Origin of the sequence: Pseudomonas sp. CCC4.1 (genome assembly GCF_035019225.1) — a bacterium.
GTDB lineage: Bacteria > Pseudomonadota > Gammaproteobacteria > Pseudomonadales > Pseudomonadaceae > Aquipseudomonas > Aquipseudomonas bubulae.
Map to the genome: position 1 here is coordinate 57,672 of NZ_JASJWL010000002.1, position 57,671 is coordinate 115,342.

General features: G+C 59.2%; 45 protein-coding genes (1 of these 45 only partly in view). 34 read left to right on the forward strand and 11 right to left on the reverse strand.

Features of this window, described 5'->3' with window-relative positions; translation table 11 throughout:
- On the reverse strand, nucleotides 1-1,726 hold the start of the coding sequence (locus tag QN377_RS01365) for an NEL-type E3 ubiquitin ligase domain-containing protein (RefSeq protein ID WP_130871747.1). 3,089 nt of this gene lie to the left of the window's left edge; the window shows 1,726 of its 4,815 coding nt (coding positions 1-1,726); the start codon lies at nucleotides 1,724-1,726; the stop codon falls past the left edge of the window.
- A gap of 343 nt (nucleotides 1,727-2,069) precedes the next feature.
- Here QN377_RS01365 and QN377_RS01370 point away from each other — a divergent pair, with 343 nt between their 5' ends.
- The 3 genes from QN377_RS01370 to QN377_RS01380 are packed head-to-tail and all read left to right on the forward strand — an operon-like array spanning nucleotide 2,070 to nucleotide 6,802.
- Complete coding sequence (locus QN377_RS01370; protein WP_095019129.1) at nucleotides 2,070-3,842, forward strand: N-acetylglutaminylglutamine amidotransferase; 1,773 nt, start codon at nucleotides 2,070-2,072, stop codon at nucleotides 3,840-3,842.
- Between the two features lie 3 nt (nucleotides 3,843-3,845).
- Entirely contained in the window at nucleotides 3,846-5,591 is a 1,746-nt protein-coding gene (gene ngg, locus QN377_RS01375) for an N-acetylglutaminylglutamine synthetase (protein WP_095020248.1), read from the forward strand.
- A 23-nt stretch (nucleotides 5,592-5,614) separates the two neighbouring features.
- The gene (locus QN377_RS01380) at nucleotides 5,615-6,802 is read left to right on the forward strand and encodes an osmoprotectant NAGGN system M42 family peptidase (protein ID WP_322213226.1); all 1,188 of its coding nucleotides are present in this window, start codon (nucleotides 5,615-5,617) and stop codon (nucleotides 6,800-6,802) included.
- Nucleotides 6,803-6,854: 52 nt separating this feature from the next.
- Here the strand turns inward: QN377_RS01380 and cysG are convergent, their stop codons facing one another.
- From cysG to ftsK, 6 genes are read right to left on the reverse strand one after another with little or no spacing between them, the layout of a single operon-like run.
- Entirely contained in the window at nucleotides 6,855-8,249 is a 1,395-nt protein-coding gene (gene cysG, locus QN377_RS01385; RefSeq protein WP_095003283.1) for a siroheme synthase CysG, read from the reverse strand.
- Nucleotides 8,250-9,530, reverse strand: coding sequence for a serine--tRNA ligase (gene serS / locus QN377_RS01390; protein WP_130871748.1), 1,281 nt, complete (start codon nucleotides 9,528-9,530; stop codon nucleotides 8,250-8,252).
- Nucleotides 9,531-9,546: 16 nt separating this feature from the next.
- On the reverse strand, nucleotides 9,547-9,921 hold the full coding sequence (crcB, locus tag QN377_RS01395) for a fluoride efflux transporter CrcB (protein ID WP_095003285.1): 375 nt from the start codon (nucleotides 9,919-9,921) through the stop codon (nucleotides 9,547-9,549).
- Nucleotides 9,918-11,243, reverse strand: a complete 1,326-nt coding sequence (locus QN377_RS01400; RefSeq protein ID WP_095019126.1) for a replication-associated recombination protein A — start codon at nucleotides 11,241-11,243, stop codon at nucleotides 9,918-9,920. Before QN377_RS01400 ends, crcB begins: the two co-directional genes overlap by 4 nt.
- Before the next feature lie 28 nt (nucleotides 11,244-11,271).
- On the reverse strand, nucleotides 11,272-11,892 hold the full coding sequence (gene lolA, locus QN377_RS01405) for an outer membrane lipoprotein chaperone LolA (protein ID WP_046809214.1): 621 nt from the start codon (nucleotides 11,890-11,892) through the stop codon (nucleotides 11,272-11,274).
- Nucleotides 11,893-11,930: 38 nt separating this feature from the next.
- The gene (gene ftsK, locus QN377_RS01410; RefSeq protein WP_095003287.1) at nucleotides 11,931-14,333 is read right to left on the reverse strand and encodes a DNA translocase FtsK; all 2,403 of its coding nucleotides are present in this window, start codon (nucleotides 14,331-14,333) and stop codon (nucleotides 11,931-11,933) included.
- 368 nt (nucleotides 14,334-14,701) lie between these two features.
- Here ftsK and aat point away from each other — a divergent pair, with 368 nt between their 5' ends.
- The 6 genes from aat (at nucleotide 14,702) to QN377_RS01440 (ending at nucleotide 21,866) form a co-directional block, all read left to right on the forward strand.
- Nucleotides 14,702-15,379 (forward strand): leucyl/phenylalanyl-tRNA--protein transferase, encoded by a 678-nt coding sequence (aat, locus tag QN377_RS01415; protein WP_095003288.1) that lies wholly within the window; start codon nucleotides 14,702-14,704, stop codon nucleotides 15,377-15,379.
- 57 nt (nucleotides 15,380-15,436) lie between these two features.
- Nucleotides 15,437-16,144, forward strand: coding sequence for an arginyltransferase (locus tag QN377_RS01420; RefSeq protein ID WP_095003289.1), 708 nt, complete (start codon nucleotides 15,437-15,439; stop codon nucleotides 16,142-16,144).
- A gap of 98 nt (nucleotides 16,145-16,242) precedes the next feature.
- Nucleotides 16,243-16,461, forward strand: a complete 219-nt coding sequence (infA, locus tag QN377_RS01425) for a translation initiation factor IF-1 (protein ID WP_002553999.1) — start codon at nucleotides 16,243-16,245, stop codon at nucleotides 16,459-16,461.
- Nucleotides 16,462-16,977: 516 nt separating this feature from the next.
- Nucleotides 16,978-17,217 carry a hypothetical protein gene (locus QN377_RS01430; protein WP_095003290.1) on the forward strand — a complete coding sequence of 80 codons (240 nt, stop codon included), beginning with the start codon at nucleotides 16,978-16,980 and terminating at the stop codon, nucleotides 17,215-17,217.
- Nucleotides 17,218-17,444: 227 nt separating this feature from the next.
- Entirely contained in the window at nucleotides 17,445-20,159 is a 2,715-nt protein-coding gene (gene mgtA / locus QN377_RS01435) for a magnesium-translocating P-type ATPase (RefSeq protein ID WP_095019124.1), read from the forward strand.
- 78 nt (nucleotides 20,160-20,237) lie between these two features.
- Complete coding sequence (locus QN377_RS01440; RefSeq protein WP_322213230.1) at nucleotides 20,238-21,866, forward strand: Na/Pi cotransporter family protein; 1,629 nt, start codon at nucleotides 20,238-20,240, stop codon at nucleotides 21,864-21,866.
- A gap of 207 nt (nucleotides 21,867-22,073) precedes the next feature.
- Here QN377_RS01440 and clpA read toward each other — a convergent pair whose 3' ends face one another.
- On the reverse strand, nucleotides 22,074-24,344 hold the full coding sequence (gene clpA / locus QN377_RS01445; protein ID WP_095003293.1) for an ATP-dependent Clp protease ATP-binding subunit ClpA: 2,271 nt from the start codon (nucleotides 24,342-24,344) through the stop codon (nucleotides 22,074-22,076).
- 29 nt (nucleotides 24,345-24,373) lie between these two features.
- Nucleotides 24,374-24,736: an ATP-dependent Clp protease adapter ClpS gene (gene clpS / locus QN377_RS01450; RefSeq protein ID WP_016780211.1), complete on the reverse strand. Its 363-nt coding sequence runs from the start codon at nucleotides 24,734-24,736 to the stop codon at nucleotides 24,374-24,376.
- 230 nt (nucleotides 24,737-24,966) lie between these two features.
- Here clpS and QN377_RS01455 point away from each other — a divergent pair, with 230 nt between their 5' ends.
- From QN377_RS01455 to nuoN, 23 genes are all read left to right on the forward strand, one after another.
- On the forward strand, nucleotides 24,967-25,245 hold the full coding sequence (locus QN377_RS01455) for a cold shock domain-containing protein (protein WP_095003305.1): 279 nt from the start codon (nucleotides 24,967-24,969) through the stop codon (nucleotides 25,243-25,245).
- A 440-nt stretch (nucleotides 25,246-25,685) separates the two neighbouring features.
- Nucleotides 25,686-27,908 carry an NADP-dependent isocitrate dehydrogenase gene (locus tag QN377_RS01460; protein WP_322213231.1) on the forward strand — a complete coding sequence of 741 codons (2,223 nt, stop codon included), beginning with the start codon at nucleotides 25,686-25,688 and terminating at the stop codon, nucleotides 27,906-27,908.
- 194 nt (nucleotides 27,909-28,102) lie between these two features.
- The gene (locus tag QN377_RS01465) at nucleotides 28,103-28,549 is read left to right on the forward strand and encodes an NUDIX hydrolase (RefSeq protein WP_095003295.1); all 447 of its coding nucleotides are present in this window, start codon (nucleotides 28,103-28,105) and stop codon (nucleotides 28,547-28,549) included.
- A gap of 59 nt (nucleotides 28,550-28,608) precedes the next feature.
- The gene (mnmA, locus tag QN377_RS01470; protein WP_095003296.1) at nucleotides 28,609-29,742 is read left to right on the forward strand and encodes a tRNA 2-thiouridine(34) synthase MnmA; all 1,134 of its coding nucleotides are present in this window, start codon (nucleotides 28,609-28,611) and stop codon (nucleotides 29,740-29,742) included.
- Nucleotides 29,739-30,362, forward strand: coding sequence for a high frequency lysogenization protein HflD (gene hflD, locus QN377_RS01475; RefSeq protein WP_095003297.1), 624 nt, complete (start codon nucleotides 29,739-29,741; stop codon nucleotides 30,360-30,362). Before mnmA ends, hflD begins: the two co-directional genes overlap by 4 nt.
- Nucleotides 30,363-30,489: 127 nt before the next feature.
- A complete protein-coding gene (purB, locus tag QN377_RS01480) occupies nucleotides 30,490-31,860 on the forward strand; it encodes an adenylosuccinate lyase (protein ID WP_016780205.1) in 1,371 nt (456 codons plus the stop codon).
- An 83-nt stretch (nucleotides 31,861-31,943) separates the two neighbouring features.
- Nucleotides 31,944-33,110 carry a cupin domain-containing protein gene (locus QN377_RS01485; RefSeq protein WP_095003298.1) on the forward strand — a complete coding sequence of 389 codons (1,167 nt, stop codon included), beginning with the start codon at nucleotides 31,944-31,946 and terminating at the stop codon, nucleotides 33,108-33,110.
- On the forward strand, nucleotides 33,103-33,525 hold the full coding sequence (locus tag QN377_RS01490; protein ID WP_095003299.1) for a GNAT family N-acetyltransferase: 423 nt from the start codon (nucleotides 33,103-33,105) through the stop codon (nucleotides 33,523-33,525). The genes QN377_RS01485 and QN377_RS01490 overlap by 8 nt, the downstream gene beginning before the upstream one ends.
- Before the next feature lie 190 nt (nucleotides 33,526-33,715).
- Entirely contained in the window at nucleotides 33,716-34,459 is a 744-nt protein-coding gene (locus tag QN377_RS01495; protein WP_317757678.1) for a secretin N-terminal domain-containing protein, read from the forward strand.
- 241 nt (nucleotides 34,460-34,700) lie between these two features.
- Entirely contained in the window at nucleotides 34,701-36,026 is a 1,326-nt protein-coding gene (gene aceA, locus QN377_RS01500) for an isocitrate lyase (protein ID WP_048365296.1), read from the forward strand.
- 636 nt (nucleotides 36,027-36,662) lie between these two features.
- On the forward strand, nucleotides 36,663-37,076 hold the full coding sequence (locus tag QN377_RS01505; RefSeq protein WP_003446990.1) for an NADH-quinone oxidoreductase subunit A: 414 nt from the start codon (nucleotides 36,663-36,665) through the stop codon (nucleotides 37,074-37,076).
- A 10-nt stretch (nucleotides 37,077-37,086) separates the two neighbouring features.
- Complete coding sequence (locus tag QN377_RS01510) at nucleotides 37,087-37,761, forward strand: NuoB/complex I 20 kDa subunit family protein (protein ID WP_016780200.1); 675 nt, start codon at nucleotides 37,087-37,089, stop codon at nucleotides 37,759-37,761.
- Between the two features lie 74 nt (nucleotides 37,762-37,835).
- Entirely contained in the window at nucleotides 37,836-39,620 is a 1,785-nt protein-coding gene (gene nuoC, locus QN377_RS01515) for an NADH-quinone oxidoreductase subunit C/D (RefSeq protein ID WP_095003300.1), read from the forward strand.
- A 2-nt stretch (nucleotides 39,621-39,622) separates the two neighbouring features.
- Nucleotides 39,623-40,120 (forward strand): NADH-quinone oxidoreductase subunit NuoE, encoded by a 498-nt coding sequence (gene nuoE, locus QN377_RS01520; RefSeq protein WP_088379405.1) that lies wholly within the window; start codon nucleotides 39,623-39,625, stop codon nucleotides 40,118-40,120.
- On the forward strand, nucleotides 40,117-41,472 hold the full coding sequence (gene nuoF / locus QN377_RS01525) for an NADH-quinone oxidoreductase subunit NuoF (protein ID WP_086796175.1): 1,356 nt from the start codon (nucleotides 40,117-40,119) through the stop codon (nucleotides 41,470-41,472). Before nuoE ends, nuoF begins: the two co-directional genes overlap by 4 nt.
- Before the next feature lie 132 nt (nucleotides 41,473-41,604).
- A complete protein-coding gene (gene nuoG / locus QN377_RS01530; protein WP_095003301.1) occupies nucleotides 41,605-44,319 on the forward strand; it encodes an NADH-quinone oxidoreductase subunit NuoG in 2,715 nt (904 codons plus the stop codon).
- On the forward strand, nucleotides 44,316-45,323 hold the full coding sequence (gene nuoH, locus QN377_RS01535) for an NADH-quinone oxidoreductase subunit NuoH (RefSeq protein ID WP_016780195.1): 1,008 nt from the start codon (nucleotides 44,316-44,318) through the stop codon (nucleotides 45,321-45,323). The genes nuoG and nuoH overlap by 4 nt, the downstream gene beginning before the upstream one ends.
- 12 nt (nucleotides 45,324-45,335) lie before the next feature.
- Complete coding sequence (gene nuoI / locus QN377_RS01540; protein ID WP_016780194.1) at nucleotides 45,336-45,884, forward strand: NADH-quinone oxidoreductase subunit NuoI; 549 nt, start codon at nucleotides 45,336-45,338, stop codon at nucleotides 45,882-45,884.
- 9 nt (nucleotides 45,885-45,893) lie between these two features.
- Nucleotides 45,894-46,397: an NADH-quinone oxidoreductase subunit J gene (nuoJ, locus tag QN377_RS01545; protein WP_019412102.1), complete on the forward strand. Its 504-nt coding sequence runs from the start codon at nucleotides 45,894-45,896 to the stop codon at nucleotides 46,395-46,397.
- Between the two features lies 1 nt (nucleotide 46,398).
- Nucleotides 46,399-46,707: an NADH-quinone oxidoreductase subunit NuoK gene (gene nuoK / locus QN377_RS01550; protein WP_019412103.1), complete on the forward strand. Its 309-nt coding sequence runs from the start codon at nucleotides 46,399-46,401 to the stop codon at nucleotides 46,705-46,707.
- Entirely contained in the window at nucleotides 46,704-48,557 is a 1,854-nt protein-coding gene (gene nuoL / locus QN377_RS01555; RefSeq protein ID WP_095003302.1) for an NADH-quinone oxidoreductase subunit L, read from the forward strand. Before nuoK ends, nuoL begins: the two co-directional genes overlap by 4 nt.
- A 38-nt stretch (nucleotides 48,558-48,595) precedes the next feature.
- Complete coding sequence (gene nuoM, locus QN377_RS01560; RefSeq protein ID WP_095003303.1) at nucleotides 48,596-50,128, forward strand: NADH-quinone oxidoreductase subunit M; 1,533 nt, start codon at nucleotides 48,596-48,598, stop codon at nucleotides 50,126-50,128.
- Nucleotides 50,129-50,135: 7 nt separating this feature from the next.
- A complete protein-coding gene (gene nuoN, locus QN377_RS01565; RefSeq protein ID WP_095003304.1) occupies nucleotides 50,136-51,605 on the forward strand; it encodes an NADH-quinone oxidoreductase subunit NuoN in 1,470 nt (489 codons plus the stop codon).
- 564 nt (nucleotides 51,606-52,169) lie between these two features.
- On the opposite strand, the gene QN377_RS01570 is transcribed toward nuoN, so the two are convergent.
- The gene (locus tag QN377_RS01570) at nucleotides 52,170-52,439 is read right to left on the reverse strand and encodes a short-chain dehydrogenase (RefSeq protein ID WP_095019118.1); all 270 of its coding nucleotides are present in this window, start codon (nucleotides 52,437-52,439) and stop codon (nucleotides 52,170-52,172) included.
- 429 nt (nucleotides 52,440-52,868) lie between these two features.
- On the opposite strand from QN377_RS01570, the gene QN377_RS01575 reads away from it, so the two are divergent.
- Nucleotides 52,869-54,986, forward strand: coding sequence for a TonB-dependent receptor family protein (locus tag QN377_RS01575; RefSeq protein WP_095019117.1), 2,118 nt, complete (start codon nucleotides 52,869-52,871; stop codon nucleotides 54,984-54,986).
- Here QN377_RS01575 and QN377_RS01580 read toward each other — a convergent pair.
- Entirely contained in the window at nucleotides 54,983-56,065 is a 1,083-nt protein-coding gene (locus QN377_RS01580; RefSeq protein WP_095002103.1) for an AI-2E family transporter, read from the reverse strand. The two genes, QN377_RS01575 and QN377_RS01580, sit on opposite strands and share 4 nt — an antisense overlap.
- Nucleotides 56,066-56,211: 146 nt before the next feature.
- On the opposite strand from QN377_RS01580, the gene QN377_RS01585 reads away from it, so the two are divergent.
- On the forward strand, nucleotides 56,212-57,507 hold the full coding sequence (locus QN377_RS01585) for an OprD family porin (RefSeq protein WP_095002104.1): 1,296 nt from the start codon (nucleotides 56,212-56,214) through the stop codon (nucleotides 57,505-57,507).
- Nucleotides 57,508-57,671: the final 164 nt, after the last annotated feature.

The window sequence follows — 57,671 nt, forward strand, 5'->3', positions numbered from 1 at the left end:
GCCAGGCCCCTTCGTTGTTATGTAGCAAGGCAGGCCTGAAAGCATCGGCCCTGCGCGGATGAGGTATGCGCCATTGCCTGCGCTCGCTGTCGAATTCGACAGGATAGTGCTTGCCGTCCACGTCTACATACTGCCTGCCATGAAGGCTGAGTAAACCTTGGGCATCAGCTGTATAGCGATGCTCGCCCATTACTTTATGCTCGTAGTGCTGCAGGTTTTTATTCCATAACCGGGTGGTGCCATCATCACGACTGACGGGTTGAAAGCCTTCAAAGTGCGCCCGGGTGGCTGCGCTCAAACGACTGGCAGCGGCTTTGACAGCTCCCAGCCCGACCACTACCCCTGCGTTGACGGCCAGATCCGTGGCGACATTGAGCAAGTGCTCGCGAGCATGGTCAACATCGCCCTGGGCCCAGTCTTCCACCCCCTCATAGACTTCTTTGAGCATCTCCCCAATGGCCACCGCCAGCATCAGATCGCCCAGCACCGGCACAAAAAGGGCCGCGACGTTTACCAGAAACAACCCTGCCGTTTTGTACATCTGCCAGCGCTCTTCGCGTTCGCGCTCGTCCAGCACGCCGGTGGGCACGGCCAGTTGCCGGGCATCGGCAAACATGTTCCTGAGCTGCACCGTGCACAGGTAATGCGCTGCGCTGATGGTCAGAGGGGTTGCGGTAAGGGCCAGATGCTCGGGCCTGCCAGCGACCTTTTGCATAAACAGCGGCCGTACATTCAAGGCGGTGAAGCGGGAGAAAAACCTGGCATACGCCGGATCCAGCAGGCGATGCTTCAACTCATCGGTGAATACCTGCAATGAACTGAACTCGAACAAGGGTGCCCGCGGGTCATTGGGGATATAGGCAATCAAGCGGTTGCCGGGGTGCAACAACAAGGTGTCGGAAGAGAAGACCACCACCCCGTCAATTTCCGTGTCCAGTATCGACAAGGAACTTGGCACCATCGGCTTGCCGTCCAGTTGCACCCCGTGCACCTGGGCAGTACTGGCGGGCAGAGCCAGGGCGGCAAGCAGTGTGGTATAGGCTGCCTGACTGATTTGTTTCTTGAGGTAGGCGACATGCGCGTCGACCGCCATGTCATGGGTTTTTAAAAGCCTGAGGTTCGACTCTGTCGCCAAATGCCTGGGCCCGGGAGTTCCCGACGCCGTAACGCCCAAAGCATGCTCCAGATACTGTTGATACTTGAGCCCCAGATCCAGCCTGCGGCATAGCGCGGCAAAGTGGCAGGGCTCGAGAGGGCTGATCTGCTGAGGATGGCCACCGTAGCGGATATGGCTTTGCGGATTAAAGCCGTTTGCAAGGGCCTCGTCGGCCGAAAAATTCTGCAGGGCTGCCCACAGCAGGGTTTTCGGCTCGTCATGCACCAGGTAATGGCGAACGGAACTGAACAACGTGATATTGGGGATCAGGTGAACATGCACCACCGCCAGATAGTCACGGTGAATATTCAGTGACGACCCGAACTCACGCCTGACCTCGGCTGCCAGCAATGCCCCGCAGTACACCTCGACACTTTGCAGCTCACCGAACTTCTTGCCGACCAGGCCATGATAGAAACGGCTACTGGCCATGGATGCATTCATGGCCGCAATGACCTGTGGATCAGCGCCCAACAACCATTTGGGCATATGGCTGTGGACCAGCTCCAGGGGTTCCAGGTCACTGAGCGTGGTATCGCGAGCATCCAGCGGGGGCATATGGCGGGGCATATCCGGTCTTCTGCAGGTCAGAGAGCGCCTAACCTAACGTGGCGTCGCAGGGGATGTGACATAGATAAATAGTGCTCTTCAGCCAAAACCCTGCTGGCCTCCCAAGCCCCGACAAAACAACCACTTGTAACTTTTATTGAACGATCCGGGCACAGGTCACTCGATAAAACACGGTCATTTATGCCGGAGCGAGTGCCTTGTGCCTTGCACCGCAAGGGCTGGCGATGCAGTCAAAAACTGCATCGCCCTTTAAAACCGGGCCCAAAGCGCTACCAGGCGTCCTGCAAAGACGCTGAATCATCCCTGTAGCACCACATGCCGAAAGACCAAGGATTTACACACCATGTGCGGATTAGCTGGCGAGTTACGTTTTGATCAACACCCTGCCGACCTGGCAGCCATCGAACGCATCACCCACCACCTTGCACCACGTGGCCCCGATGCCTGGGGTTTTCACAGCCAGGGGCCGATAGCCCTGGGCCATCGCCGCCTGAAAATCATGGATTTGTCGGATGGTTCAGCCCAACCGATGATCGACAGCCAGCTGGGTTTGTCGCTGGCCTTCAACGGCGCGATCTATAACTTCCCCGAGCTGCGCGCCGAGCTTGAAGCCCTGGGCTACAGCTTTTATTCGGGTGGCGATACCGAAGTACTGCTCAAGGGCTATCACGCCTGGGGCGAAGCGCTGCTGCCCAAGCTCAATGGCATGTTTGCCTTTGCCATCTGGGAACGCGATGCCCAGCGCCTGTTTCTGGCCCGCGATCGTCTGGGGGTCAAGCCGCTGTATCTGTCGCGTACCGGTGAGCGCTTGCGCTTTGCCTCGACCCTGCCGGCGCTGCTCAAGGGCGGTGATATCAGCCCCATGCTCGACCCGGTGGCGCTTAATCACTACCTGAATTTTCATGCCGTTGTACCAGCACCACGCACGCTGATTGCCGGTATCGAAAAGCTGCCACCCGCGACCTGGTTGCGTATTGACGCCAATGGCCACACCGAGCAAAAAACCTGGTGGACCCTGCCCTACGGCCCGCGTGCCGATGAAGTCAATCTGACCCTGGAAGATTGGCGCGATCGTGTCCTCGACAGCACCCGCGAAGCCGTGGCTATCCGCCAACGGGCGGCGGTGGATGTCGGCGTGCTGCTCTCTGGCGGTGTCGACTCCAGTTTGTTGGTGGGGTTGTTGCGCGATGTGGGCGTACAGGATCTGTCGACTTTCTCCATCGGCTTTGAGGACGCAGGCGGCGAGCGCGGGGATGAATTCCAGTATTCGGATTTGATTGCCCGGCATTACGGTACGCGCCATCACCAACTGCGCATTGGCGAGCACGAAATCATCGAGCAACTGCCAGCGGCCTTCCGCGCCATGAGCGAGCCGATGGTCAGTCATGACTGCATCGCCTTTTATCTGTTGTCGCGTGAAGTGGCCAAGCATTGCAAGGTGGTGCAAAGCGGCCAGGGCGCTGACGAACTGTTTGCCGGCTATCACTGGTATCCACAAGTAGATGGCGCCAGCGATCCTTATGCCGCGTACCGCGAAGCCTTTTTCGACCGCAGTTACGACGAGTACAAGGCCACCGTCCAGCCACAATGGCTGACAGCCAATGACGCCGCTGGCGACTTTGTGCGTGAGCATTTCGCACAGCCGGGGGCCCAGGCCGGGGTGGACAAGGCCTTGCGCCTGGACAGCACCGTGATGCTGGTGGATGACCCGGTCAAACGGGTGGACAACATGACCATGGCCTGGGGCCTGGAAGCCCGCACGCCGTTTCTCGATTACCGCCTGGCCGAGCTGTCAGCGCGGATTCCAGCGCGCTTCAAACTGCCCGACGGCGGTAAGCAGGTACTCAAGGAAGCCGCACGACTGGTGATCCCCAGCGAAGTCATCGACCGCAAAAAAGGCTATTTCCCGGTGCCGGGGCTCAAGCACTTGCAGGGCAACACCCTCAACTGGGTGCGCGACCTGCTGCTGGACCCGAGCCAGGATCGCGGCCTGTTCCAGCCAGCCATGCTTGACCAGTTGCTGACCAACCCGCAAAGCCAGCTGACCCCCCTCAACGGCTCCAAGCTGTGGCAACTGGCCGCCCTGAACCTGTGGCTGAGCGAACAAGGAATCTGATCGATGAAACCTCTCGCTACGGCTTATAGCCAGCGTTTACTGCGTGGCCAGACGCCTTCCTATGAACGCCTGCAAGCCCGCTTTGCCGAAGACGGCAGCGAACTGAATGCCTGCCCCGTGGCCGTACACTGCGGCTGGGGCCGGCTGTTGATCGGGCATACCTTTCCCGATCCCGTCACCCTGGCCGAAGAGCTGCTCAACGAGCAGCCCGGCGAGCGCGATATTGCCCTGTATGTCGCCGCGCCCCAGCAGGTGCTGGCGCAGTCGCCGCAACAACTGTTTCTCGACCCCTCGGATACGCTGCGCCTGTGGTTTACCGATTACCGCCAGGCCACCCGCGTGTTTCGCGGCTTCCGTATCCGCCGCGCACAAAGCGAGGCGGACTGGAACGCGATCAACACCCTGTACCTGTCACGCTCCATGCTGCCCATCGACCCGACCCTGCTGACCTCGCGCCACGACGGCGGCCCGGTGTACTGGATGGCCGAAGACGAGGACAGCGGCGCGGTGATCGGCAGTGTCATGGGCTTGAACCATCACACCGCATTCAACGACCCCGAAAACGGCAGCAGCCTCTGGTGCCTGGCGGTCGACCCGCTCTGTTCACGCCCGGGAGTGGGTGAAGTGCTGGTGCGGCATTTGGTCGAGCACTTTATGAGCCGCGGCCTGAGCTATCTCGACCTGTCGGTGCTGCATGACAATGCCCAGGCCAAGAACCTGTATGCCAAACTGGGGTTTCGCACCCTGTCGACCTTTGCCATCAAGCGCAAGAACGGCATCAACCAGCCGCTGTTTCTGGGGCCTGGCCCCGAGGTCGGACTCAACCCCTATGCCAGCATCCTCGTTGAAGAAGCCTACAAACGTGGCATCGACGTGCAAATTGACGACGCGGCCGCCGGCCTGTTCACCCTTAGCCACGGCGGGCGACGGATTCGTTGCCGCGAGTCCCTCAGCGACCTGACCAGCGCCATCAGCATGAGCCTGTGCCAGGACAAGTGCCTGACCCACAAGGTGCTCAGCCAGGCCGGCCTGAACGTGCCGACCCAGCAACTGGCGGGCAATGCCGATGACAACCTGGCGTTTGTCGAAGAGCACGGCCGGGTGGTGGTCAAACCGGTGGATGGCGAGCAAGGCAATGGCGTAGCGGTGGACCTGGACAGCATCGAACAGGTGCAACAGGCCATCGAGGCAGCGCGGGCGTTCGACAGCCGGGTGCTGCTCGAGAGCTTTCACGAAGGCCTCGACCTGCGCATCCTGGTGATCGGCTTTGAAGTGGTGGCTGCCGCCATCCGCCGTCCCGCGCAAGTAATCGGCGACGGTCAGCACCGCATTCAGCGCCTGATCGAGGCGCAAAGCCGCCGACGCCAGGCCGCCACCGGTGGCGAAAGCCGAATCCCGCTGGACGCTGAAACCCTACGCACCGTGCAGGCCGCAGGCTATGACTACGACAGCATCCTGCCTGCCGGGCAAGTACTGGCCGTGCGCCGCACCGCCAACCTGCACACCGGCGGCTGCCTGGAAGACGTCACCGCCGTGCTGCACCCGGTGCTGGCCGACGCCGCCATTCGCGCAGCCCGGGCCCTGGATATTCCGGTGGTGGGGCTCGACCTGATGGTGCCCGCCGCCGACCAACCCGACTATGTATTTATTGAAGCCAACGAACGCGCCGGGCTGGCCAACCATGAACCACAGCCCACCGCCGAGCGCTTTATCGATCTGTTGTTTCCCCACAGTCAGCCTGCTCAATAGCTGACCGGCCCTCAGGAGTTTTTATGAACCGCAGCCTCCCTGAACCCGACCTCGACTACCTGCAACGGGTATTGCTGGAAATGCTCGCCATTCCCAGCCCCACCGGTTTTACCGACACCATCGTGCGCTATGTCGCCGAACGCCTCGACGAATTGGGGATCCCTTTTGAACTGACCCGCCGCGGCACCTTGCGCGCCACCCTCAAGGGCCAGAAAAACAGCCCGGACCGCGCCGTGTCCGCGCATCTGGATACGATTGGCGCCAGCGTGCGGGCGATCAAGGACAACGGCCGGCTGGTGCTGGCACCTGTTGGTTGCTGGTCGAGCCGGTTTGCCGAAGGCAGCCGCGTCAGCCTGTTTACCGACAACGGCGTGATCCGTGGCAGTGTCCTGCCATTAATGGCTTCTGGCCATGCCTTCAATACCGGCGTGGATGAACTGCCGATCAGTTGGGACCATATCGAGTTGCGCCTGGATGCCTACTGCGCCACCCGCGCGGATTGCGATTCCCTGGGGGTCAATATTGGTGACTTCGTAGCGTTCGACCCACTGCCGGAATTTACCGAAAGTGGCCATATCAGTGCGCGGCATCTGGATGACAAGGCGGGTGTGGCGGCCCTGCTCGCCGCCCTGAAAGCCATTGTCGACAGTGGCGAACAGCCCCTTATCGACTGTCATCCGCTGTTTACCATCACCGAAGAAATCGGCAATGGTGCGGCAGCGGCCTTGCCGTGGGATGTGAGCGAGTTTGTCGGGATTGATATTGCTCCGGTGGCTCCGGGCCAACATTCCAGCGAGCATGCGGTCAGTGTGGCGATGCAGGATTCGGGCGGCCCCTATGACTATCACCTGTCGCGGCATTTGCTGGGGCTGGCCAGTGACAATGAGTTGCCGGTGCGCCGGGACATGTTCCGTTATTACTTCAGCGATGCTCATTCGGCCTTGACGGCGGGGCATGATATTCGCTGTGCGTTACTGGCGTTTGGCTGTGATGCCACCCACGGGTATGAGCGCACCCATATTGATAGCCTGGCGGCGTTGAGTCGTTTGCTGGGTGCCTACATCCTCAGCCCGCCGGTGTTTGCCAGCGATGCCCAGCCGGCGCAGGGCTCACTGGACCGCTTCAGCCATCAGATCGAACATGATGCGCAGATGGAAAGCGATACGCGAGTGCCGTCGGTAGAGAGTCTGGTGGGGGAAAATCGGAGCTGAAGCAAAGCCCTAACCCTCTCCCAGAGGGAGAGGGTTGGGGTGAGGGCAGACGTCAGACCTGAGCCTGAGCCCCTTCAAACCATGCCAGTTTCTCACGCAGCAAAACCACTTCGCCCACGATCACCAGCGTAGGCGCATGCACTTCATGCTCCGCCACCAATGTCGGCAAGTCGGCCAGGGTACCGGTAAACACGCGCTGGTTGGACGTAGTGCCCTGCTGAATCAACGCAGCCGGGGTATCTGCCGAACGACCATGCTTGATCAACTGCTCGCAGATGATCGGCAAGCCCACCAGGCCCATGTAGAACACCAGAGTTTGCGCCGGAGCAACCAGGTCGCTCCAGGGCAGGTTGCTGGTGCCGTCTTTCAGGTGGCCGGTAACAAAGCGCACAGACTGCGCGTAGTCGCGATGGGTCAACGGAATACCGGCATACGCCGCGCAACCACTGGCGGCGGTAATACCCGGCACCACCTGGAACGGAATCCCGTGGGCGGCCAGCTCTTCGATTTCTTCACCGCCACGGCCAAAGATGAACGGATCGCCACCTTTGAGCCGCACCACGCGCTTGCCCTGCTTGGCCAGGTCGACCAGTTGCTGGTTGATCTGGTCTTGTGGCACCGCATGCTCAGCGCGACGCTTGCCCACATAAATACGTTCGGCATCGCGACGGCACAGTTCAAGAATCGCCGGGGCCACCAGACGGTCGTAGAGCACCACGTCTGCCTGTTGCATCAGGCGCAGTGCACGGAAGGTCAGCAGATCGGGATCACCCGGCCCGGCACCCACCAGATACACCTCACCGGTGGTTTCGACGGCCTGACCTTCAATCTTGGCCAGCAGCAAGCGCTCGGCTTCAGCGCCCTGCCCGGCCAGCAAACGATCGGCAATCGGGCCCTGGAACACATCTTCCCAAAACCCGCGACGCTGCTGCACATCCGGAAACAAGCCTTTGACCCGGCTACGGAAGCGCGCCGCAAGGCCCGCCAACTGGCCGTAGGTCGACGGAATCCAGGTTTCGATCTTGGCCCGGATCAACCGCGCCAGCACGGGCGCATCACCACCACTTGAAATGGCAATTACCAGCGGCGAACGGTCGACAATCGCCGGGAAGATCACGCTGCACAAGGCGGGCGCGTCGACCACGTTGACCGGTACGCAACGGCGATGGGCGTCGGCGGAAACCTGAGCGTTAAGTGGCTCATCGTCGGTGGCGGCGATGATCAGGACGCACCCTTCAAGGTCGGCCTCGGCATATCCGCGCAGCACCTGTTCGCCACCGCTGCTGTTTATCAACTCGCACAACTGTGGCTCCATGGCGGGTGCGACCACCCGCAGCACGGCACCGGCATCGGCCAGCAGGCGGGATTTGCGCAAGGCAATCTCCCCACCGCCAACCACCAGTACACGGCTGCCACGCAGGTTATGAAACAGCGGCAGAAACTCCATTTAGCCGATGACCTCAATACCGCCCATGTAAGGCTTGAGCACGTCCGGCACACGGATCGAACCGTCAGCCTGCTGGTAGTTTTCCAGCACGGCTACCAGGGTGCGGCCTACCGCCAGACCGGAACCGTTAAGGGTGTGTACCAGTTCCGGCTTGCCGGTTTCCGGGTTACGGAAACGCGCCTGCATGCGACGGGCCTGGAAATCACCGCAGTTGGAGCACGACGAAATTTCGCGGTACTTGTCCTGGCTCGGGACCCACACTTCCAGATCGTAGGTTTTAACTGCGCTGAAACCCATGTCACCGGTGCACAGCGCCAGGGTGCGGTAAGGCAGTTGCAGCAGTTGCAGAACCTTCTCGGCATTGCCGACCAGGCCTTCAAGGGCGTCCATCGAGGTGGACGGTTCAACGATCTGGACCATCTCGACCTTGTCGAACTGGTGCTGACGGATCATGCCGCGGGTATCGCGCCCCGATGCACCGGCCTCGCTGCGGAAGCACGGCGTGTGCGCCACCAGCTTGATCGGCAGGGCCTTGTGTTCAACGATTTCGCCGGCAACGATATTGGTCAGGGTGACCTCAGCGGTCGGGATCAGGTAGAAATCGGCTTCGCCTTCACGGCTGATCTTGAACAGCTCTTCTTCGAACTTTGGCAACTGGCCAGTGCCTTGCAGCGCCGGGGCCTGTACCAGATAAGGCGTGTAGGCCTCTTCGTAGCCATGCTCACCGGTGTGCAGGTTGATCATGAACTGTGCCAGAGCACGATGCAGACGGGCAATCGGGCCGCGCAGCAAGGCAAAACGGGCACCGGACAGTTTGGCGGCGGTTTCAAAGTCCAGCCAGCCGTGCTGCTCGCCCAGGGCGACATGGTCCTTGATCTCGAAATCAAAGGCAGTCGGGGTGCCCCAGCGACGGATTTCGACGTTGCCGTCTTCGTCAGCGCCTACCGGCACGGACGCATCCGGCAGGTTCGGCAGGCCCAGCAGGATGGCGTCCAGCTCAGTCTGGATGGCTTCCAGTTCAACCTTGCCATTGGCCAGGTCGCTGCCCATGGTCTCGACGCTGGCCATCAGTGGCGCGATATCTTCACCGCGAGCCTTGGCCTGGCCAATGCTTTTGGAGATGGCATTGCGCTCGGCCTGCAGCTTCTCGGTCAGGGTCTGGACTTCTTTACGCTTGGCTTCCAGCGCGTCAATGCGCGCCACGTCCAGCTTGAAGCCACGGGATGCCAGGCGATCCGCTACGTCCTGCAGGTTGCTACGTAACAGTTTGGAATCAAGCATGTCGGTTTCTCGTTTATCAAAGTTTGGTCAAGGACAGGCCAGCCCAGGTTGCGAGCAGCCCGCCGAATACGCTGAGGGCCGCATAGCCCAATGCCAGTGGCACCTGCCCGCTTTCCAGCAGGCGCACCGTATCCAGTGAAAAGGATGAAAAAGTGGTCAAGCCACCCAGGAAACCGACCATCAGCCCGGCGCGGACTTCAATCGGTACTTCCGGGCGTATCAGAAAAAGTCCGTACAGGACGCCAATCAGCAGGCAGCCCACGATATTAACGGCCAATGTCGCGGTATAAAAGTGCCGCGGCCAATTGGCGTTGATCCAGTTACCCGTAGCGAAGCGCAACAATGTACCTGCAATGCCACCCACCGAGACCGCTGCAATCAATGGAATCACGGTTTTCTCCGCTGTTTGGGGCTGGCCCGGTCCAGTGCGGCGAGGTATTTCAACTTTTCGCCGATTTTGAGCTCAAGGCCCCGTGGTACCGGCTGATACAGGTTCAAGGGTTCAAGTTCGTCCGGGTAATAGTCTTCCCCGGCCGCGTACGCGTCAGGCTCGTCATGGGCATAGCGATACTCGTCGCCATAACCCAGTTGCTTCATCAGCTTGGTCGGCGCATTGCGTAAATGCAGCGGCACTTCCAGCGAGCCGTGTTCTGCCGCGCTGCGCAGTGCGGCCTTGAAACCCATGTACACCGCGTTGCTTTTCGGTGCGCAGGCCAGGTAAGTGATGGCCTGGGCCACTGCCAGTTCGCCTTCCGGGCTGCCGAGCCGCTCTTGCACATCCCAGGCCGACAGGCACAGGCTCAGAGCTCGCGGGTCGGCGTTGCCGATATCCTCACTGGCCATGCGTACCACGCGCCGGGCGATGTAAAGCGGATCGCAGCCGCCGTCGATCATGCGTGCAAACCAGTACAGGGCACCGTCAGGATTCGAGCCGCGCACCGACTTGTGCAAGGCAGAGATCTGGTCATAAAAGGCTTCGCCGCCTTTGTCGAAACGACGCTGGGTATCACCCAGCAGGTTGTGCAGCAGCTCGGTGCCGATTTCGCTGTGGTCTTCGGCGAGGTCCGAAGCGTTTTCCAGCAGATTGAGCATGCGCCGGCCATCGCCGTCAGTCGCCCGCAGCAAAATCTGAAAGCTTTCTTCGCCAAGGGTCAGGCCGCGCTTGCCCAGGCCCTTGTCTTCGGTCAGCGCACGCTGCACCAGCTTGCGTAGCGCCGCTTCGTCCAGGCTTTTGAGCACATAGACCCGCGCCCGCGAGAGCAAGGCGTTGTTCAGTTCGAACGAGGGGTTTTCCGTGGTGGCACCGATAAAGATCAGGGTGCCATCTTCGACGTAGGGCAAAAAGGCATCTTGCTGCGACTTGTTGAAGCGATGCACTTCGTCGACAAACAGGATGGTGCGGCGCCCATACTGGCCCGCCTGCTGCTTGGCGATTTCGACGGCCTGGCGAATCTCCTTGACCCCGGCCAAGACCGCCGAGACCGTTTCAAAGTGGGCATCCGAGACTTCCGCCAGCAGCCGCGCCAGGGTGGTCTTGCCCACGCCCGGCGGGCCCCAGAAGATCATGGAGTGCAGTGCACCCTGCTCCAGTGCCTCACGCAAGGGCTTGCCGCGGGCGAGCAGGTGCTGCTGGCCGACATACTCGTCCAGGTTGGCCGCACGCAAACGGGCAGCCAGTGGCTGGGCTATCGGGGCACTTCGAAACAGATCCATGGGCAGCGTTTGAAACCTCTTCCAGGGCTTATTCCTGGATAACATCAGCCCCTTTCGGGATATCGAACTTGAACTTGGAAGCCGGGATCGGCTCATTGACCTTGACCCCGGTGAACAGGATGTTGGTGCGCTGACCCACGCTGTCGATCAACTGCATGTCGTTGATCTTGCCGCCGCGAAACGACAGGCGCAGGGAGTCGAACAAGGTGTCCTTGGTCTTGGGCTTGAGGGTGAAGTCCATTACATCACCGGCCTGCTTGGAGGTGATGTCAAAACTTTCGCTGATTTTTGATACATCACCGGACAGCAACAGGGCCGGGGTCTGGGTCAGGCGCTGATCGAGTTTCTTGATCGTAACCTGCTCCAGGTCCGGGTCCCACAGCGAGACTTTCTGGCCATCGGAGACCATCAGTTGCTCCTGGGGAGCATCGGTGTGCCAGTAGAACAGCCCAGGACGCTTTACCGACATTTCGCCGGCAGTTTCCTGCAACTGGGTGCCACTGCCGTCGAGGGTCAGCTGGGAAAAACGGGCCGTGATGGTATCAGAGCCCAACAGTTGGCCAAGACGCTTCACACTCTCGGCGTCGGCATGGGCCGACAGCGAGGAAAAGGCTAGTACCGGTAGCAACAGCATGCTGACAAAACGCATGGACATCCTCATTGATTAGTTAGAAGCCCTGGGGCTGATCAATCGCGCATCGGGGCCGGCGCCAGTACTTCGCGCGAGCCATTAGTGTTCATAGAGGTTACGACCCCGGCCATTTCCATGGATTCAATCATTCGCGCAGCGCGGTTGTAACCGATCTTCAATTTGCGTTGTACAGCAGAAATGGAGGCACGACGGCTTTCCAGTACAAACTGTACGGCTTCGTCATACAAGGCATCCGTTTCAGGGTCGTCCCCGCCTTCGCTGCCACCGCCTTCAAAGCCGCTGCCCGCCTCTTCAACACCGTTGAGGATATCTTCGTTGTAGTCCGGAGCGCCGCGCAGCTTCCAGGCTTCAACCACGCGGTGAACTTCATCGTCGGACACAAACGCGCCATGAACCCGGATCGGCAAACTGGTACCGGGCGGCATATAGAGCATGTCACCGTGACCCAGCAGTTGCTCGGCGCCACCCTGATCGATGATGGTACGCGAGTCGATCTTGCTCGATACCTGGAACGCCATGCGGGTCGGGATGTTGGCCTTGATCAGGCCGGTAATCACGTCCACCGACGGGCGCTGGGTCGCGAGGATCAAGTGGATGCCCGCAGCCCGAGCCTTCTGGGCAATACGGGCGATCAATTCTTCAACTTTCTTGCCGACGATCATCATCATGTCGGCAAATTCGTCGACCACTACCACGATGGTCGGCAACTTCACCAGCAACGGTGCTTCGTCGTGAATGCTTTCGCGCTTGTACAGCGGATCGACAAGTGGCTCGCCGGCATCCTGGGCGTCCTTGACCTTCTGGTTGAAGCCGGCGAGGTTACGCACGCCCATCTTGGCCATCAGCTTATAGCGGCGCTCCATCTCGGCAACGCTCCAGCGCAGGGCGTTGGCGGCGTCCTTCATGTCCGTTACAACCGGGCACAGCAGGTGCGGGATGCCTTCGTAGATCGACAATTCAAGCATTTTCGGGTCGATCATGATCAGCTTGGCGTCTTCCGGGCCAGACTTGAACAGGATCGACAGGATCATGGCGTTAACGCCTACAGACTTACCAGAACCGGTAGTACCGGCTACCAGCAAGTGCGGCATTTTCGCCAGGTCGGTGATCACTGGCCGCCCACCAATGTCATGGCCCAGGGCCAGAGCTACCGGCGACTTGGCGTTATCGTACTCAGGGGTCGACAACACTTCGGAGAAGCGCACGATCTGGCGGTCTTCGTTGGGAATCTCGATACCGACGGTGGTTTTGCCAGGAATGACCTCAACCACCCGCACACTGGTCACGGCCAGCGAGCGCGCGAGGTCCTTGGCCAGGTTGGCAATGCGGCTGACCTTTACGCCAGCAGCAGGTTGAATTTCGTAACGGGTAATCACCGGGCCCGGGTGGATGGAATCCACCGTCACTTCGACGCCGAATTCCTTGAGCTTGATTTCCAGCAAGTGGCCAACGGCCGCCAGGGATTCGGGGGAATAATTGAGCTGTTTTTTCTCGGCCGGATCCAGAATCGAGATCGGCGGCAAGGTACCTTCAACCGCGCTGTCCACAAACAACGGCGCCTGTTTCTCTTTTTGCACGCGCTTGCTCGGCTCGGGCGCCTTGGGCGGTGCCGGGGCAATCACTGCCGGCACGTGTTTTTCACGCTCGGACATGTGCTTGCTCAACGCCTGCTCGCGCTCGATCAGGCGCTCTTTGGCCTTGGCCTGCTCACGCTTGTCGGAAACGCTTGGCGCGACCACTTCATTGACCCGGGCATCCACTTCGCGCAGCTTGGCCTGCAGTTGCTTGCGCTCGTTACGTTCGGCCCACCAACGGTTGGCCGCGCCCTGGATCAGCTCGAACAGGTCGAGGGTGATCTTGCCCGTCACGTCCATGACCTTGAACCATGACAGGTCGGTAAACACCGTCAGGCCAAACAGGAACAAGGCAATCAATAGCAGGGTACTGCCCTGGATATTCAGTGCATTCCTGGCCAGGTCGCCCAGGCTTTCGCCCAGCGCACCGCCCGCCCCCGCAGGCAGACCCGAGGCAGAGTGAAAATGGATATGGGCCAGCGCCGCACCGGAGAGCACCAGAAAAATCAGGCCGACCAGCCGCCACGAAAACAGCCAGCCGCTCCACTGCCAGGGCTGATGCCGCTCGCGGAAGATCTGGTAGGCCTTGACCGCCAGCAGCAGCGGGAAAATATAGGCAAAGTAACCCAGCACCATAAACAGGATGTCGGCACTGTAGGAGCCGGCTGGCCCGCCGAAGTTCTGTACATCGACAACCCGGCTGTTATGGCTCCAGCCGGGGTCATCCTTGCCATAGGTCAGCAGGGCCATCATCAGGAACAGGCACAGGGCGCCGATAGCGATCAATGCACCTTCCTTGAGCCGGTAGTGCAATTGCTGACGCCAGAGAGGAACTGCTTTGGGTGCTGCTGTGGATTTCTTCAAAACGGGTCTTTTCCTGCGCCTGTGGCGCGCCCAACTATTAATTGACTAATGTGACTGCAAAATACTGCTCATAGCGAGCAGACGACAAGTTCGGACTTGAAATGAGCCCTGCCCTTATTATTGCGTGCTGCAACGTGGAGCAGTTTAGATCAGCTCATACAGGCAGGCCATTGTACGGGTTTGAGCCGCTGATGCCATGCTGGCCATAACTCGCCGGGAAGCGCCAATTTGAGCATGTATTACCTTTTGTGACAAAGACTTATACCACCACCAAAACACAGCTTGTAATTAACTGGCAGATCGACTGAGACCGCACTTGCGTGACAGAGTTGCAGCCGCCCTCCCCTTCTTGTGCAAGACTCAATGCCATGCTGACCTGGTTAAAACGCGACACCCTGACATTTCCGCCACTGGCCAACGCCATGCGCGAACCCAATGGCCTGCTGGCCGCTGGCGGTGACCTGTCCGCCGACCGGCTGATCCAGGCCTATCGCCATGGCTGTTTTCCGTGGTTCAGCGAGGGCCAGCCAATCCTGTGGTGGTCGCCTGATCCGCGCACGGTGCTGTTTCCCGAAGAGCTGCATATCTCCCGCAGTTTGGGCAAACTGCTGCGCAAGCAACGCTACCAGGTGAGTTTTGACCGCGACTTCGCAGCCGTGATCCAGGCCTGTGCCGCTCCACGAGACTATGCGGATGGCACCTGGATTACCGACGACATGCAAAACGCCTATATCGAACTGCATGCCCGCGGCCATGCCCATTCGGTGGAAGTCTGGGACAACGGTGAGCTGGTGGGCGGCTTGTATGGCCTGGCCATGGGCCAGTTGTTTTTTGGCGAGTCCATGTTCAGCCGTGCCGACAACGCCTCAAAGTTCGGCTTCGCCACGCTGGTCAGACAGCTGCAGGCCTGGGGGTTTGTGCTGATTGACTGCCAGATGCCCACAGATCACCTGCAAAGCCTGGGAGCGCGTTCAATCCCGCGCCAGATATTTGCCGAGTATTTGCAAAAACATCTGGATCTTCCCACAACTGCGCAGTGGGTTTAGTAGGCGACTTTTGCGCGCTGGCTTACACTTAATTTAAAGATTTTCCGAGGGTTCATCATGACCGAGTTGGCGCGCTTGAAGTTTTATGCCACTCAACCTCACGCATGCAGCTACTTGCCTGGCGAACAGGCCACCACGCTGTTCCTCGACCCCAGCCAGCCGATGGATGTGCAGGTTTATGCCGATTTGTCCGAGATGGGTTTCCGGCGCAGTGGCGACCATCTTTATCGCCCGCATTGCCTGAAGTGCGATGCCTGCACCCCGGCGCGCATCCCTGTTGCCCGCTTCCTGCCCAACCGCCAGCAAAAACGCATTTTCAAGCGCAATGCCGACTTGCAGGTAGAGGCGGTAAAACCGGCGTTCAGTGAAGAGAACTTTGATCTTTACCAGCGCTATATCGAGCAGCGCCATGCCGATGGCGATATGTACCCGCCCAGTCGCGATCAATTTTCGACCTTCCTGGTGCGCGACCTGGCGTTTTCCAGATTTTACGAATTCCGCCTTGATGGCCGTTTATTGGCGGTCGCCGTCACGGACGTGCTGCCCAATGGCCTGTCGGCGGTCTACACCTTCTACGATCCCGACGAAGAGCGGCGCAGCCTGGGGCGCTATGCAATCCTCTGGCAAATCGCCGAAGCGCGCCGCCTGGAGCTGGATGCGCTGTATCTGGGGTACTGGATCAAGAACTGCAAGAAGATGAATTACAAGACCGAATATCGGCCCATTGAGCTCTTAATCAATCAGAGATGGAGCTCTCTTGATTGAACCCTTGGCTTAACCCCCATTTTTCGGGCACAATGCACGCCGCTTTTGCCTGGCGCAGTTGCACCGGGCCATTCATTGGACACCGAGGGCTTTACTGCATGTCGAAAGAAGACAGCTTCGAAATGGAAGGCACTGTCGTCGACACCCTGCCCAACACCATGTTTCGTGTGGAGTTGGAAAATGGGCACGTCGTAACCGCGCATATCTCCGGCAAGATGCGCAAGAACTACATTCGTATTCTTACCGGTGACAAAGTGCGCGTCGAGCTGACGCCCTATGACTTGAGCAAAGGGCGCATCACTTACCGCGCTCGCTAAGCAAGTCAATACAAAACGCCCGGCTCTGCCGGGCGTTTTTGTTTGTCTGCGATTTGAGCCTGCCGTGGGAGCAAGCCTGCTCGCGAAGCAAACGACGCAATTTTTCGGGCAAACCGCAGTGATCCCTTCGCGAGCAGGCTCGCTCCCACAATCAGGGCTCAACATATAAAGTTTGAACTCCTGTAACTGTTTTGTCTTATTAGCTATATACCCAAACCTAACTTCCAAACTTCCTGAACCCTGGCTGTACCAGCCACACTTGCCGGGTTTAAACATTGACTTGCACCCGCGGCCTGAGTAGATTGCACAGGCCGGTCATTCAGGCCGCCTATAAACTTCACAAAAGAAGCCAATGGACACAGTATCTAGTCGCTGTCCGGTCACCGTCACTACGGCGATCCGGGCGCAAAATCCAGACATTGACAGGACTCGCCTGCACGGCGGGGTCAACTGCGCTAGAGCCTGACGCTCCATCGTAACGACCTCACCGGCGACAGTCCGGTCACGAGGTGTGTTATGACCTTTAAAACCCATGTACTACCCGGCGTTCAAGCCTTTGCCTCAAGCATGCGCGTGAAACTTTCACGCGAGCCCACCCTGGCCCGCTCGACCCGCTCACCCTTTTCCACATCCGTTGCCGACGCAAAACCTGCGCACCGCCAGGTGCATTGGCGCGTCAGCCCTGCCACAGGCCAACTGGAGCAGCGCTGGAGCATGGCCGACACCCAGGACCCGCAGAGTCGGTTCTTGCGCTGATTCATAATTAATTAAAACCCTGCCAACCCACTGGAGTTCCTTATGGAAGAAGCCAGTAGTCACCCGCTGCCCGCGTATTAATTACTTCGCAGCAGCGGGACTTTAAAGCGCACTTAACACTTCAATTAAACCGATTGCGAAGTTTGCGACTCGGCATACATTGGCACGCCTGTTAAAAGGCCATTCAATATATGCCCGGTCAAGAGTTGGCGACAGGAGTACTCATCATGAGCGCCGTAAAAAACACTAAAGTTCGGGACAAGAACAGCGCCAGCGACAGCAATAAACTGTCCATGCGTGCCGCTCGGGAAGCACAAAACGGCCTTTCAGCCACCCTGGCCAATGTACGCGCCACTACCGCAGGCCTGACCGAGCAGGAAGCCACTGAACGCCTGCAAAGCGATGGCTACAACGAAGTGGCTCACGACAAGCCGCCTCACGCACTGGTGCAGTTTCTGCTGGCCCTGCATAACCCTTTTATCTATGTGCTGCTGACCCTGGGTGTGATCAGCTTTGTCACTGACTACTGGCTGCCAGAACGCGATGGCGAAGAAGGCGACCTGACCAAAGTCATCATCATTGGCCTGATGGTTGGCCTCAGCAGCCTGCTGCGGTTCTGGCAGGAGCACCGCTCGGCCAAGTCCGCCGAAGCCCTCAAGGCCATGGTCCGCACCACCGCGACCGTGGTGCGGCGCGACAACAGCGGTACCCGCACCTCGGTGCACGAAGTACCGATGCGCGAACTGGTTGCCGGCGATATCGTGCAGCTGTCGGCCGGCGACATGATCCCGGCGGATATTCGCCTGATCGAGTCCCGCGATCTGTTTATCAGCCAGGCCGTGCTCACCGGCGAAGCCTTGCCGGTGGAGAAGTACGACACCCTGGGCGATGTGACACAAAAGTCCGCCTCCAGCACCGCCGCCGACCAGAGCAACCTGCTGGATCTGCCCAATATCTGCTTTATGGGCACCAACGTGGTCAGTGGCACTGCTCGCGCCGTAGTCGTGGCCACTGGACCGCGCACCTACTTTGGCTCGCTGGCCAAGGCCATCGTCGGCTCGCGCACGCAAACCGCGTTCGATCGCGGAGTCAACAGCGTCAGCTGGCTGTTGATCCGCTTTATGCTGGTTATGGTGCCCATTGTGTTTTTCCTCAATGGTTTCTCCAAGGGCGACTGGGGCGATGCCTTCCTGTTTGCCCTGGCAGTGGCCGTGGGCCTGACCCCGGAAATGCTGCCAATGATTGTCAGCGCCAACCTGGCCAAGGGCGCAACCGCCATGGCCAAACGCAAGGTGGTGGTCAAACGCCTCAATGCCATCCAGAACCTGGGCTCGATGGACGTGCTGTGTACGGACAAAACCGGCACCCTGACCCAGGATCACATCATCCTCGAGCATCACATCGACGCCAGTGGCCAGCGCGATGAGTCGGTACTGGCCCTGGCCTGGCTCAACAGCCATCACCAAAGCGGCATCCGCAACCTGATGGATCAGGCCGTGGTGCAGTTTGCCCTGCAGGACCCAAAATTCAACGCGCCGCACAACTACAGCAAGGTCGATGAACTGCCCTTTGACTTCGTACGGCGGCGCCTGTCGATCATCGTCAAGGACAACCGTGGCGACCACCTGCTGGTGTGCAAGGGCGCAGTCGAAGAAATGCTCGGCATCGCCACCCATGTCATGGAAGGCGACACCCGCGTGGTTCTGGACCCCACACGCCGCGAGCAACTGCTGGCCCTGGCCAACGAGTACAACGAGGACGGCTTCCGCGTACTGCTGGTCGCCACTCGCGAAATCCCCAAGGCACAGGCGCACAAGCAGTACAACACCGCAGACGAGCGCGACCTGGTCATCCGCGGCATGCTCACCTTCCTCGATCCACCAAAGGAAACTGCCGGGCCGGCGATTGCAGCCCTGCAAGAAATCGGCGTAGCGATCAAGGTGCTGACCGGCGACAACGCTGTAGTCACCGGCAAAATCTGCCGCCAGGTGGGCCTGGAGCCAGGCACACCGCTGCTTGGGCCACAAATCGAAACAATGGACGACGCCGCACTGCAACTGGAGGTTGAGCAGCGCACGGTGTTTGCCAAACTCACCCCGCTGCAGAAGTCCCGGGTGCTGAAAGCGCTGCAAGCCAATGGCCATACCGTCGGTTTTCTCGGTGACGGTATCAATGACGCGCCAGCCCTGCGCGATGCCGACGTAGGCATTTCGGTAGACAGCGGCACGGATATCGCCAAGGAGTCGGCTGACATCATCCTCCTGGAAAAGAGCCTGATGGTGCTCGAAGAAGGCGTACTCAAGGGGCGCGAGACCTTCGGCAATATCATGAAGTACCTGAACATGACCGCCAGCTCCAACTTCGGCAACGTGTTCTCGGTATTGGTAGCCAGCGCCTTCATCCCTTTTCTGCCAATGCTGTCGATCCACCTGCTACTGCAAAACCTGATGTACGACATCTCCCAGCTGGCCTTGCCGTGGGACAAGATGGACAGGGAATACCTGCAAAAACCGCGCAAGTGGGACGCCAAGAACATCGGCCGCTTCATGATCTGGATCGGGCCAACGTCGTCGATCTTCGACATCACGACCTTCGCCCTGATGTGGTACGTGTTCTCGGCCAACAGCGTGGAAATGCAGACCCTGTTCCAGTCCGGCTGGTTTATTGAGGGACTGCTGTCACAAACCCTGGTGGTGCACATGCTGCGCACGCGCAAGATTCCGTTCTTCCAGAGCACTGCAGCATGGCCGGTGATCATGATGACCCTCATCGTGATCGTGCTGGGTATCTACGTACCGTTCTCGCCCCTGGGCACCATGGTGGGCCTGGAACCACTGCCGTTGTCGTATTTCCCTTGGCTGGTGGCCACCCTGTTCAGCTATTGCTGTGTCGCGCAACTGATGAAAACGATCTACATCCGCCGTTTCAAGCAGTGGTACTGAGTTGAAACAACGCGGGCCGGCGCCACACCGCGCCAGCCCGCGCGCAAAAAATGAATGCGTGTTCTGTGGAGATTCCTCATGTCGGGAACCACTCTGTTACTCAACCTCGCGGGCGCCATCGCACTTTTGCTGTGGGGCACCCATATGATTTCCACGGCCCTGCTGCGCGGGTTTGGCACCCAGCTGCGCAACTGGATGGGGCGCAATCTGAATAACCGCTGGATGGCACTGATGAGCGGCATCGGCATTACCGGCGTACTGCAAAGCAGTACGGCGGTCAGCCTTATGGCCACGTCCTTTACTGCAGCTGGCACCCTGGGCCTGGCGCCCGCCCTGGCCGTGATGCTGGGGGCCAATATCGGCTCGACCCTGGTGGTACAACTGCTGAGTTTTGATACCTCGCTGGCAATGCCGGTGACTTTGCTGACAGGTTATATCGTCTTTCGCCTGCGCGATGATTCGCGGTTTGAAAGCGTCGGCTGCGCACTGATAGGCCTGGGTCTGATGTTGCTGGCCCTAGGCTTGCTCAGCGCCACTCTGGGGCATATGGAAGCCACCTCGGTGTTTCGCGCCATCATGCAAAGCCTGGAAGGCGATGTGATCATCGCGGTGGTCGCTGCCGTGCTGCTGACCTGGATCTGCCACTCCAGCGTCGCGGTGGTGCTGTTGATCGCCTCGCTGGCAGGTGCTGGCCTGATGACGCCCGCCACCGCCATCGCCTTGATGCTCGGCGCCAATATCGGCGGCGCCTTGCCCTCCGTGATGAGCGCCAGTTCGCCAGTGGCGCGACGCCTGCCTATGGGCAACTTGCTGGCGCGCCTGCTGGGCTCCCTGGCGCTGCTGCCCTGCCTGCCGCTGATAGCCAACTTGCTGGCTCGCAGCGATATCGGCCTGGCACATTGGGTGGTTTACCTGCATACCGCGTTCAATCTGCTGCTGGCCGTGGTGTTCATCGGCCTGACCGAACCTTGCGCACGCCTGCTGACTTACCTGTTTCCCCAGCAGGAGCCACCAGCAGACCCCGGCATGCCGCAATACCTGGACGAGGCCGGGCTTGAAGTGGCCAATATCGGTCTGTCCAATGCCGTACGCGAAGCCCTGCGCCTGGCGGACATGACCTCACTGATGCTCAACCAGGTGTTGCAGCTGTTCGAGAAACCCGATCCGGACACAGCGGACAAGGTGCGCCAACTGGATCACTCCATCGACCTGCTAAGTGCCGCGATCCGCGCCTATCTTGCAGACATTGGCCAGGATGGCCTGAGCGATGACGATGCCGATCGCGCCCAGGAAGTGCTGATGTTCGTGATCAACCTTGAGCACGCCGGCGACATCCTCGGCAACCTCGCGCAACTGGCTGTTCGCCGCACACGCCGTGGCGAACGCTTTTCCTCATTCGAACTGATCCAGATCCAGGCCATGCACCTGGCCCTGCTGGACAGCCTGAACCTGGCCGTTACCGCGTTTTTGCGTGAGGACGTGAGCGCTGCCAAGGCACTGATCGGCCACAAGGAGACCGTGCGCAAGCTGGAAGCCAGCGCCAGCCGCGAGCACTTTCGCAAGCTGCAGAACGACAAGACGGCCTGGGCCGAATCCGGGGATATCTTCCAGCGGGTGCTGCGCGACTACCGACGCGTCCATCATCATATTGCCGCACTCGGCTATACGGTACTGGAGCGCAATACCGCGTCGGCCCAGGCCGCTTGATCGCAGACAGCAAAAAGGCGCCCAAGCACCAATGCAAACCAGTCATGGGCATTGTGGGAGCGGGCTTGCCCGCGATACAGACGACGCGGTTCAACTATCAAACCGCGCTGTTCCAATCGCGAGCAAGCCCGCTCCCACAGGGATTTTGCATCCCGCCCAACTGATCGTCACTGGCCCGAAGGCGCCTTTTATGACTACGGTGTTACATCAAGCCATTTCGACTGCGGTTTCAAACTCGAAGGTCAACTCGCCGTTTTCCAGGTCGATGTGTACCACACCGCCATGATCGGCCAGTTCACCAAAGAGAATCTCCTCAGCCAACGGACGCTTGATCTTGTCCTGGATCAAACGGGCCATCGGCCGTGCCCCCATCAGCGCGTCATAACCACCCGCTGCAAGCCAGCCACGCGCCGCATCCGACACCTCGAGCTGCACGTGCTTGTCTTCCAGCTGCGCCTGCAGTTCGGTAAGGAACTTGTCCACCACATGCTTGATAACCTCATGGCTGAGGCGACCAAACTGGATAATGGTGTCCAGACGGTTACGGAACTCGGGGGTGAAGCTCTTCTTGATCGCTTCCATGGCATCGGAAGCATGATCCTGATGGGCAAAGCCCATCGAAGCCCGAGAGGCGGTTTCGGCACCGGCGTTGGTGGTCATGATGACGATCACGTTGCGGAAGTCCGCCTTGCGCCCGTTGTTGTCGGTCAGCGTGCCGTGGTCCATGACCTGCAGCAGCAGGTTGAAGACTTCAGGGTGCGCCTTCTCGATTTCATCGAGCAGCAGTACGCAGTGAGGTTGCTTGGTGATGGCCTCGGTCAGCAAACCGCCCTGATCGAAACCGACATAGCCCGGAGGCGCACCGATCAGACGCGATACGGTGTGGCGCTCCATGTACTCGGACATGTCGAAGCGAATCAGCTCGATACCCAAAGCTTTGGCCAACTGGCGTGCTGCCTCGGTTTTACCGACACCGGTGGGCCCTGCGAACAGGAACGAACCGACCGGTTTGTCCGGCGACTTGAGCCCCGCACGGGACAACTTGATTGCCGTGGACAACGAATCGATTGCCGCATCCTGGCCGAACACGGTCAGGCGCAGGTCGCGCTCGAGGTTGCGCAACAGCTCCTTGTCCGAGACCGAGACGTGTTTAGGCGGAATACGGGCGATTTTCGCCACGATATCTTCAACCTGCGCGACTTCAATGCGTTTAACCCGGCTTTCAACCGGTTGCAGACGCTGGAAGGCACCCGCCTCGTCGATCACATCAATGGCCTTGTCGGGCATGTGCCGGTCATTGATATAGCGCGAGGCCAGCTCCGCCGCTGCGCGCAGGGCTTCATCGCTGTACTCGATGCCATGGTGCTGCTCGAAACGACCTTTAAGCCCGCGCAGAATGCTGATGGTATCTTCAACCGAAGGTTCGGATACGTCGACTTTCTGGAAACGGCGCGCCAGGGCGCGGTCTTTTTCGAAGATCCCGCGAAATTCCTGGAACGTGGTGGAACCGATGCAGCGAATGTCACCCGAAGACAGCAGCGGCTTGAGCAGGTTGGACGCATCCATCACCCCGCCCGAAGCCGCACCGGCACCGATGATCGTATGGATTTCGTCGATAAAGAGGATCGCTTGCGGGCGTTTCTTCAGCTCGCCCAGCAGCGCCTTGAAGCGCTTCTCGAAATCGCCACGGTACTTGGTACCTGCCAGCAAGGCGCCAAGATCCAGGGAGTAGACGATGCTGTTAGCCAGCAGGTCAGGCACCTGGTTATCGACGATGCGCTTGGCCAGACCCTCGGCAATCGCGGTTTTACCCACGCCTGCCTCACCCACCAGTAACGGGTTGTTTTTACGCCGACGCGCCAGGATCTGGGCGACACGCTCAACTTCCATTTCCCGACCTACCAGCGGATCGATCCGGCCCTGGCGGGCCAGTTCATTCAGGTTACTGGCATAAGCGTCCAGAGGATTGCTGGAAGACGACGATTCGCCGCCCTCTTCATCCTGCATCTCATGATCGCTGTCGCTGTGCTCGCCATGCCCGGGCACCTTGGAGATGCCGTGGGCAATAAAGTTGACCACATCGATGCGCGCCACGCTCTGTTGCTTGAGCAGGAATACGGCCTGGCTTTCCTGTTCGCTGAAGATGGCTACCAGCACATTGGCGCCGGTGACTTCACGCTTGCCGGAGCTCTGCACGTGGAACACGGCACGCTGCAAGACCCGCTGAAAACCCAGGGTTGGCTGCGTTTCGCGGTCTTCGTCATGGACGGGGATCAGGGGGGTTGTGGAATCAATAAACTCTTGCAGGTCATGCTTGAGTTTTTCGAGGTTTGCGCCACAGGCGCGTAGAACGGTTGCGGCCGCCTCATTATCCAGAAGCGCTAAAAGGAGGTGCTCAACCGTCATGAATTCATGACGTTTGGAGCGGGCTTCCTTGAAGGCAAGATTGAGGGTGACTTCGAGCTCGCGATTTAACATGGCTTCACCTCATACCCAAGTGGTCGGCGTTAACCGTCCTTCTCGATTTCACAGAGTAGCGGATGCTGGCTTTCACGTGCGTACTGATTTACCTGCGCTGCCTTGGTCTCGGCAATGTCGCGGGTATAGATGCCGCACACAGCCCGTCCTTCTGTATGGACGGCCAGCATGACCTTGGTCGCCAATTCGCGATTCAAGTTAAAAAACACCTCAAGGATCTCTACAACGAAATCCATTGGCGTGTAGTCATCATTAAACAAAACCACCTTGTACATCGGCGGCGCCTGAAGCGCAGGCTTAGCCTCTTGCACAGCCAAGCCAGCGGAGTCTTCGTCATCAAAATCGGGGTGATCCTGATTAAATGTTAGTCGAGTCTGGCTGATTGCATGCATGGAAAGAAAGGTTCGTCGTTGGTTGTGCAACTACAGTGATGGAGGCAAAGGTGTCAAATTTCAACACCGCCGCCGCGTGACCTTGACTATCGGTAAAACGGTGTTACAACCATATAGTACCCACAGTGGGGAAAAATGGTCCGCGCAGTCAACCACTTTTACTGGTTTCTGTGCGAGTTGACTGGATGATACTCCAGTGATGGAGTTGTTTGCAGCAGAGGGATATGAGTATGCAAGGCAAGGTCAAGTGGTTCAACAACGCCAAAGGCTTCGGCTTCATTAATACGCAGGCCAAGGAAGGCATCGATGAACACGGAAACCCGATCGACTTTTTTGCGCATTTTTCGGCAATCCAGATGGACGGTTACAAGACGCTCAAGGCAGGCCAACCCGTGAGCTTCGAAATAATCCAGGGCCCCAAGGGCCTGCATGCTGTTGCAATCACCAACGCTCAAGTTCCAGCCAGCGCTTCAGCGACCGCGCAAGAGGTGACCAGCCTCCCGGTCTGACCCGCTGCCCAAGAAACCGGCCGATTCGATCATGCGAATCGGCCGGTTTTTTTATGCCCGCGCCATCACGAGGAAAAATTGAGGTTGCCGAAAAACCCCGTAATCACGGGGCAAACCGCGAAAAATCAGGGCATTTTGCCGCAGGGACTTAGACCAATGGATGATTCGTGTTAGGCCGCCCCCCTCGCAGCAACCTTGGTGACCTATGTATACTGCGCCGGTGACCATGGAGTCACCTGCAAACACATGCTGGAATGAGTCTTTCAGGCCTAGAAAGGCTGGGCCGTTACCCCGGCCCGACCGCTTGACGCTCTACTGATGCATTCACATCACCGCGAAGAACCTCGACTTTCGGCTCATTGTTCACTGTGAACGAAAGCGCCTACCCTGCGCATCTCGAGTATCTGAGCACGCTCAGCAAAGAAGAGAGTTAATCCGAAATGCCCAACCGTTCGAAGATCATCTATACCTTCACCGACGAAGCTCCGGCGCTCGCCACCTATTCACTGCTGCCTATCATCGAGGCGTTTACCGCCAGCGCCGATATCGCCGTTGAAACGCGCGACATCTCTCTGGCTGGCCGCATCCTCTCAAGCTTCCCCGAGCAATTGGGTGACAAGGCTGTAGCAGACCACCTCGCCGAACTGGGCGCCCTGGCCGTTACCCCTGAAGCCAACATCATCAAGCTGCCCAATATCAGCGCCTCGGTCCCGCAGTTGCAGGCCGCGATCAAAGAACTGCAAGCGCAGGGCTTCAACATCCCGGACTACCCGGAAACCGTCACCACTGACGCTGAAAAAGAAATCAAGGCGCGTTACAGCAAAGTGATGGGCAGTGCCGTAAACCCGGTACTGCGCGAAGGCAACTCCGACCGCCGCGCACCGCTGTCGGTCAAGAACTACGCGCGCAAGCACCCGCACAAAATGGGCGCCTGGGCTGCAGACTCCAAGTCCCACGTTGCTCACATGAGCGAAGGCGACTTCTACGGCAGCGAAAAAGCCGCCCTGATCGAAGCACCGGGCAGCGTTAAAATCGAACTGATCGCTCAAGACGGCACCACCACCGTCCTGAAAGAAAAAACCGCCGTCCAGGCTGGTGAGATCATCGATTGCTCGGTCATGAGCAAAAAAGCCCTGCGCGAGTTCGTAGCGGCCGAAATCGAAGACGCCAAAAAGCAGGGCGTACTGTTCTCGGTTCACCTGAAAGCCACCATGATGAAGGTTTCCGACCCGATCATGTTTGGTCAGATCGTGGCCGAGTTCTACAAGGATGCGCTGGAAAAACACGCTGACGTCCTCAAAGAAATCGGTTTCAACCTGAACAACGGCATCGGCGACCTGTACGCCCGCATCAAGGCGCTGCCAGCCGAGAAGCAGGCTGAAATCGAAGCCGACATCGAAGCCGTGTACGCCAACCGCCCTGCGCTGGCCATGGTCAACTCCGACAAAGGCATCACCAACCTGCACGTGCCGAGCGACGTAATCGTCGACGCCTCGATGCCGGCCATGATTCGTGATTCCGGCAAGATGTGGAACACCGAAGGCCAGCTGCAAGACACCAAGGCCGTGATCCCGGATCGCTGCTACGCCACCATCTACCAGGCCACCATCGAAGACTGCAAGAAACACGGCGCCTTCGATCCGACCACCATGGGCAGCGTGCCAAACGTTGGCCTGATGGCGCAAAAAGCCGAAGAGTACGGTTCCCACGACAAGACTTTCCAGATCAAGACCTCGGGCGTTGTGCGGGTAACTGACAGCAACGGCAACGTGCTGATGGAACAGAACGTCGAGGAAGGCGATATCTGGCGCATGTGCCAGGCCAAAGACGCGCCGATCCGCGACTGGGTCAAGCTGGCCGTCAACCGTGCCCGCGCCAGCAACACTCCAGCCGTGTTCTGGCTCGATCCAAAGCGTAGCCACGACGCCGAAATGATCAAAAAGGTTGAAACCTACCTGAAAGATCACGACACCAGCGGCCTGGACATTCGCATCATGGCGCCGGTAGAGGCCATGAAGTTCACTCTGGAGCGCACCCGCGCTGGCCTGGATACCATCTCGGTAACCGGCAACGTGCTGCGTGACTACCTGACCGACCTGTTCCCGATCATGGAACTGGGCACCAGCGCCAAAATGCTGTCGATCGTACCGCTGATGAATGGCGGCGGCCTGTTCGAAACCGGCGCCGGCGGCTCGGCCCCGAAACACGTTCAACAGTTGCTGGAAGAAAACTTCCTGCGCTGGGACTCGCTGGGTGAGTTCCTGGCACTGGCGGCTTCCCTGGAGCACCTGGGCACAACCTACAACAACCCGAAAGCGTTGGTGTTGGCCAAGACCCTGGACCAGGCTACCGGTCAGTTCCTCGACAACAACAAATCGCCATCGCGCAAAGTCGGCAACATCGACAACCGCGGTAGCCACTTCTACCTGGCGCTGTACTGGGCACAAGCCCTGGCTGCCCAGACTGAAGACAAAGAGCTGCAAGCCCAATTTGCTCCAGTAGCAAAAGCCATGGCCGAGAACGAGGCAAAAATCGTTGCCGAACTCAACGCCGTGCAGGGCAAGCCGGTCGATATCGGTGGTTACTACCACGCCGATGCCGACAAGGTAAGCAAAGTAATGCGCCCTAGCGCCACACTGAACGCGATCATCGCTTCGGTGTAAGGGCAACAGGCAACACCACAGACCCCGGCCCACGACGCCGGGGTTTGTGTTTTTACGGCCTACACAAACCCGGTGGGAGCGGGCTTGCCCGCGATAGCATCACCGCGTAAAAAGCACAGACCGAAGCGCCTGCATCGCGAGCAAGCCCGCTCCCACAGGGGATATGCATCCACCTATAAACCGAGACCCACCCCATGGAATGGAAACCCCACATCACCGTCGCCACTGTCGTCGAAGACAATGGCCGCTTCCTGATGGTCGAAGAACTCAAGCGCGACCGCGCCGTGCTCAATCAACCGGCCGGTCATCTGGACCCCGACGAAAGCCTGATCGAGGCCGCCATCCGCGAAACCCTCGAAGAAACCGGCTATGACGTCGAACTGACCGGTGTGATCGGCATTTACCTCTACACCGCTCCCAGCAACGGCGTGACCTACCAGCGCATCTGCTTTGCCGGCAAGGCGCTCAAGCACCACCCCGACTACCAGCTGGACACCGGCATCATTGGCCCGCTGTGGCTGACTCGCGACGAATTGCTTGCACAGCGCGAACGCTGGCGCAGCGAGCTGACCCTGCAGTGCATCGATGATTATCTGGGCGGCAAACTGTTCGACCTGACGTTAATCCGCCCTTCGGTTTAGCCTTGAGCGCTCGGGCCTGCTAGAATCGCGTCCTTTTTCAAGACACTCATTGAATCCTTATGCGTGATCCAGCCCTAGTCGCCCCCGAAAAACAGCGCGTCATCGTCGGCATGTCCGGCGGTGTCGACTCTTCCGTTTCCGCCGTTCTGCTTATGGAGCAGGGCTACCAGGTGGAAGGCCTGTTCATGAAGAACTGGGAGGAAGACGACGGAACGGATTACTGCACCGCCATGGATGATCTGGCAGACGCCCAGGCCGTGTGCGACAAAATCGGCATCAAGCTGCACACCGCCAACTTTGCCGCCGAGTACTGGGACAACGTGTTCGAGCACTTCCTGGCCGAATACAAGGCCGGTCGCACGCCGAACCCGGACATCCTGTGCAACCGCGAAATCAAGTTCAAGGCTTTCCTGGACTACGCCCTGATGCTGGGCGCCGACCTGATTGCTACCGGCCACTATGTGCGCCGTCGCGACATTGACGGCCGTACCGAGCTGCTCAAGGGCCTGGACCCGAACAAAGACCAGAGCTACTTCCTGCACGCCGTCGGCGGCGAACAGATCGCCCGCACCCTGTTCCCGGTAGGCGAGCTGGAAAAACCGGAAGTGCGCCGCATTGCGGAAAAACACGATCTGGCCACCGCGAAGAAAAAAGACTCCACCGGGATCTGCTTTATCGGCGAACGCCGCTTCAGCGACTTCCTCAAGCAATACCTGCCGGCACAGCCGGGCGAGATCAAGACCACAGAAGGTGAAGTGATCGGCCGCCATCACGGCCTGATGTACCACACCATCGGACAGCGCCAGGGCCTGGGCATTGGCGGCCTCAAGGACGCCAGCGACGAGCCGTGGTACGTGCTGGTCAAGGATCTGGAGCACAACGAGCTGATCGTCGGCCAGGGCAATGACCACCCGTGGCTGTTCTCCGGCGCCCTGCTCGCCTCCGAGATCTACTGGGTCAATCCGATCGACCTGAGCACCCCGCTGCGCCTGACGGCCAAGGTTCGCTATCGTCAGAGCGATCAGCCCTGCACCCTGGAAAAAACCGCCAACGGCTACCGCGCCACCTTCGACGACCCGCAACGCGCGGTCACCCCCGGCCAGTCCGTGGTGTTCTACGACGGCGAAGTCTGCCTGGGCGGCGGCGTGATCGAAGTGGCCGAGCCCTGGTCGAGCAAGGGCAAACGCCCATGAACGCCACTCAGGAGCAACTGGTAGCCCTCGGCGGCGTATTTCTGGCCGCGGTGCTGGTGGATAAAATTGCCAAGACCGGCCAGGTCAGCGAAGCCGACCTGAGCTGCATGCTCGGCAGCCTGCTGGTGCGTGACCCCAAGGACACCCTGGAAGTCTTTGGCGGCGACGACATCAACCTGCGCGAAGGCTATCGTGCCCTGATCGGTGCTCTTGAGCGCGATCCCAACACCCTGCAGCGCGAGCCCCTGCGTTACGCACTGTCGATGCTCGGCCTTGAGCGCCAACTGGCCAAGCGGGACGACATGCTGGAGCTGATCGGCAAGCGCCTGCCGCAGATCCAGTCCCAGGTCGAGCATTTCGGCCCGGCCCATGAAAACGTGGTGGCCGCCTGTGGCGCGTTGTACCAGGACACCCTGAGCACCCTGCGCCAGCGTATCCAGGTGCACGGCGACATGCGCAACCTGCAACAACCGAACAACGCGGCAAAAATTCGCGCCCTGCTGCTGGCCGGTATCCGCTGCGCAAGGCTGTGGCGCCAATTGGGCGGCCACCGCTGGCAGCTGGTCATCAGCCGACGCAAGCTGCTCAAAGAGCTTTACCCGATGCTGCGCGGCAACTGAAACACGCCGGCAGGCACAGAATTTAAAATCGATACGCGTATGACGCCGGTCACTTGGCAACGGACCGGCCGTTTTTTCATGTATGATACGCGCCCCATTTCGTTGCCCGACTGTCCGAGAACACCCCATGAAGCTCTCTTCGCTCACTGCGGTTTCCCCTGTTGACGGCCGCTACGCCGGCAAAACCCAGGCCCTGCGCCCAATTTTCAGCGAATACGGCTTGATCCGTGCTCGCGTTCTGGTTGAAGTTCGCTGGCTCCAGCGCCTGGCCGCCCACGCTGCCATCCCTGAAGTCCCGGCCTTCTCTGCCGAAGCCAACGCCGTTCTGAATGAACTGGCCGAGAACTTCTCTCTTGAGCACGCCGAACGCGTCAAAGAGATCGAGCGCACCACCAACCACGACGTGAAGGCCATTGAGTACCTGCTCAAAGAACAGGCCGCCAAGCTGCCTGAACTGGCCAACGTCAGTGAGTTCATCCACTTTGCCTGCACCAGCGAGGACATCAACAACCTGTCCCACGCCCTGATGCTGCGTGAAGGTCGTGATGACGTGATGCTGCCGCTGATGCGTCAAACCGCAGAAGCCATCCGCGAACTGGCGATCAAGTTCGCCGACGTACCCATGCTGTCCCGCACCCACGGCCAACCGGCTTCGCCGACCACCCTGGGCAAAGAGCTGGCCAACGTGGTCTACCGTCTGGAGCGTCAAATCGCTCAAGTCGCTGCTGTACCGTTGCTGGGCAAGATCAACGGCGCCGTGGGCAACTACAACGCCCACCTGTCCGCCTACCCGCAGATCGACTGGGAAGAAAACGCCCGCGCCTTTATCGAAGACGAGCTGGGCCTGGGTTTCAACCCGTACACCACCCAGATCGAGCCGCACGACTACATTGCCGAGCTGTTCGACGCCATCGCCCGCTTCAACACCATCCTGATCGACTTCGATCGCGATATCTGGGGCTACATCTCCCTGGGCTACTTCAAGCAGCGCACCATTGCCGGCGAAATCGGTTCTTCGACCATGCCGCACAAGGTCAACCCGATCGACTTCGAAAACTCCGAAGGCAACCTGGGTATCGCCAACGCCCTGTTCCAGCACCTGGCCAGCAAATTGCCAATCTCCCGCTGGCAGCGCGACCTGACCGACTCCACCGTACTGCGCAACCTCGGCGTGGGCTTTGCTCACAGCGTGATCGCGTACGAAGCCAGCCTCAAGGGCATCAGCAAGCTTGAACTGAATGCACAGAAAATCGCTGCTGACCTGGACGCCTGCTGGGAAGTCCTGGCCGAGCCGATCCAGACCGTGATGCGTCGTTACAACATCGAAAACCCGTACGAAAAGCTCAAAGAGCTGACCCGCGGCAAGGGCATCAGCCCTGAAGCACTGCAAACTTTCATCGACGGCCTTGAAATGCCGGAAGCGGCCAAAGCCGAGCTGAAGCTGCTGACTCCGGCCAACTACATTGGCAACGCCGTCGAGCAAGCCAAGCGCATCTGATCGCTGCAACGACCTATTAACGCCCGGCCGTGCCGGGCGTTTTTATTCCCGATTACAAAGTGCAATTTTTCAATAGGTTACACATGAATCCTGACATTCCTCTTCAACTTCTGGGCGGCATCACTGCGCGCGAGTTCATGCGCGACTACTGGCAGAAAAAACCGCTGCTGGTGCGCCAGGCAATTCCTGACTTCGAAAGCCCGATCGACGCCGACGAACTGGCCGGTCTGGCCCTTGAAGAAGAAGTCGAATCGCGCCTGATCATCGAACACGGCGAGCGCCCATGGGAACTGCGCCGCGGTCCGTTCGCCGAAGACGAATTCGGCAAACTGCCAGAGCGCGAGTGGACTCTGCTGGTGCAGGCCGTTGATCAGTTCGTGCCTGAAGTCAATGAACTGCTGGAAAACTTCCGCTTCCTGCCGAGCTGGCGTATCGACGACGTGATGATCAGCTACGCCGCCCCAGGTGGCAGTGTTGGTCCGCACTTCGACAACTACGACGTGTTCCTGCTGCAGGGTCATGGCAAGCGTCACTGGCAGATCGGCCAGATGTGCGACTCCGACAGCAAGCTGCTGGAGCACGCGGACCTGCGTATCCTCGCTGATTTCCAGGCCACCGACGAGTGGACCCTTGAGCCCGGCGACATGCTCTACCTGCCACCGCGCCTGGCCCACTGTGGCGTAGCCGTAGACGACTGCCTGACCTACTCGGTGGGCTTCCGTGCACCGAGCGCCGCTGAAGTACTGACCCACTTCACCGACTTCCTCAGCCAGTACCTGCCGGACGAAGATCGCTACACCGACGCTGACGCGCAACCGGTCAGCGACCCGCACCAGATCCAGCACGACGCCCTTGATCGCCTCAAGAGCCTGCTGACCGAGCACATGAGCGACGAGCGCATGCTGCTGACCTGGTTCGGCCAGTTCATGACCGAGCCACGTTATCCGGAACTCGTGGTCGGCCCTGAACTCGAAGAAGAAGACCTGTTGGGTAGCCTGGAACAGGGCGCGATCCTGATCCGCAACCCGAGCGCACGCCTGGCATGGTCCGAGGTCGATGACGATCTGTTGTTATTCGCCAGCGGCCAAAGCCGCCTGCTGCCGGGCAAGCTGCGCGAACTGCTGAAAATGATCTGTGCCGCCGACGCGCTGCACAGTGACAACCTCGGCACATGGCTGGCCGATGAAGATGGACGCAACCTGCTCTGCGAGCTGGTTAAACAAGGAAGCCTGGGGTTCGCTGATGAATAGCATTCACGTACGTGTCGCCGACTGGCAAAAGGACAACGCCGAACTTCGACGCATTCGTGAGGCGGTATTTATTGCCGAACAATCTGTACCTCCAGAACTGGAGTGGGATGCAGACGATGCCGATGCCGTGCATTTTCTGGCCTATGAAGGCGACTTCCCGATTGGTACCGCCCGGCTCCTGCCGGACGGCCATATCGGCCGCGTATCGGTTCTCAAGGACTGGCGCGGCCTGAAGGTTGGCGACGCACTGATGCAGGCCACGATTCTTGAAGCCGAAAAACGTGGCCTCAAGCAACAAATGCTCAGTGCCCAAGTGCATGCCACACCCTTCTACGAGCGCCTTGGCTTCAAGATCGTCAGCGATGAATTCCTCGAAGCAGGGATTCCCCACGTTGATATGGTGCGGGTGAGCTAACTGCCACGCCCATCTCTGTGGGAGCGAGCCTGCTCGCGAAGGCTGCTAGCGCGGCACTCTTGAGAACTTCGCGAGCAGGCTTGCTCCCACAGCAGTTTTGCAAAACGCCCTGCCATCCCCGGATCGCAGGGCGTTTTGCTATCTGGCACACTCAGACCCAGCCCTTTCAAGCATTGCGGAGATAATGGACATGTCCCTACGCCCCTTCATCGCTGGCCTGCTGCTGATCGCTAGCTTCAGCGCGATCGCCGACACCCGCGTCATCACCCTGCAAAACCGCACCAGTGCAGAATTGCTGCCCATCGCGCAGAACTTTATCGGCAAAAACGGCAAAGTCAGCGCCTATGGCAACCAACTGATCGTCGAGGCAGGCGCCTCGAAAATCCAGAACCTCGAAGACCTGCTGGCGCAACTCGACACACCCGCCCGGCGCCTGCTGATCACGGTCGATACCAGTGACAACAACCTGGCCACTAATGATCCGGACACCCGGGTGATCAGCACCGCCAGCCGCGACGGCGGCACCCAGCAAATCCAGACCAGCGAAGGCACCCCGGCATTTATCCAGACCGGCCAGAGCGTACCGCTGACCAGCACCCAGACCGACGCCTACGGCCGCTTGCTCACCCAGACCGACTACCGCAACGTCACCCGGGGTTTTTACGTCACCGCCAGCGTCACAGGTGAAACGGTACACCTGGCGATCAGTACGACTCGCGATCGCATGAGCCAGGAGCAACCCGATGTAGTGAACACGCAAAGTACCGACACACAAGTCAGCGGCCCTCTGGGGCAATGGATAACCGTGGCGGGCAACAACGCTCTTAACCAGACTGACAATCCGCCGCAAACCCGCAGCTACTCTACGCAAAGCCGGGATGACATGACCGTTCGGGTCAAAGTCGATGTACTCGACCAAAAGGGCCAAAACTGACCGACGAGTCGTTTTTCGCAAATTATGTAGTGTTATAAAAAAAGCACTACAAAACATTTGACGCCTCAAAAATGCAAAGGCATGATGGCCCCGCTCCCGCTGATCAGAGGCCCCGCAAAGGCCCTGGGGCCTGTACTGCCCGTAGCGAGCCGCCATTCACGCACTTATACAAACAACAGTGTTGTGTGCCTGGTGGAGCAACCATTTTTCAACCCAGACCTATGCGACGAGGTTTATCACCATGGCACTGACACGCGAACAGCAAATTGCAGCCCTTGAGAAAGACTGGGCCGAAAACCCACGCTGGAAAGGCGTGACTCGCGATTACTCCGCTGCTGACGTGGTCCGCCTGCGCGGCTCGGTTCAACCCGAGCACACCTTTGCAAAAATGGGTGCCGACAAGCTGTGGAAACTGGTGACACAGGGCGCACACCCGTCCTTCCGTCCTGAGAAAGATTTCGTCAACTGCATGGGCGCCCTGACCGGGGGGCAAGCGGTACAACAGGTTAAAGCCGGTATCCAGGCTATCTACCTGTCGGGTTGGCAAGTGGCGGCAGACAACAACTCTGCCGAATCCATGTACCCGGATCAGTCGCTGTACCCGGTGGACTCCGTTCCAACCGTGGTCAAGCGCATCAACAACTCATTCCGTCGTGCCGACCAGATTCAGTGGAAAGCCGGTAAAAACCCGGGCGACCAGGGTTATATCGACTACTTCGCACCGATCGTGGCTGACGCTGAAGCCGGTTTCGGCGGCGTACTCAACGCTTACGAGCTGATGAAAAGCATGATCGAAGCGGGCGCTGCAGGCGTTCACTTCGAAGACCAGCTGGCCTCGGTGAAAAAATGCGGTCACATGGGCGGCAAGGTACTGGTTCCGACCCAGGAAGCTGTGCAAAAACTGACAGCAGCACGTCTGGCAGCTGACGTTGCCGGTACGCCGACCATCATTCTGGCTCGTACCGACGCCAACGCGGCTGACCTGCTGACTTCCGATTGCGACCCGTACGACCAGCCATTCGTGACTGGCGAGCGCACCAAGGAAGGCTTCTATAAAGTACGTGCCGGCCTTGATCAAGCCATTGCCCGTGGCCTGGCTTACGCGCCGTATGCCGACCTGATCTGGTGCGAAACCGCCAAGCCGGATCTGGAAGAAGCGCGTCGCTTTGCCGAAGCAATCAAAAAGGAATACCCGGACCAGTTGCTGTCGTACAACTGCTCGCCTTCCTTCAACTGGAAGAAAAACCTGGACGACGCGACCATCGCCAAATTCCAGCGCGAGCTGTCGGCAATGGGCTACAAACACCAGTTCATCACCCTGGCGGGTATCCACAACATGTGGCACAGCATGTTCAACCTGGCGCACGACTACGCCCGCAACGACATGACCGCCTACGTGAAACTGCAAGAGCAGGAATTTGCTGACGCAGCCAAAGGCTACACCTTTGTGGCGCACCAGCAGGAAGTGGGCACTGGCTACTTCGACGACATGACCACCGTGATCCAGGGTGGTTCGTCTTCGGTTACCGCCCTGACCGGCTCTACAGAAGAAGAACAGTTCCACTGATAATGGAACCACGGCCATTGCCCAGCCTGTAAAGAACAAACGCAATGCCATGCCCATGACGCCCCGACTGGTTCGGGGCGTTTTTTTGCCCGGCGACTTGTACACCCCTCCCCTGTGGGAGCGGGCTTGCTCGCGATGGCATCACCGCGCCTGCCTGGAGGACCGAGTTATCAGCATCGCGAGCAAGCCCGCTCCCACAGAAAGACATCCCGCTGCCCTGCCCATCCGACAAAACACTGACCCAGATCCATGCTTCGATCGCCAGACCGGGTTAAAAAGCCAAGTTCCAAACTTGCTAACAGCGCTTATATAAGCCAAGTTCTACAGGCCTGCGACATAGCGACACAACAAATAACCACTCAAACGATATTAATTATCATTACGAGTTGCTTTTGTTGAATACATGAACACTGAAAAACAAACACTGAAAAACGCTGTAACGCCCACAGTTCAAGGCCTGCATAGACATTGATGGAGGTTCTACAACTAAAGGACTGAATTAATTCATCTTAGAAAATTTACTTGCTGGGTGTTTAGCCATAAAATCCCGGCAATCAATAGCACTGCGACATAACGTCACTGCTTTATCACCTTTTCTAGCTCAGAGACCTTTGCTCTCTGTTAAGGATTTCCAGCATGCCCGAAGCGACAGGACTCATAGCCCACAACTGGGGCTTTGCCATTTTCCTTCTCGGCGTTGTCGGCCTCTGTGCCTTCATGCTTGGCGTCTCCAGCCTCCTTGGGTCAAAAGCCTGGGGTCGCAGCAAAAATGAACCGTTCGAGTCCGGCATGCTACCTACCGGTGGCGCCCGCTTGCGGCTCTCAGCCAAATTCTATCTGGTCGCGATGCTGTTCGTGATCTTCGATATCGAAGCCCTCTTTCTCTTTGCCTGGTCTGTGTCTGTTCGCGAAAGCGGCTGGACCGGATTCGTCGAAGCTCTCGTTTTCATAGCAATTCTGTTGGCAGGCCTTGTCTACCTATTTCGGGTGGGTGCTCTTGATTGGGCACCGGAAGCTCGTCGTAAGCGGCAGGCCAAGCTGAAACAATGAGGCTTTGGCGATGCAATACGAACTCACCAGGATCGACCCGGATGCTCCTAACGAGCAATATCCGATCGGCACACGGGAAACCGTTGCCGATCCGTTAGAAGATCAAGTCCACAAAAACATTTTCATGGGCAAGCTCGAAGACGTGCTGAACGGCACGGTCAACTGGGGACGTAAAAATTCCCTGTGGCCGTACAACTTCGGCCTGTCGTGCTGCTATGTGGAAATGACCACCGCCTTCACGGCGCCCCACGACATCGCGCGCTTTGGCGCCGAGGTTATCCGGGCTTCGCCGCGTCAGGCGGATTTCATGGTTATTGCCGGGACCTGCTTTATCAAGATGGCGCCGATCATCCAGCGTCTCTACGAGCAAATGCTTGAACCTAAATGGGTCATTTCCATGGGTTCGTGCGCCAACTCCGGTGGCATGTACGACATCTACTCCGTGGTTCAAGGGGTCGACAAGTTCTTGCCTGTGGACGTTTACGTACCCGGCTGCCCGCCCCGCCCTGAGGCTTTTCTGCAAGGCTTGATGCTCTTGCAAGAGTCGATTGGCCAGGAGCGTCGCCCACTTTCCTGGGTCGTTGGCGAACAAGGCGTGTACCGCGCCGAGATGCCATCGCAAAAGGAACAGCGCCGCGAACAGCGTATTCAGGTAACCAACCTGCGCAGCCCCGACGAAGTCTGATCCAGCGCCGTTTCTACTCAATAGAACGAATCACTGGCTTCATTCTTTACGTTGACCGAAAGCGATAAAAAACCATGACTGCAGGCTCCGCTCTGTACATCCCGCCTTACAAGGCTGACGACCAAGATGTGGTTGTCGAACTCAATACCCGTTTTGGCCCTGAGGCGTTCACCGCCCAGGCCACGCGCACCGGCATGCCGGTGCTTTGGGTTAGCCGCGCAAAACTGGTCGAAGTACTGACCTTCCTGCGCAACCTGCCAAAACCCTACGTCATGCTCTATGACCTGCACGGTGTGGACGAACGTCTGCGTACCAAGCGTCAGGGCCTGCCATCGGGTGCAGACTTCACCGTCTTCTACCACCTGATGTCGCTGGAACGTAACAGCGACGTCATGATCAAGGTGGCCCTGTCTGAAAAAGACCTGAGTGTCCCTACCGTGACCGGTATCTGGCCGAACGCCAACTGGTACGAGCGTGAAGTCTGGGACATGTTCGGCATCGATTTCAAAGGCCACCCGCACCTGTCGCGCATCATGATGCCGCCGACCTGGGAAGGTCACCCGCTGCGCAAGGACTTCCCGGCCCGTGCTACCGAGTTCGATCCGTACAGCCTGACCCTGGCCAAGGTGCAGCTGGAAGAGGAAGCCGCGCGCTTCCGCCCGGAAGACTGGGGCATGAAACGCTCCGGTGAAAACGAGGACTACATGTTCCTCAACCTGGGGCCGAACCACCCTTCGGCTCACGGTGCCTTCCGCATCATCCTGCAGCTGGACGGTGAAGAGATCGTCGACTGCGTGCCTGACGTCGGTTACCACCACCGTGGCGCCGAGAAAATGGCCGAACGCCAGTCCTGGCACAGCTTCATCCCGTACACCGACCGTATCGACTACCTCGGCGGCGTGATGAACAACCTGCCGTACGTGCTCTCGGTCGAGAAGCTGGCCGGTATCAAAGTGCCTGACCGGGTCGACACCATCCGCATCATGATGGCCGAATTCTTCCGTATCACCAGCCACCTGCTGTTCTTGGGTACCTATATCCAGGACGTGGGCGCCATGACCCCGGTGTTCTTCACGTTCACCGACCGTCAGCGCGCTTACAAGGTGATCGAGGCCATCACCGGTTTCCGTCTGCACCCGGCCTGGTACCGCATCGGCGGCGTTGCCCACGACCTGCCGAACGGCTGGGATCGCCTGGTCAAGGAGTTCATCGACTGGATGCCCAAGCGTCTGGACGAGTACCAGAAAGCTGCTCTGGACAACAGCATCCTGCGTGGTCGTACCATCGGCGTTGCCGCCTACAACACCAAAGAGGCCCTGGAATGGGGCGTCACCGGTGCCGGCCTGCGCTCCACCGGTTGTGACTTCGATATCCGCAAGGCGCGCCCGTATTCCGGCTACGAGAACTTCGAATTCGAAGTCCCGCTGGCAGCCAACGGCGATGCCTACGATCGTTGCATCGTGCGCGTCGAAGAAATGCGCCAGAGCCTGAAAATCATCGAGCAGTGCATGCGCAACATGCCGGCCGGCCCGTACAAGGCGGATCACCCGCTGACCACGCCGCCGCCTAAAGAACGCACGCTGCAGCATATCGAGACCTTGATCACGCACTTCCTGCAAGTTTCGTGGGGCCCGGTGATGCCGGCCAACGAATCCTTCCAGATGATCGAAGCGACCAAGGGCATCAACAGTTATTACCTGACGAGCGATGGCGGCACCATGAGCTACCGCACCCGGATTCGCACCCCAAGCTTCCCGCACCTGCAACAGATCCCTTCGGTGATCAAAGGTGAAATGGTCGCGGACTTGATTGCGTACCTGGGTAGTATCGATTTCGTTATGGCCGACGTGGACCGCTAAGCATGAACAGCACGCTTATCCAGACAGACCGTTTCGCCCTGAGCGAAACCGAGCGCTCGGCCATCGAGCATGAGATGCATCACTACGAAGACCCGCGTGCGGCGTCGATCGAAGCCCTGAAGATCGTTCAGAAGGAACGCGGCTGGGTGCCGGACGGCGCGATTTACGCCATCGGCGAACTGCTGGGCATCCCTGCCAGCGACGTTGAAGGCGTGGCTACGTTCTACAGCCAGATCTTCCGTCAGCCGGTCGGCCGCCACATCATCCGCGTGTGCGACAGCATGGTCTGCTACATCGGTGGCCACGAATCCGTGGTCGGCGAAATCCAGAACAAGCTGGGCATCGGCCTCGGTCAGACTACCCCGGACGGCCGCTTTACGCTGCTGCCGGTGTGCTGCCTGGGCAACTGCGACAAGGCGCCGGCGTTGATGATCGACGACGACACATTCGGTGACGTGCAGCCTGCTGGCGTCGCCACGTTGTTGGAGGCCTACCCATGAGCCTGACTTCTTTCGGTCCTGCCAACCTGATCAAGCGTTCGGCAGAAACCCACCCGCTGACCTGGCGCCTGCGTGACGACGGCGAGCCCGTGTGGCTCGACGAGTACCAGGCCAAGGACGGCTACGCCGCTGCGCGCAAGGCCTTCGCCGACATGGCCCAGGACGATATCGTCCAGACCGTGAAAGACGCAGGCCTCAAGGGTCGCGGCGGTGCCGGCTTCCCGACGGGCGTGAAGTGGGGGCTGATGCCCAAAGACGAATCCATGAACATCCGTTACCTGTTGTGTAACGCCGATGAAATGGAACCCAACACCTGGAAAGACCGCATGCTGATGGAGCAACTGCCCCATCTGCTGATCGAAGGCATGCTGATCAGTGCCCGCGCACTGAAAACCTACCGTGGCTATATCTTCCTGCGTGGCGAATACACCACTGCAGCGGTGCATCTGCGCCGTGCCGTCGAAGAAGCCAAGGCAGCAGGCCTGCTGGGCAAGAATATCCTCGGTTCGGGTTTCGACTTCGAACTGTTCGTGCACACCGGCGCCGGGCGTTACATCTGCGGTGAAGAAACCGCACTGATCAACTCCCTCGAAGGCCGTCGCGCCAACCCGCGCTCCAAGCCGCCGTTCCCGGCCGCTGTGGGCGTATGGGGCAAGCCGACCTGCGTGAACAACGTGGAAACCCTGTGCAACGTACCGGCCATCATCGGCAACGGCGTTGACTGGTACAAATCCCTCGCCCGCGAAGGCAGCGAAGACCACGGCACCAAGCTGATGGGCTTCTCCGGCAAAGTGAAGAACCCTGGCCTGTGGGAACTGCCATTCGGCGTGACCGCTCGCGAGCTGTTCGAAGACTACGCCGGCGGCATGCGCGACGGCTTCAAGCTCAAGTGCTGGCAGCCAGGCGGCGCCGGTACCGGCTTCCTGTTGCCCGAGCACCTGGACGCACAAATGTATGCCGGCGGCATCGCCAAGGTTGGCACCCGTATGGGTACTGGCCTGGCCATGGCCGTGGACGACAGCGTCAACATGGTCTCCTTGCTGCGCAATATGGAACAGTTCTTTGCCCGTGAGTCGTGCGGTTTCTGCACCCCTTGCCGTGATGGTCTGCCGTGGAGCGTCAAGCTGCTGATGGCGATCGAACACGGCGAAGGTCAGCCTGGCGATATCGAGACCCTGCTGGGTCTGGTCGGTTTCCTCGGCCCTGGCAAGACGTTCTGTGCTCACGCACCGGGCGCCGTGGAACCGTTGGGCAGCGCGATCAAGTACTTCCGTCCAGAGTTCGAAGCCGGTATTGCGCAAGCAAAACCCGGTGTTCCACCTCTGGCACGCCCGATTGTTATCGGCGCGTAACGCTCTGAATGAAGGGGGTCCGTGCCCCCTTCTGATCGTTCGATAACGCCGTAAGGCTGGGTTGCTTCGAACGCATAACAAGATTCCATTAGCCACGCCCGCTGACACCGGGCCAACGAAGACCTTTGAACCATGGCCACTATCCACGTAGACGGCAAAGATCTCGAAGTCGATGGGGCAGACAACCTGTTACAGGCATGTCTGTCGCTGGGCCTCGATATCCCGTATTTCTGCTGGCACCCTGCCCTGGGCAGTGTTGGCGCCTGCCGCCAATGCGCCGTCAAGCAGTACACCGACGAGAACGACAAGCGTGGTCGTATCGTCATGTCATGCATGACCCCGGCCACCGACGGTAGCTGGATTTCCATCGACGACGAAGAAGCGAAAGTGTTTCGCGCCAGCGTTGTTGAATGGCTGATGACCAACCACCCGCACGACTGTCCTGTGTGCGAAGAGGGCGGCCATTGCCATCTGCAAGACATGACCGTGATGACCGGCCACAACGAGCGCCGTTATCGCTTCACCAAGCGTACTCACCAGAACCAGGAACTCGGCCCGTTCATTTCCCACGAAATGAACCGCTGCATCGCCTGCTATCGCTGTGTGCGTTTCTATAAAGACTACGCGGGCGGCACTGACCTCGGTGTATTCGGCGCCCACGACAACGTGTACTTCGGTCGCGTTGAAGACGGCGTGCTCGAAAGCGAGTTCTCGGGCAACCTCACAGAAGTCTGCCCGACCGGTGTGTTCACCGACAAAACTCACTCCGAGCGTTACAACCGCAAATGGGACATGCAGTTTGCACCAAGCATCTGCCACGGTTGTTCCAGCGGCTGCAACATCAGCCCGGGCGAGCGTTACGGTGAACTGCGTCGCATCGAAAACCGTTTCAACGGTTCGGTTAACCAGTACTTCCTGTGTGACCGTGGCCGTTTTGGCTATGGCTACGTCAACCGCACCGACCGCCCACGTCAGCCATTGTTGGCCGACGGCAGCAAACTGAGCGTTGACGCTGCACTGGATAAAGCCGCCGATCTGTTGCGCGGTCGTAACATCGTCGGTATCGGATCGCCGCGCGCCAGCCTCGAAAGCAACTACGCGTTGCGCGAGCTGGTCGGTGCCGAGCACTTCTACTCGGGTATCGAAGCCGGTGAGCTGGAGCGCATCCGCCTGGTGCTGCAAGTCTTGAAAGACAGCCCGCTGCCAGTCCCGAACATGCGCGAGATCGAAGATCACGACGCCATCTTCGTACTGGGTGAAGACCTGACCCAGACCGCCGCCCGTATGGCGCTGTCGCTGCGTCAGTCGGTCAAGGGCAAAGCTGAAGAAATGGCCGACGCCATGCGCGTTCAGCCGTGGCTCGACGCTGCGGTGAAAAACATCGGTCAGCACGCGCTGAACCCGCTGTTTATTGCCAGCCTGGCTGAAACCAAGCTCGACGACGTGGCTGAAGAATGCGTACACGCTGCGCCGGATGACCTGGCCCGTATCGGTTTCGCCGTGGCTCACGCCATCGACGCCAGCGCCCCTGCCGTTGCCGGCCTGGACGCTGAAGCCCTGGAGCTGGCCAAACGCATCGCCGACGCCCTGCTTGCAGCCAAACGCCCATTGATCATTGCCGGTACCTCGCTGGGCTCCAAGGCCCTGATCGAAGCCGCAGGTAACATCGCCAAGGCGCTGCACCTGCGTGAGAAAGCCGGCTCCATCAGCCTGGTCGTGCCGGAAGCCAACAGCCTCGGTCTGGCCATGCTCGGCGGCGAATCGGTAGACGCTGCATTGCAAGCAGTGATCGACGGTAAAGCAGACGCCATCGTGGTACTGGAAAACGATCTGTTTACCCGTGTCGATGCGGTCAAGGTCAACGCAGCACTGGACGCGGCCAAAGTGGTGATCGTTGCCGATCATCAGAAGACCGCAACCACCGACCGTGCCGATCTGGTTCTGCCAGCGGCAAGCTTTGCTGAAGGCGACGGTACGCTGGTGAGTCAGGAAGGTCGTGCCCAACGCTTCTTCCAGGTGTTCGAGCCGCGCTACCTCGATTCGAGCAACTTGATCCACGAAGGCTGGCGCTGGTTGCACGCCCTGCGCAGCACCCTGCTGAACAAGGCGGTTGACTGGACCCTGCTCGATCACGTGACACAGCAAACAGCGGCAAGCACGCCAGAACTGGCCGGCATCGTTGATGCGGCACCGTCGGCAGCATTCCGTATCAAAGGCATGAAGCTGGCGCGCGAACCTTTGCGCTACAGCGGCCGTACTGCCATGCGCGCCAATATCAGCGTGCACGAACCGCGCACCCCGCAAGACCCGGACACCGCATTCGCCTTCTCCATGGAAGGTTACTCGGGCTCCGTCGAACCGCGCCAACAAGTGCCGTTCGCCTGGTCGCCGGGCTGGAACTCGCCACAAGCCTGGAACAAGTTCCAGGACGAAGTGGGTGGTCATATCCGTGCGGGCGACCCGGGCATCCGCCTGATCGAAAGCAAGGGCGACTCGCTGAATTGGTTCGCCAGCATTCCGGGCGCGTTCAACCCGGCTCGCGGCACCTGGCAAGTCGTGCCGTTCTACCATCTGCTGGGCAGCGAAGAGAACTCTTCGAAAGCCGCACCGGTGCAAGAACGCATTCCAGCCGCTTATATCGCACTGGCCAAATCCGAAGCCGACCGCCTGGGTGTCAACGATGGCGCCCTGCTCAGCCTCAACGTTGCCGGTGTGACCCTGCGTCTGCCACTGCGTATCAATGAAGAGCTGGGTGCAGGCCTGGTAGCACTGCCAGCAGGCCTGGCCGGTATCCCGCCAGCGATCTTTGGCCTTACCGTTGACGGTTTGCAGGAGGCAGCCCAATGACCTGGTTTACGCCTGAAGTGATCGACGTGATTATCTCGGTGGTCAAAGCCGTGGTAATCCTGCTCGCCGTAGTGGTGTGCGGCGCGCTGCTGAGCTGGGTTGAACGTCGCCTGCTGGCCCTGTGGCAGGACCGTTACGGTCCGAACCGCGTGGGCCCGTTCGGTGCGTTCCAGATCGCAGCCGACATGATCAAGATGTTCTTCAAGGAAGACTGGACCCCACCGTTTGCCGACAAGGCGATTTTCACCCTGGCGCCGGTTGTGGCCATGAGTGCCTTGCTGATCGCCTTTGCGATTATCCCGATCACCCCGACCTGGGGTGTGGCGGATCTGAACGTCGGTATCCTGTTCTTCTTCGCCATGGCCGGTCTGTCGGTCTATGCGGTGCTGTTCGCCGGCTGGTCGAGCAACAACAAGTTCGCCCTGCTGGGTGCCTTGCGTGCCTCGGCGCAAACCGTGTCCTACGAAGTGTTCATGGGCCTGGCGCTGATGGGCATCGTGGTGCAGGTTGGCTCGTTCAACATGCGCGACATCGTTGAATATCAAGCGCAGAACCTGTGGTTCATCATCCCGCAGATCTTCGGTTTCCTGACCTTCTTTATCGCTGGCGTGGCCGTGACTCACCGTCACCCCTTCGACCAGCCGGAAGCGGAACAGGAACTGGCCGATGGTTACCACATTGAATACGCCGGCATGAAATGGGGCATGTTCTTCGTGGGTGAGTACATCGGGATCGTGTTGATCTCGGCGTTGCTGGTGACTTTGTTCTTCGGTGGCTGGCACGGACCTTTCGGTCTGCTGCCACAGATTCCGTTTATCTGGTTTGCCCTGAAGACCGCGTTTTTCATCATGATCTTCATCCTGCTGCGCGCTTCCATTCCGCGCCCACGGTATGACCAAGTGATGGACTTCAGCTGGAAGTTCTGCCTGCCGCTGACCCTGATCAATCTGCTGGTGACCGCCGCAGTCGTGTTGTTGAACACGCCTGCCGGCGCGGTTCAGTGAGGATAGAGACCCATGTTCAAGTATCTGTTTGACATCGTGCATGGCACCTACACCCAGCTTCGCAGCTTGGTGATGGTATTTGGCCATGCCTTCCGCAAGCGTGACACGCTGCAGTATCCGGAAGAACCGGTGTACTTGCCGCCGCGCTACCGTGGCCGGATTGTCCTGACCCGCGACCCGGACGGCGAAGAGCGCTGTGTAGCCTGCAACCTGTGCGCCGTGGCGTGCCCGGTCGGCTGCATCTCGCTGCAAAAAGCCGAAACCGAAGATGGCCGTTGGTACCCGGAGTTCTTCCGCATCAACTTCTCACGCTGCATTTTTTGCGGCCTGTGTGAGGAAGCCTGCCCGACCACCGCGATCCAGCTGACACCGGATTTCGAGATGGCCGAGTTCAAACGTCAGGATCTGGTGTACGAGAAAGAAGATCTGCTGATCTCCGGTCCCGGTAAGAACCCTGATTACAACTTCTATCGTGTTGCGGGTATGGCCGTGGAAGGCAAGCCGAAAGGCGCTGCCCAGAACGAAGCCGAGCCGATCAACGTGAAGAGCTTGCTGCCTTAAGGAAGAACGATGGAATTCGCTTTCTATTTCGCATCGGGTGTCGCTGTCGTGTCCACGCTACGCGTGATCACCAACACCAACCCTGTGCACGCCCTGCTCTACCTGATTATTTCGCTGATTGCCGTGGCGATGACGTTCTTTAGCCTGGGCGCACCCTTTGCCGGTGTGCTCGAAGTGATCGCCTACGCCGGTGCCATCATGGTGCTGTTTGTGTTCGTGGTGATGATGCTCAACCAGGGCCCCGCCTCGGTGACGCAAGAACGCCACTGGCTCAAGCCGGGCATCTGGATCGGACCGAGCATTCTGTCCGCCATCCTGCTGGCCGAATTGCTGTACGTGCTGTTCGCTCACCCGAGCGGTGCGGCAATCGGTCAAACCACCATTGATGCAAAAGCCGTGGGCATCAGCCTGTTCGGTCCGTATCTGCTGGTGGTCGAACTCGCCTCGATGCTGCTGCTTGCTGCAGCTGTGACGGCGTTCCACTTGGGCCGTACTGAGGCGAAGGAGCAATAACATGCCAGGAATACCTCTCGAACATGGTTTGGCCGTTGCCGGCATCCTGTTCTGCCTCGGTCTGGTTGGCCTGATGGTACGTCGCAACATTCTCTTCGTATTGATGAGTCTGGAAATCATGATGAACGCCGCTGCTCTGGCCTTCATCGTTGCCGGTGCACGCTGGGCGCAGCCGGATGGACAGGTCATGTTCATCCTGGTGATCACCCTGGCAGCCGCCGAGGCCAGTATCGGCCTGGCGATCCTGCTGCAGCTGTATCGCCGCTTCCATACGCTTGATATCGATGCTGCCAGTGAGATGCGCGGATGAACCTTCTCTTTCTGACTTTCGTATTCCCCCTGATCGGCTTTTTGCTGCTGTCGTTCTCCCGTGGACGCTTCAGCGAAAACCTCTCGGCGCTGATCGGCGTCGGCTCCATTGGCCTTTCGGCCATCGTGGCCGCGTTTGTGATCTGGCAATTCAATGTCGCGCCGCCACCCGGCGGCGAGTACACACAAGTACTGTGGCAGTGGATCTCGGTAGAAGGCTTCAAGCCCAACTTCGCCCTGCACCTGGACGGCCTGTCGGTCACCATGCTCGGTGTCGTGGTCGGCGTGGGCTTTCTGATCCATGTCTTCGCCTCGTGGTACATGCGCGGTGAAGACGGCTACTCGCGTTTCTTTGCCTACACCAACCTGTTTATCGCCAGCATGCTGTTCCTGATCCTGGCCGATAACCTGCTGTTCGTGTACTTCGGCTGGGAAGGCGTGGGCCTGTGCTCGTACCTGTTGATCGGTTTCTACTACAGCAACCGCAACAACGGCAACGCGGCACTCAAAGCCTTTATCGTGACCCGTGTCGGCGACGTGTTCCTGGCCATCGGCCTGTTTATCCTGTTCCAGCAACTGGGCACGCTGAACATCAAGGAACTGCTGGTGCTGGCACCGCAGAAGTTCCAGGCCGGTGATTTCTGGATCGTGCTGGCAACCCTGATGCTGCTGGGTGGTGCTGTCGGTAAATCCGCGCAACTGCCGCTGCAAACCTGGCTGGCAGACGCGATGGCCGGCCCTACCCCGGTTTCGGCACTGATCCACGCCGCAACCATGGTAACCGCCGGTGTGTACCTGATTGCCCGTACCCACGGCCTGTTCACCCTGGCACCTGAAGTGCTGCACCTGGTGGGCATCGTCGGCGGTGTGACCCTGGTACTGGCCGGTTTCGCCGCACTGGTACAAACCGACATCAAACGTATCCTTGCCTACTCGACCATGAGCCAGATCGGCTACATGTTCCTGGCATTGGGCGTGGGTGCCTGGGACGGCGCGATCTTCCACCTGATGACCCACGCCTTCTTCAAGGCGCTGCTGTTCCTTGCCTCCGGTGCGGTCATCGTTGCCTGCCATCACGAGCAGAACATCTTCAAGATGGGCGGCCTGTGGAAAAAACTGCCATTGGCCTACGCCAGCTTTATCGTCGGTGGCGCGGCGCTGTCTGCCTTGCCATTGCTGACGGCCGGTTTCTACTCCAAGGACGAAATCCTCTGGGAAGCCTTCGCCAGCGGTAACAACGAACTGTTGTATGCCGGTCTGGTCGGTGCGTTCATGACCTCGCTGTACACCTTCCGCCTGATCTTCGTCACGTTCCACGGTGAAGCCAAGACTGAAGCCCATGCAGGCCACGGCGTGACCTACTGGCTGCCACTGAGCGTGCTGATCGTACTGTCGACTTTTATCGGCGCCATGATCACCCCGCCACTGGCCGGTGTACTGCCACAAAGCGTTGGCCATGCTGGCGGTGAAGCCAAGCACAGCCTGGAAATCGCCTCGGGTGCCATCGCCCTGGCCGGTATCCTGCTGGCTGCCCTGCTGTACCTGGGCAAGCGTCGCTTTGTAAGCGCCGTCGCCAACAGCGGCATCGGTCGCTTCCTGTCAGCCTGGTGGTTCGCTGCCTGGGGCTTCGACTGGCTGTACGACAAACTGTTCGTCAAACCGTACCTGTTGATCTGCCGCTTGCTGGCCAAAGATCCTCTGGACCAGACCATTGGTTTGATCCCGAAGATGGCCAAGGCCGGGCATAACGCCCTGAGCCGCAGCGAAACCGGTCAACTGCGTTGGTACGCTGCATCCATGGCCGCCGGTGCTGTACTGGTCATGGGCGCCATCGTGCTGGTAGCGGTCTGATATGAACCTTCGACTTTGCGAAAGGAATTGAGCCCGTCATGATTCTGCCTTGGCTAATCCTGATCCCCTTTATCGGCGGCCTGCTGTGCTGGCTGGGTGAGCGCTTCGGCTCTACCCTGCCACGCTGGATTGCGTTGCTGACCATGTCCCTTGAGCTTGCCCTCGGCCTTTGGCTGTGGTCCCAGGGGAACTACTCATTTGCACCGGCGCCTGGCGCCGATCCGACCTGGGCCCTTGAGTTCCAGCACACCTGGATTGCCCGCTTCGGTATCAGCGTGCACCTGGCGCTGGACGGCCTGTCGCTGCTGATGATCCTGCTCACCGGCTTGCTCGGTGTGCTGTCGGTGCTGTGTTCGTGGAAAGAAATTCAGCGTCACGTGGGCTTCTTCCACCTGAACCTGATGTGGATCCTGGGCGGTGTGGTTGGCGTGTTCCTCGCCATCGACCTGTTCATGTTCTTCTTCTTCTGGGAAATGATGCTGGTGCCGATGTATTTCCTCATCGCGCTCTGGGGTCATAGCTCGTCGGACGGCAAGAAAACCCGTATCTACGCCGCCACCAAGTTCTTCATCTTCACTCAAGCTTCCGGCCTGATCATGCTGGTGGCGATCCTGGGTCTGGTGCTGGTCAACTTCAACAACACCGGCGTGATTACCTTCAGCTACGCCGAGTTGCTGAAAACCAAGATGTCGCTCACCACCGAGTACATCCTGATGCTGGGCTTCTTCATTGCTTTCGCCGTGAAGCTGCCGGTCGTACCGTTCCACTCCTGGCTGCCGGATGCTCACGCACAGGCACCTACCGCAGGTTCTGTGGACCTGGCCGGTATCCTGTTGAAGACCGCTGCGTATGGCTTGCTGCGTTTCGCCTTGCCGCTGTTCCCGAATGCCTCGGCCGAGTTTGCGCCGATCGCCATGACCCTGGGTCTGATCGGGATTTTCTACGGTGCTTTCCTGGCGTTCGCACAAACCGATATCAAGCGTCTGATCGCGTTCTCCAGCGTTTCCCATATGGGTTTCGTGCTGATCGGTATCTACTCCGGCAGCCAGCTGGCCCTGCAAGGCGCCGTGATCCAGATGCTGGCCCACGGTGTTTCGGCAGCTGCGCTGTTTATCCTCAGCGGCCAGTTGTATGAGCGTCTGCATACCCGTGACATGCGTGAAATGGGTGGTTTGTGGTCGAAGATCGCTTACCTGCCAGCCATCAGCCTGTTCTTCGCGGCGGCGTCCCTGGGCTTGCCGGGCACCGGCAACTTTGTCGGCGAGTTCCTGATCCTGATTGGCTCGTTTGCCAGCTTCCCTTGGGTCACCGCGATCGCCACAACCGGCCTGGTGTTTGGTTCGGTCTACTCGCTGATCATGATTCACCGTGCCTACTTCGGCCCATCCAAATCGGACGATGTACTGGCCGGTATGGATGCACGTGAACTGATCATGGTGCTCGGTCTGGCGGTACTGCTGGTGTTTATCGGCGTGTACCCACAACCGTTCCTCGATACCTCCGCTGCGACCATGCATGGCGTGCAGCAATGGCTCGGCACCGCCTTCACTCAACTCGCTTCGGCCCGGTAAGAGCGCTATGGAATTCACGATCCAACACTTTATCGCGCTTGCTCCACTGCTGATTACCAGCCTCACCGTTGTTGTGGTGATGCTGGCAATCGCGTGGCGCCGCAACCATTCACAGACCTTCCTGCTTTCGGTGGCGGGTCTTAACCTGGCCTTGTTGTCGATCTTCCCGGCGTTGAAAGTTGTTCCACTGGCTGTCACCCCGCTGTTGATGATGGACAACTTCGCCTATCTGTATATCGGCCTGATCCTGGTCGCGACCCTGGCCTGCGTCACCCTGGCGCACGCCTACCTGGGTGAAGGCGGCACGGGCTATCCGGGCAACCGCGAAGAGCTGTACCTGCTGATGCTGCTGGCAGCGACCGGCGGTATTGTGCTGGTCAGCGCGCAACACCTGGCCGGTTTGTTTATCGGTCTGGAACTGCTCTCGGTACCGGTTTACGGCCTCGTGGCCTATGCCTTCTTCAACAAGCGCTCCCTGGAAGCCGGCATCAAGTACATGGTGCTGTCGGCAGCCGGTTCCGCGTTCCTGTTGTTCGGCATGGCCTTGCTGTACGCCGAAGCCGGCAGCTTGAGCTTCAGCGGTATCGGTCACGCCCTGGCGGCCACTGGCGCTCCTAGCGCCATTGCCCAACTGGGCCTGGGCATGATGCTGGTGGGCCTGGCCTTCAAACTGTCGCTGGTGCCTTTCCACCTGTGGACGCCGGACGTATACGAAGGTGCTCCGGCGCCGGTCGCCGCGTTCCTGGCTACCGCGTCGAAAGTTGCCGTGTTTGCCGTGATGGTGCGTCTGTTCCAGATCACCCCATCGGCAACCACCGGTGTGATGAGCGATGTCCTGACCGTGATCGCGATTGCCTCGATCCTGTTCGGTAACCTGCTGGCACTGACCCAGAACAACCTCAAGCGTCTGCTGGGTTACTCGTCCATCGCTCACTTTGGCTACCTGCTGATCGCCCTGGTGGCGAGCAAAGGCATGGCCATGGAAGCCATCGGCGTGTACCTGATCACCTATGTGCTGACCAGCCTGGGTGCATTCGGTGTGATCACGTTGATGTCCTCGCCGTACAAAGGTCGTGACGCCGACGCACTGTACGAGTACCGCGGCCTGTTCTGGCGTCGTCCGTACCTGACTGCGGTGATGACCGTGATGATGCTGTCGCTGGCGGGTATCCCGCTGACCGCCGGCTTTATCGGCAAGTTCTACATCATTGCCACCGGTGTTGAAGCTCACCAATGGTGGCTGGTGGGTTCCCTGATCCTGGGTAGCGCCATTGGCGTGTTCTACTACCTGCGTGTGATGGTGACCCTGTACCTGGTCGAGCCGAAACTGCATCGCCACGATGCACCGCTGAACTGGGAACAGAAAGCGGGCGGCGTGATGCTGCTGGCGGTCTCGGTACTGGTGTTCTTCCTGGGTGTCTACCCGCAGCCGATGCTGCAGCTGGTGCAACAGGCAACCCTGGGCCTGGTTGGCTAAGCGTTAGCGGCTGTACCCAAAACCCCGTGGAGGCCTGGCCTTCACGGGGTTTTTTGTTGCACCACAAATCATGTGGAAGTTGTAAATACTCAGGATTTCTATGCGACGCTAAACCTGTGGGAGCTGGCTTGCCTGCGATGCAGACGGCATGGTCTGGCAGGCTAAGCGCGCCGATGCCATCGCGAGCAAGCCCGCTCCCACAGAGGGGATGTGCGGGGCTCGCAGACCTCGCCGCCAAACAGGCCGGCCGGTCGGCCGCCTCGCGGTGCAGTGCTTTTGATCTGCCAGCCCTCCCGGGAGTCCGAGAGGAGGTTCTGTGGAGTGGGTCTCCCGGCATGGATGCCGGGAGAGCCGCGATGGGCCATGGATGGCCCGTGGCGGCGTGCCCACGGAGCAGAGCCGGAGCGAGGGAACCTGAGCGAAGCGAAGGCCGTACGATGGGGCGAGGACTTTTTGGTTCCTTTTTGGTCCTTCAAAAAGGGACTCGCCGTAAGGGCGAAACCACTATTTAAGTTAGACACAAATGCCGGATATGTACTCAACGTATCAGTTAAACAAACACGATCAAGCGGGCCGCAAGCGCCAGCCCAGCACATCGAGCAGGTCACAACCATCGCGCAGCAATTGCGCTGAAACCGTAGCCAGATGTTTGAGATCAACCGAATCGGCCTGCTGCACTTCGCGGCTGGAGAACGATTCCATCAGTTGAGTTACAGCCAGAACGCGGGCGACTGCGTTGGCATGGAGCACATCGAGGGGGACGTTGCGATCGATCAGCAAGGCGGGGATGGTGCAGTCGATGGCTGTTAACGGGATATACGGTGAATTCGTCATAAGAAAGTCTCTTAAAGTTGGATTTAGCCATCCATTTTTGTCGCCAAACAAAAAAGGTGGCGGCTGTACGTGGGTTGGCGAACCGGTAACTTTAAGAAAACCCGGCAGACCCGAAGATCTCCCACGTACAACTGCCATAAAACATTTCGAGCAAATTACACGCTCAACCGTAAATAGCAATTATGTACTTATTTAAAGTTACTGCGGATCGCCAAACCCGGTCGCCTTATCGGCGAGCACCCACTATAGGCCCCGCATCAGACCTCCAGCAATTGCCAAACCTGTGCGATAAATCCCGAAAAAGCGTGAGCTTGCAGCTTCGCGAGCAGGCTCGCTCCCACAACTGGATTGCAACCGTGACAGTTGCGAGTGATTCCGGGCTTGTATAGGCTGGCGCGCCGCCCGCCCATCGATCTGGAAGCTCCATTAATGCGATCCGTGTTCTCCTCGCTTTTACCTTTGGCACTCCTCAGTGCCACCCCCGCCTACGGCAGTGCCCTGGAACTGGGTGAGGTGCAGGTACGCAGCGAAGAAAGCAGCGAACTGGAAGCCGCCCAGAACGCACTCAATGAAGTGCCCGGCGCCAGCAACCTGATCGATATGGCCCGCGTCGAAAACGGTCGCACCGCCAGCAATGCCGATGTGCTGGCCTACCAGCCAGGGGTCTACGCGCAATCGGCGGGCAATGACGGGGCCAAGGTCTCGGTGCGTGGCTCGGGTATCAACCGCGCCCCCAGCGCCCACGGCTCGGGGCTGTATGTCATGTTCGACGGCCTGCCCCTGACCGGCCCCGGCGGTACGCCCTACGAACTGTTCGAGCCGCTATGGTTGAGCCGCGCCGAAGTGCTGCGCGGCGCCAATGGCTTCGACACCGGCTCGCTGGCCCTGGGCGGCTCGATCAACTACGTAACCCACACCGGCTACGACGCCGCGCCATTGCAGGTGCGTTACGAAACGGGCAGCTATGGCTATCAGAAACGCCAGATCAGCTCCGGGCAGGTGCTGGGAGATCTGGACTACTATGTCGCCCTGACCGACTCAGACACCGACGGCTATCAACACCATACCGCTGGCAGCAGCAAAGGCATCGCAGCCAATGTCGGTTATCGCTTCAGTCCACAACTGGAAACCCGCTTCTACCTGCGCTATCGCGAAACCGATAACGAACTGGCCGGGCGCGTGACCAAAGACAATATCAAGCATCACCCCCGCGCAGCCAACCCGGCCTATGTGGCAGGGGACTACAGCCGCCCGCAACCCGGCAGTACCTGGCTGGGCAACAAGACCACGATGTACCTGGATGACGATTCGCAGCTGGAAGTGGGCCTGGTCTATCACGACTACCCGATGGATCTGCGAGAAGGCCCTAACCGTTTGAAAGTTGCCTACACCGATGTCAGCGGCACGCTCAACTACAAGCGCCGCGACACTCTGTTCGGCCTTGAAAGCAACACCACCGTGGGCCTGCGCAACACCAAGCATTTGCCTAACAGCGGTGCATCGGAATATGTGCGTATCCCTGTGGGCAACACTGCAGGCTATGCCCCGGGCACCAAGATTCGCGACTTCAGTTACCAGGGTTCCGACACCGTGCTGCACGCCAGCAATGATCTGGAACTGATCCCCGACCTGTGGCTGACCACCGGCATGGCGCTGATCTACACCCGCCGCGAGAGCGACGTGAGCTACCCCGACAGCGGTGGCAAGGTCAGCCAGCATGACTGGGACTACGCGCCCCGTGTTGGCCTGCGTTACGAGTTCAATCCGCACTTGCAGGTATACGGCAACCTGAGCCGTTCGGTTGAGCCGCCGCACCCGTGGTCGATGATCTGGGGCTCGCCGTTTACCTTCCCGGTCAACAGTGGCCCGGCTACCGGTCGCCAGAGCACCCCCGTGTCGCTGGACAATCAAACTGCTACTACTCTGGAACTGGGCACCCGTGGCGATTCGTGGCTCGGGCAGTGGGATCTGGCCTGGTATTACTCGGCCGTGCGCCATGAACTGCTGAGCGTCGAAACCCAGGCCGCCACTCTCACCCAAAGCCCGATTGTCGGCGAGTCCAACGCCAGCCCCACCGTGCACCAAGGCATCGAAGCAGGACTCAACAGCCTGCTGTGGGAAAGACAAGCAGTGGGCAAGGTATCCCTGCGCCAGGCCTACACCTTCAGCGACTTCCATTACCGTGACGACGAGCGCTTTGGCGACAACAAGTTGCCGGGGATCCCGCAACACTACTACCAGGCCGAAGTACGCTATGACCATCCGCAGGGCTTCTATGCCGGGGTGAACACCCAGGTTGCCTCACGCATGGCGGTGGATTACGCCAACTCGTATTACACCTCGTCCTATATGCTTTGGGGCGCAACCCTGGGCTACAACGCCCCCAAGCAGGACTGGCAAGCCTGGCTCGACCTGCGCAACCTGAGTGGCGAGCGCTATGCCGCTACGGTTACGCCAGGGTATGACGACAAGGGACTGGACGCCGCGCGCTCCACCCCCGGTGAAGGCAGGGGCGCCTACGTGGGGGTTTCCTACAGCTTCCGTTAATCGCCGGACGGGATATCGGCTGGCAACCGCACCTTGCGCCGGGTGCCACTGAACAGGCCCCAGCTGGACAGGAACAGGGCGGCAATCAATGGCCCGATCACAAAGCCATTGAGGCCGAAAATCGCCATGCCGCCCAGGGTCGAGATCAAAATCAGGAAGTCCGGCATTTTCGTGTCCTTGCCCACCAGGATGGGGCGCAGCACGTTGTCCACCATGCCGATCACAAAGACCCCATACAGCGCCAGCACCACACCCTGCCAGACCGAGCCGGTCACTACGAAGTAAACCGCGACCGGTGCCCAGACGATGCCGGCACCCACGGCGGGCAACAGCGACAGGAACATCATCAGCACCGCCCAGAACAGCGCGCTGTGGATGCCCAACACCCAGAAAATCACCCCGCCCAATGCCCCCTGGGTAATGGCCACCGCCAGGTTGCCCTTGACCGAGGCCCGGACCACACGGCGCAATTTGAGCTGCAACAGGCGTTTTTGCTGTTCTGCAAGCGGTACCGCGTTGCGGATGGTGCGCACCATTTGCTGGCCATCACGAATAAAGAAGTACAGCAGGTACAGCATGATGAAAAAGCTCACCACCAGATCAAAGGTGCTCTGACCAAAGCTGAACACCTGGGTGGCAAAAAACTGGCTGCCTTCGAGTGCACCCTTGGATACTTTCTCGCTCAGCCCGTCGATATTGCCCATGCCGAAACGGTCAAGCCAGTCCTGGGCGGTGGCCGGCAGGATATCCTTGAACTGCATGACATAGCTGGCGACGTTGATTCTGCCGCTTTCAACATCCTTGTAGAGCGTTGCCACTTCCTGCACCAGCAAGGTCGTAGTGATGATGACCGGAATGATCGCGATCACCGTACAGGCCCCCAGCGTGGTAAAAGTTGCCAGGTTGCGTCGGCCTTTTAGCTTGAGTAGCAGCTTGCGTTGCAGGGGTGCAAACAGAATCCCCAGGGCAACAGCCCAAAAAATCGCGCCATAAAACGGCAATAAAATCCAGATGAATGCAATTGTGACCAAGGCCAGCAACAGGAGCAGGGTTTTACGTTGCAGACTTGTTTCGTTCATGAGCCATCCATGTCAGTGATGCGAGTAGGAATCTGGTGCACGCAGTGTAGCCGCTGACATTGACAACTCCCTAGACACTCTGTAAATAATCTGCCTGGTTGTACGACGACAGATAACAAAAATAATAATACTCAGGAGCTCTACGGATGATCACACCTACCTGTGCCCCCTCCCTGTTCACTTGCTCAAGAACCTCCCGTGGTACCCGCTCGCTGGTGTTGCTGGGCCTTGGCAGCATGGGTCTGGCGCTGCCCGTCAGCGGTATGGCCGAAGGCTTTATCGATGACACCAAGGCTACATTGAACCTGCGCAACGCCTACATCAACCGCAACTATACCAACCCTGACTACCCGCAAAGCAAGGCCGAAGAGTGGACGCAAAACTTCATTCTCGACGTCAAGTCCGGCTTTACCCAGGGCACTGTCGGTTTCGGAGTGGATGTACTGGGGCTTTACTCGCAAAAACTCGACGGCGGCAAGGGCACGGTCGGTACTCAACTGTTACCGACCCACAGCGATGGTGAGCCCGCCGATAACTTTGGTCGTTTGGGTGTTGCGGCCAAGGCCAAAATCTCCAATACGGAACTGAAAATCGGCGAGTGGATGCCGGTACTGCCGATCCTGCGCTCGGACGATGGCCGCTCCTTGCCGCAAACCTTCCGTGGCGGCCAGATCACTTCAAAAGAAATCGCCGGGCTGAACCTCTACGGTGGCCAGTTCCGCGCCAACAGCCCGCGTAACGACGCAAGCATGGAAGACATGTCGCTCAACGGCAAAGGTGCCTTTACCTCCGATCGCTTCAACTTTGCCGGCGGTGATTACAGCTTCAATGAAAAGCGTACCCAGGTCGGCCTGTGGTATGCCCAGCTGGAAGACATCTACCAGCAGCAATTTTTAAACGTGTTGCACAGCCAACCTGTTGGCGATGTGACGCTGGGCGCAAACCTCGGTTATTTCTGGGGCAAGGAAGACGGTAACAAACTGGCGGGGGACCTGGACAATAGAACCGCCTACGCCCTGCTGTCGGCCAAATACAAGGGCAACACTCTGTATGTGGGCCTGCAGAAAATCAGTGGCGACGATGGCTGGTTCAGGGTCAATGGCACCAGCGGCGGAACCCTGGCCAACGACAGCTACAACTCCAGCTATGACCTGGCCAAGGAGCGCTCCTGGCAAGTGCGTCATGACCTGGATTTCGCGGTGCTCGGCGTCCCCGGCCTGACCATGATGAACCGCTATATCAGTGGCGATAACATCCACACCGGCAGCATCACCGATGGCAAGGAATGGGGCCGCGAATCGGAACTGGCTTACACCGTACAGGCCGGTACGTTCAAGGACCTTAACCTGCGCTGGCGCAATGCGAGTATCCGACGCGACTACAGCACCCACGAATTCGACGAAAACCGCATCTTTATCAGCTATCCGTTGTCGTTGCTGTAAGTCATGTCTGTGCCATCGGGGGGCGCTTGCGACCCTCACCCCTGCCCTCTCCCAAAGGGAGAGGGGGCTGATGTGTGGTGTTACGCAGAACTGCTTTTGCCTTTAGTCCCCTCTCCCTTTGGGAGAGGGTGCTTTTGGTGAATAATCCAGATCACTTGTGCATT

Excerpts from the sequence above, each read along its gene's own strand:
- QN377_RS01490 (WP_095003299.1), top strand. The coding sequence starts at position 33,103 with ATGAATAGCATTCACGTACGTGTCGCCGACTGGCAAAAGGACAACGCC.
- QN377_RS01380 (WP_322213226.1), top strand. The coding sequence starts at position 5,615 with ATGAACCGCAGCCTCCCTGAACCCGACCTCGACTACCTGCAACGGGTA.
- cysG (WP_095003283.1), bottom strand. The coding sequence starts at position 8,249 with ATGGAGTTTCTGCCGCTGTTTCATAACCTGCGTGGCAGCCGTGTACTG.
- QN377_RS01570 (WP_095019118.1), bottom strand. The coding sequence starts at position 52,439 with ATGACGAATTCACCGTATATCCCGTTAACAGCCATCGACTGCACCATC.
- mnmA (WP_095003296.1), top strand. The coding sequence starts at position 28,609 with ATGCGTGATCCAGCCCTAGTCGCCCCCGAAAAACAGCGCGTCATCGTC.
- nuoH (WP_016780195.1), top strand. The coding sequence starts at position 44,316 with ATGACCTGGTTTACGCCTGAAGTGATCGACGTGATTATCTCGGTGGTC.
- nuoG (WP_095003301.1), top strand. The coding sequence starts at position 41,605 with ATGGCCACTATCCACGTAGACGGCAAAGATCTCGAAGTCGATGGGGCA.
- serS (WP_130871748.1), bottom strand. The coding sequence starts at position 9,530 with ATGCTTGATTCCAAACTGTTACGTAGCAACCTGCAGGACGTAGCGGAT.
- lolA (WP_046809214.1), bottom strand. The coding sequence starts at position 11,892 with ATGCGTTTTGTCAGCATGCTGTTGCTACCGGTACTAGCCTTTTCCTCG.
- QN377_RS01585 (WP_095002104.1), top strand. The coding sequence starts at position 56,212 with ATGATCACACCTACCTGTGCCCCCTCCCTGTTCACTTGCTCAAGAACC.
- purB (WP_016780205.1), top strand. The coding sequence starts at position 30,490 with ATGAAGCTCTCTTCGCTCACTGCGGTTTCCCCTGTTGACGGCCGCTAC.
- QN377_RS01460 (WP_322213231.1), top strand. The coding sequence starts at position 25,686 with ATGCCCAACCGTTCGAAGATCATCTATACCTTCACCGACGAAGCTCCG.
- ngg (WP_095020248.1), top strand. The coding sequence starts at position 3,846 with ATGAAACCTCTCGCTACGGCTTATAGCCAGCGTTTACTGCGTGGCCAG.
- QN377_RS01420 (WP_095003289.1), top strand. The coding sequence starts at position 15,437 with ATGACCGAGTTGGCGCGCTTGAAGTTTTATGCCACTCAACCTCACGCA.
- QN377_RS01505 (WP_003446990.1), top strand. The coding sequence starts at position 36,663 with ATGCCCGAAGCGACAGGACTCATAGCCCACAACTGGGGCTTTGCCATT.
- infA (WP_002553999.1), top strand. The coding sequence starts at position 16,243 with ATGTCGAAAGAAGACAGCTTCGAAATGGAAGGCACTGTCGTCGACACC.
- QN377_RS01455 (WP_095003305.1), top strand. The coding sequence starts at position 24,967 with ATGCAAGGCAAGGTCAAGTGGTTCAACAACGCCAAAGGCTTCGGCTTC.
- nuoK (WP_019412103.1), top strand. The coding sequence starts at position 46,399 with ATGCCAGGAATACCTCTCGAACATGGTTTGGCCGTTGCCGGCATCCTG.
- nuoM (WP_095003303.1), top strand. The coding sequence starts at position 48,596 with ATGATTCTGCCTTGGCTAATCCTGATCCCCTTTATCGGCGGCCTGCTG.
- QN377_RS01400 (WP_095019126.1), bottom strand. The coding sequence starts at position 11,243 with ATGGATCTGTTTCGAAGTGCCCCGATAGCCCAGCCACTGGCTGCCCGT.
- QN377_RS01440 (WP_322213230.1), top strand. The coding sequence starts at position 20,238 with ATGTCGGGAACCACTCTGTTACTCAACCTCGCGGGCGCCATCGCACTT.
- clpA (WP_095003293.1), bottom strand. The coding sequence starts at position 24,344 with ATGTTAAATCGCGAGCTCGAAGTCACCCTCAATCTTGCCTTCAAGGAA.
- QN377_RS01465 (WP_095003295.1), top strand. The coding sequence starts at position 28,103 with ATGGAATGGAAACCCCACATCACCGTCGCCACTGTCGTCGAAGACAAT.
- aat (WP_095003288.1), top strand. The coding sequence starts at position 14,702 with ATGCTGACCTGGTTAAAACGCGACACCCTGACATTTCCGCCACTGGCC.
- QN377_RS01510 (WP_016780200.1), top strand. The coding sequence starts at position 37,087 with ATGCAATACGAACTCACCAGGATCGACCCGGATGCTCCTAACGAGCAA.
- QN377_RS01370 (WP_095019129.1), top strand. The coding sequence starts at position 2,070 with ATGTGCGGATTAGCTGGCGAGTTACGTTTTGATCAACACCCTGCCGAC.
- QN377_RS01575 (WP_095019117.1), top strand. The coding sequence starts at position 52,869 with ATGCGATCCGTGTTCTCCTCGCTTTTACCTTTGGCACTCCTCAGTGCC.
- nuoI (WP_016780194.1), top strand. The coding sequence starts at position 45,336 with ATGTTCAAGTATCTGTTTGACATCGTGCATGGCACCTACACCCAGCTT.
- nuoE (WP_088379405.1), top strand. The coding sequence starts at position 39,623 with ATGAACAGCACGCTTATCCAGACAGACCGTTTCGCCCTGAGCGAAACC.
- mgtA (WP_095019124.1), top strand. The coding sequence starts at position 17,445 with ATGAGCGCCGTAAAAAACACTAAAGTTCGGGACAAGAACAGCGCCAGC.
- nuoC (WP_095003300.1), top strand. The coding sequence starts at position 37,836 with ATGACTGCAGGCTCCGCTCTGTACATCCCGCCTTACAAGGCTGACGAC.
- nuoN (WP_095003304.1), top strand. The coding sequence starts at position 50,136 with ATGGAATTCACGATCCAACACTTTATCGCGCTTGCTCCACTGCTGATT.
- nuoJ (WP_019412102.1), top strand. The coding sequence starts at position 45,894 with ATGGAATTCGCTTTCTATTTCGCATCGGGTGTCGCTGTCGTGTCCACG.
- QN377_RS01580 (WP_095002103.1), bottom strand. The coding sequence starts at position 56,065 with ATGAACGAAACAAGTCTGCAACGTAAAACCCTGCTCCTGTTGCTGGCC.
- aceA (WP_048365296.1), top strand. The coding sequence starts at position 34,701 with ATGGCACTGACACGCGAACAGCAAATTGCAGCCCTTGAGAAAGACTGG.
- hflD (WP_095003297.1), top strand. The coding sequence starts at position 29,739 with ATGAACGCCACTCAGGAGCAACTGGTAGCCCTCGGCGGCGTATTTCTG.
- clpS (WP_016780211.1), bottom strand. The coding sequence starts at position 24,736 with ATGCATGCAATCAGCCAGACTCGACTAACATTTAATCAGGATCACCCC.
- nuoF (WP_086796175.1), top strand. The coding sequence starts at position 40,117 with ATGAGCCTGACTTCTTTCGGTCCTGCCAACCTGATCAAGCGTTCGGCA.
- QN377_RS01485 (WP_095003298.1), top strand. The coding sequence starts at position 31,944 with ATGAATCCTGACATTCCTCTTCAACTTCTGGGCGGCATCACTGCGCGC.
- nuoL (WP_095003302.1), top strand. The coding sequence starts at position 46,704 with ATGAACCTTCTCTTTCTGACTTTCGTATTCCCCCTGATCGGCTTTTTG.
- QN377_RS01430 (WP_095003290.1), top strand. The coding sequence starts at position 16,978 with ATGACCTTTAAAACCCATGTACTACCCGGCGTTCAAGCCTTTGCCTCA.
- QN377_RS01495 (WP_317757678.1), top strand. The coding sequence starts at position 33,716 with ATGTCCCTACGCCCCTTCATCGCTGGCCTGCTGCTGATCGCTAGCTTC.